Consider the following 47,861-nt stretch of genomic DNA (forward strand, 5'->3'; position numbering starts at 1 on the left):
CGACGAGATTTCCGACGAGATTTCAGAAGAAGCTAAAATCGTCAACGACAGCCGCGAAACTCACGACGAGATTTCCGACGAGATTTCAGAAGAAGCTAAAATCGTCAACGACAGCCGCGAAACTCACGACGACCTTTCAGAAGAAACCGACCCGCTGACGGGAGAACCGACGACAGTTTTCGACGAGGTCGAAGGCGAATACTCGTTCGAGTTAGACGATGGCAACACAATCGATTTCATCGATTTCAAGGTAGAGTTCATGCTGCTCTCGGAGGCGATGTCGGACTTGGAGAGTTCCGAAACGACCTTTGCCGAAGATGCGATCGCTGCCATCTCAGGAGAAAGCGAGACGGTCGATGCTCTTTTCGCTAGTTAGACCAGCTATTTGAGCTTTCCGAAAAAGACCCCGTAAGCCGGAAGTTCGATAGTTTCATCGTACTGTCGAACGTGAAAATCAGACTCCTGAGCTTCAACTAAATTCGGATACGCCGACACATCGAAATGAACCGCTTGAGGACTGAGATTGAACAAACAGAGTAAATGCTGTTGCTCACATTGTCGTTCGATGCCAAACAGCGGTTCCGGGGTATCGAGGAGGTGTAACTTCCCTTTCAGAAGGGCTGGTTGCTGTTTCCGCCAGCGCAGCAAACGGCGATACTTGTTCAACAACGAATTGGCGTGACGCTCCTGTACGTCCACCGCTTGCTCGAGATGTTCGTCAGGAATCGGCAACCAAGGTTCCTTCGCCGTCGTAAATCCGGCGTTGACCCCTTCTTTCTCCCAAGGCATGGGGGTACGAGACCCATCTCGTCCCATAATTTTGGGATATCCCGCCAGGCCGAAAGGATCTTGCATTTTCTCGTAGGGAATCTTCGCCTGAGTCAACCCCAGTTCGTCCCCTTGATAAATGCAGCAACTGCCCCGCAACGACAGCAACAACGCCGCAAACATATGGTCGAAAGCTTCGTGACTAAACGCATCGTCGATGAGAAACTTCATCCAACGGGATTTCAACCGGGGGAAGTCGTGAGTTCCCCCCGTCCAACAAATCACACCGTCGCCGAAGCGTTCTTCCACAGAGCTGACGATTTCGTACAGGCGTTGGCGATCGAGGGGTTCCGGAGTCATTAACGAGGAATTGTACGCCATGTGAAGCCGTTTATCCCCCTGTACGTACTCGCTTGAGGTGGCGATGGTATCCTCGGCAGAACTGATTTCAGCCAGCGTTGTCGTCCCCGGATAGAGGTCAGTGAGGGTGCGGATTTTTTCGAGCAAATCCAGGGTTTCCGGTTGGCAGAAATTGTAGAGATTGATTTGATTGAAAAAGGGATCGTTGGCGTCGGCACCAGCGGGACGGGGGACGCTTTCGGGTCGGATGGGATTGTCGCGCAACCGTCGATCGTGGGTGAAGAAGTTCACCACATCCAGGCGAAATCCATCGACCCCCATATCGAGCCAAAACTGCGCCACGTCGAGAATGGCGTTGATGACTTCCGGGTTGTACCAGTTGAGGTCGGGTTGTTCGGCCAGGAAGTTGTGGAGGTAGTATTGCTGTCGCTGTTCGTCCCAAGTCCAGGCACTCCCGCCAAAGGTGGCCAGCCAGTTGTTGGGGGGGCTACCGTCGGCTTTGGCGTCGGCCCAAACGTACCAGTCGGCTTTGGGGTTGTCTCGGCTGCTGCGACTTTCGAGAAACCAGGGGTGTCGGTTGGAAGTGTGGTTCCAAACCTGGTCGATGAGGACTTTGAGACCTTTTTGGTGGGCTTTATCGAGGAGGGTTTTGAAGTCGTCCATCGTGCCGAAAATGGGATCGACGGCGCGATAGTCTGAGATGTCGTAGCCAAAATCTTTCATGGGGGATTTGAAGAACGGCGACACCCACACGGCATCGACGCCGAGATCGGCGATATAGTCGAGTTGGTTGACGATTCCCTGTAAGTCTCCGATGCCGTCGCCGTTGCTGTCGAAAAAGCTGCGGGGATAGACTTGGTAAATTGTTGCGCTGCGCCACCACTCTCGATCTGGCTGGGTCTCTTGCGTTGTCTCTCGAGTGGTTTCTCGAGTTGTCATAGTTGACCTCCTCTTCAATTTTGACTGCCAAATGCTGTGCGGAACGGTCGGAGGGCAGACTCAGGAAGACCGATGTTCGCGATCGAGGCTCGACAATCCGTTGACAATCCGCGATCGAGGCTTCCCACCCGTTTGTCCGAGGTTCGCTGTTTTCAACTTAACACTGGAGAGGAGTTCGGTCGCTCGAGGGGTTGTACGATCCCAGCAAAGGCATCGAGCGCGGGCGATCGCTGCTTGGCACTCGAGTGGTGAGGTGACGGTTCGAGATCGGTTTTCCCTCCCCATTGCGATAGTTCGGCCGAAGGGGGCGATGGAAAATCAGTTCTCTCAGGGTTCGGGGAAGAAGGAGCGAACCCATCGGAAATATGTCGCAAAGATGTAGATCGGGCAAATTTTCTCGAAACTTCTGTTAAGGGGATATGCGGCCGGTCTGCGACAGGAATGCCTAGAAAAACTCGTGTTAAACTAAAGCCGCGAGGGATCGCCGTTGGCTAGAGTTCTGGTAGTTTCCAGTGGAAATTTACGAGCCGGAGATGGCAAATCATAAATGGTTTTCGGTCGATCCAATGGAGTCGGGGCGCACTACCGATTAGTCCGAACGTTCCCGCTCAGAGTCGATCGCTCACTGAAAGGAACGTTCTCCAGTCGATCGAGGTCGAACAGACAATGAACGCAGACGAGTTACTAGAGCGTTACGCCCACGGCGAAAAAGATTTTGAAGATGTCGATCTCCGAGGGGCCGATTTCAGCGGAGCCAATTTAACCTGTATTCATCTCAACGGCGCCAACCTCAGCGGGGCCAACCTCAGCGGGGCCAGTTTGAGTAGCTCTCAACTCGTTGGGGCGAACCTCTGCGATGCGGATTTGAGCCAAGCCATTCTGCTTAGTACCAACCTCAGCGGCGCCAACCTCAGCGGCGCCAACCTCGGCGGTGCGAACCTCAGCGGCGCCAACCTCAGCGGAGCCAACCTCGGCGGTGCGAACCTCATCGGCTGTACGCTGCGAAGTGCCGATCTCGAAACGGCCAATTTAGAAGGGGCAAATTTGCAATACGCGCGGTTGATCGATGCCAATCTTACGGAAGCCAATCTCGACGAAGCGAACCTCAATTGGGCGCAATTGGACGGTGCTAATTTAGAACGGGTAACGATGCCGGATTCGGTATCGTCTTGAACCCGTCTCGATTGGGTACGGTTGGCGGCTTACTGTTCGCTGTAAAAATCGGTTTTGTTGCGCTGGCGGGGAAACACGCCGTCGCGCTGGCGCGATCGCACGCCGCCGAGGTTTTCTAAAATGCCCCGTCCGATCAAGCCGATACCCCGTCCGATCACTTGTGTCAAAACATAGACTAAGCCGCTACCGACGAACGTCACCACGGAGCGCAACCGAGGGGCGAGGGCGTCTCGTCCTTCGAGTACTACGGTTACCGCCTGTTGGATGCGCGAGAGGTCTCTCAGTTCCTGGCGACGGGGCATAAAAATATCGACGCGCTCGATGCCCCGTTCGGCGAAGACGAATAAAGGATGACGGCTTTCGTAAATGGCTTTCGGTTCGCCGATGTATTTCAGCCAGCGATATTTCCAAGATAAATTGTTGCGAAAGCGATCGATATCTCGAGTGGAAAGGGCTTGTTTGTCGTAAAACGCCTGTTCGATCGCTTCCACGTAGGCGAAGTTATTCAACAGCGGTTGAACCACGGCGTTCGCCACGCCAACGAGGAGATTTTGCAGCAAATACTCTGCTCTCAGCGTCGCTTCGAGACTGCCAAACTCGTACCGTTGGCCGTCCACCTTCAGGGGAACTCGAAACAGCAGATGTGCCAGCAAGTCGGGGACTTGGGGGATTTTCTCTAAAATCGCCTCTCGCACCACCTCGGCATCTTGCAACAAAATATCCACCAGTTGCACCGGGCGATCGTCGATAACGAGGGTATAGTAGGGTCCGAAGAAGTCGAGGGTCGTACCCCGCCACAGATCTAACAGGATACGCGATCGCTTTTCGGCGAGTTGTTCCGGCGTCACGGCGGACGCTCGCAAGTCCAAGGCCGTTTCGTCGAATTTTCGCAACACCGTCGCCAGGAGTTCTCGCTTCTTCTGGGGGCGGAAAATGTCGATTTCCAACGGGGTTTGACTGAGGTTGAGCAACCGCGATTGTAGTTTGTCCAAGGTGGCCTCGAACACGATCGATCGAATGTCGTCGCGCTCGAAGTCGTCGGCGTCGATCGCAGACCTGGCGTTCGCGTCCGCAACCGATAAGAGCTGGTTCGATCGCCCTTCGGTTCGGGGTTCAGTGGCTCGTTCGCCCTGGTGGTTTCCGCCTGTGGTGGAAGGGGAAGGGCGCGACGCCGAGGAGGGCGACCCGAACTTCTGGGGCGATCGCAACTGAGTCACCAGCCAACGGGCGGCCTGCAGCTCCCGGCGGCGGCCTTCTAACACGACGCGATCGAGCAGAGTCAAATTGGGATTTTGCAGGCGATCGCTCGTCTGACTCAATGCCACCTCGATGTAGTGCAAGCCGGGAATCTCGGGCGGTTTCGGAGGCGGCGGTACCGAGTCTTCGCGACGGTCGGAGGAGCGACGTTCGGCGATCGCGTCAGCCACCGTTGAGGGCGGTTCCTGCCAGTAAAAGCCCCCCGAAGCCACTTGCTCGAAAGCGTCTAACAGTTCCGAGAGCGGCGTTCCCTTGCGACAAAAGCCCCGGACGCCCAACTGACGGGCCAAGGCGAGACGAGCCGCCGTCGGGGAGGCGCTCAGGAGAAACAAGGGGACATCCGGCAGGCGATCGCGCAGCTGTTGACACAGGCGCAAGGGTTCGGCCAGATCTCCCACCACAATTAAATCGAGTCCATCGATCGCCGCTTCCTCCGCCTCCGGGGTCTCTTCTCCCTCGAAGTAATCTCGAACCTCTGCATCCGTTCCCAGTTGCGCCAGCAAGCGAACTCTCGGCTCCCGAGCGAACCAGGTTTGCAGTCCCAACCGAAACAGCTCGTCTGAATCGATCGCCACGATCGCGATCGCCTCGATAGAATCGTAAGTTTTCAAAGACGAGCGATCGGTTGTCATTGTCGATATCGAACAGTGGGTTTGACTACTCCCCGCGCTGAAGCGACGGGGATTCCCCGGAGGGATTTCAGAACTTCCGACTTGTCGGACTCATAGGCGAAGTCAAATACGCCTCTATGGGTTGCCCAAAGGCTTCCCTTTACTTGTTTGCGATCGCCTTTGATCTCTCGCCGATGGAACCACTTTGCTACCGACATTTCTGCGTGATGCAAGTCTGCCCTCACGGGATGTTAAGCCCCTTCCATTCGGGTTATCGAGAAGGTAATTCAATTATATCACTGCGGCTAAAGCCGCACGAGTCGCGTTTCCGCCCCGGATTAAAATCACGGGGCTACCACGCTCCCGGACTCTTTCGTGTAGGTGAGGGAAAAACGCTTCCCTGCGATCTATTATCGATTATCAACGGTCAATTCTCCGTTGTCCGTTCCCTCAATAGGTAATTTTCTTCTCGCTCGCTGGGGGAACGTAAGCCGGTTCGGGGGCAGGGGCTTCATAAGCCGGAGCCGGGGCGGGGGCTTCATAAGCCGGAGCCGGGGCGGGGGCATTCCCTCCACCATTGCCCGAAGATGGGGCGCTGCGGTTGCGTCCGTCCCGTTCGGCGAGCCACTCGCCGATTTTGCCTTGGGCTTCGTAATAAATCGGGCTGTCGGTTCCGATTTCTGCGGCTGTCGCGATCGCGTCAGTCAGTTTACCCTCTTCCGCATATTCGATGGCCTCGTCGAGGATCGGTCGGTCTTCGTACAGTCGCCATTCCTCGCGCCAGCGATCGATCGCGTCGCGAGCTTTCTCGTATAGCGGTCGTTCCTCACCGATTTGCTGTGCCAACTCCACCGCTTCCGCGAACTTGTTGTCTTCAGCCAGTTTTTCCGCTTCGTCCAAAACGGGCTGGTCTTCCAGCATGGCGATGCGCGTGCGGCTGCGGGCGATTAGCGCCTGTGCCTCGGGTCGCTCCGCCCGTCCGAGGGCAATTTGTTCAGCTTGGTCGATGGCAGCTTTGAGGGCTTCGATCGTCCCTAACTCTTCCAACCGTTCGGCGCGGCGAAGGATGGGGCGATCGGCCACCCGTTCCATTTCCTTACGCCAGTACGCCACCAAACTTTGAGCGTGAACGCGGCGGGGGCGATCGCCCTCGATGGCTTCTGCCTGAGCCAGCGCGACATCCAACGTCCAAGGTTGCCCGACGGCGGCGATGGCGCTGGCCGCTTGCAACTGGAACAAATCTTCTAAATGATCTTCCCACTCAGGTTGTTGCTGGCGGGCGATCTCGTAAAGCGGATGGCTCGGCGGCAAGCTTTCCGAGAGAGCTTCCGCTTCGAGGAGCGTCAAAATTTGACTCGAAACCGGTTTGGCCAACGGATTCGACGTCTCAGAAGTCAACACCCCGCTTTGGGCTAACACCGCCACCTCTTGAGCGCGGGCGTATCCCGACGCTTCCGCCGGAATAATTTCGGCCGTTTCCAACGCCCGCTGGAAATTGCCCGATTGCTGCTCGGTAACGGCCACTTCCAAAACTTTCTGGCTCCACTGTTCGATATCGGCGCGGGCGTCGGCGCGGGCGTAGGTATCGGCATCGATCGTATTAATCAGCTTCAGCGCCGCTTCCGCCTCGGCGGGGGTATCCCATTGCACGGCTTCTCGCGCCTGTTTGAGTTTGCGGCGTCCTTCTTTTTCCGCCGCGATTTGCGCCATCAGTTCGTCGAACCGCTGTTCGCTCCAGTAGTCGTCGCCAATCCCCAGCAACCGTTCGGCTTGATATTCAGCTTCCGACCAATTCTGATTTTTCAGGGCTTCGCTGGCCAGGTTATAAATATGCTGTCCCTGTTCCCAACCGCGATCCCACCGTTGGATGGTGTTTTGGACTTCAGGATAGGTGGGGCTATCTTTCGGAATCCGTTCTAGGAGACCTAAGGCCACGTCGAGTTCGCCGCGCAACGCCGCCCGCCGTGCCATATCCAACAACTGGCGCGACCATTGTTCGACGAATTTCGTGCCTTGTCGTTGTAGGGGGTGATCGTCGGGCCAGCTTTCTACAAGGTCGATAGCCGCTTCGAGGTCTGCTAAGCGTCCCGATTGGGCAGCTTGTTGAGCGCAGTACAACCGTTCGCGATCGGGGGCGAGGGTGGAGACGGACTTACAATCGGGAACCGGAGGCATGGAAAACAGCCAGACGAGCGCCCCCATTGCCGTACTGCTAAATCCCACCAGCACCAGGAACCAAAACAGCGGCCATCCCCACAGTCGATTTAGGGTCTCTTTGGAAGAGGTGGCCACGCGAGACAACAGGGACTCCGACCGCTCTTGAGGCGGTTGAGGCGGTGGGGTTTCTGGGGGAGCCTCGCGTTCGGGTTCGATGTCGGCGTCAACGGTCGGCTGAGTTTCGGGAAGTTCGCTTTCAGATTGAACGCGGATCGGATCGCCTTGTGTGTTCGCCATGCCTTTCGCCAGGAAGTTGAAAAAATTTAAGCGGGAGTCTGTTAAAACACTTTTCAATATAGGCGATTTTATCGAAATCTCCGAGTCCGATCGGGGGATGGTTTTAAAAAAAATTGTGGGAGGCATGGGCGACCTCGGCGATCGCGTGGGTTTGAGTCCATGAACTTCGTACCTGCGATCGCCGATCCTTGTCGGAATTGCCAAGTTTCCCCGATTGTCTTAACGTCGCCCTGTGGTGAAAAAACGAGGCGGGTTTGAGTTGATGTTCGAGATACAGTTGCCCTCAAAAGAATCGAAACGCGCTCTTGCTGCGTCTCGACGAACGGTCGTGTTTACGCGCTATCCTCAACCGGGACGAACGAAAACTCGGTTGGTTCCGGCGTTGGGAAAACGCGGTGCGGCCGGGTTGCAACGTCGTATGACGGAACGCACGTTAGAAACGGTACGTCAGTGGCGGAACGCGGAAGAGGATGCAGCGGCGGAGGTGCGCTTTGTCGGCGGGACTTCGGGGCAACTGCGGCGGTGGTTGGGGGCAGATCTCGTCTATCGCCCGCAAGGAGAGGGGGATTTGGGCGATCGCCTCGGTCGAACGGTGAAAACGGCTTTTGCTGAGGGGATCGATCGAATCGCTTTGGTCGGCATTGACTGTCCCGGTTTGAGTGCGTCTCTGTTACGGCAGGGGTTTGCGGCGTTGGAGAAGGCCGACGCGGTTCTCGGTCCGGCGGAGGATGGGGGATATTATTTGATGGCGTTGCGACAGCCGTACCCGGAACTGTTTTCGGGCATCGATTGGGGAACGGAAACGGTGTTGCTGCAAACTTTGGAGGCGGCGCGATCGCTCGGTTTGTCGGTGTCGTTGCTGTCTCCCCTGAGCGATATCGATCGCCCGGAGGATTTGTCGGAGTGGGATCGGGCAACGGGACGCCAAGGGCAACGGATTTCTGTGGTGATTCCGGCGTTGAACGAGGCCACCACCCTACCGGAGACCTTGAAACGGGTGTTGGCAGGACGGAACGTCGAAGTCCTCGTTGTCGATGGGGGGAGTTCCGACGACACGGGAGCGATCGCTCGCGCTCTGGGGGCGAGGGTTCTCGACAGTCCACCGGGAAGGGCGCGACAGATGAACGTTGGGGCGCAGGCGGCTACGGGCGAGATTCTCTTGTTCCTCCACGCCGATACTCTGTTACCCCAAGCCTTTGATGTGCTGGTACGTCAGGTCTTGTCGGAACCGGACGTGGTGGCCGGGGCCTTCGAGTTACAAATCGAGTCGTCTTTACCGGGAATCGGCACCGTCGAACGGGGGGCGAACTGGCGATCGCGTCTGGCACAGTTGCCCTACGGCGACCAGGGACTTTTTCTGAGGCGCGATCGATTCGACAAACTTGGCGGATTTCCCGACCTGCCGATTATGGAAGATTTCGAGTTCGTCCGGCGACTGCGACGACAGGGCAAAATCGCCATTCCTCCCATTCCCGTCCTCACCTCGGGACGCCGTTGGCAAAGACTCGGGATTTTACGGACGACCCTTCTCAATCAGGCCATCGTGGCCGCTTACTTGCTGGGCGTTTCTCCCGAAACCTTGCGTCGCTGGTATCGCAAACGATAGTTTTTCGCAAACTATCGGCATTTTTCTATAAATAAACCTCAAGCTTCTCCGTCGGTTTTGGCAATTTGGGAGGGACGTATCCACCCGAACCTTGCGTGTTTTTACATAGGGCGCAGTTTTTCAACAAAAACCATCAGTAATATCGCCCATTTTTTTCAGTAAAAACACCAGTTTATTGAATCAAAAAATCGAAATATTACTATCAGGAAACAGTGAAAAAAAAGCAGGAACTTGGGGAACTCTAAGACTAGGAAATCGTCGAAAAAGACAGGTAGGCACGAACTGGAACCGACTGAAAACGATTAAAGATAACGGGTTTGAAAAGTTCCCAACGAATCGATCGACCAACGTAGAGGCTGCTACTTCTAACGAACGCGATCGAAGAACAATTCAGACCGACCCTCGATCGTGCCGAGGCGTGCATCGTTATAAATCGAAGTGGATGGAGACCGAAAACCGTGGACGAACTTTTAAACAACCCCGTAGACGAACAAGTTATCGATTCAACTGACGAAGAAGTCACCAACGAAGAAGTCACCAACGAAGAAGTCACCAACGAAGAAGTCCTCGAAGCAGACGACGACCTCGAAGGTGATGAAGGTGAAGACGACCTCGAAGGGAATAACAGCGGCGACGACCTCGAGGATGGCGACGCTGCAAGCGGCAGCAGCGGATTTAGCTTCGTCGTCAACGACTTTGTCGGAAACCTCGCCGAAGCCACCGTCTCCCTCAATCCCGTCGATGGCGGCGTCGAAATTTCCGTCGAAGCCAATCAAGCGGTCAAAGGCGTTTTCTTCAACATCGCCGACGACTCCAAACTCGAAGCCTTAAGTTCCTCGAGCGAATTAGAAGTCAAAGACGATCGCAAAGACGTTTCCCAAGTCGGAACCGCCAGCATCGCCCCCAACTCCTACGAAGTGGGCGTCGCCGGAGGCGATTCCGTCGTCGTCATGGGTTTGACCGTCGACGATCTCATCGGTCAAGAATTCGGCGTGCGCACCCAAAGCGACAAACTGGCCGGAACCGCTGAAGAAGGCATGAGTTCAACGCCGGAAGACCCCGAAGAAGAAGACGGCGAAGGCGACGGTAGCCTCGTCACCGACCCCGACGGCGAACTCGAAGACGGTGGCGCCACCGACGACATGATGCCGGACGACGGGGAAGCTGACAACCCCGAAACGGTTCTCATGACGAACGAAGTTGATTTCCAAGCCGTTATGGGACTCAACGAACAGGTTCGACTGAGCGTTGAAACCCAAAGCTTCTTCCAACTCCAATTTCGCGGAGAAGCCGTCGATCTCGACGACTTAGGAGAAAAGGAAGTCATCTGTTCTGAAGGAGACGACAGCGTATCCGGTACCGCCGAAACCGACATCGTATCTGGCGAAGCGGGCAACGACGAACTCTCTGGAGACGCCGGAAAGGACGTTCTCGTGGGTGCCGACGGTAACGACAGCGTAGACGGCGGGTCTGATACCGATATCGTCAACGGGAACACCGGGGAAGACATGGTCTCTGGCGGCGACGGTAACGACGTGATGAACGGCGGTCAAGACAACGATATGTTGATCGGCGGCGAAGGCGATGACGTTATCGACGGCGACCTCGGCGACGATGTGTTAATTGGTGGCGGCGGTAGCGATACTTTCGTCCTCGACGACGAAACCAGCCTCGATGCGATTATGGACTTTGAAGTGGGGGTCGATCGCCTGGCCATCAAAGTCACGCAATCCTTCAGCTTTGAGGTGAGCGACTTCGACGGCGACGGAACTCTCGACTTGGGCATCAAACTCGAATCGGGCTTCCAAATCGCCACCCTCAGCGGCGTCGAAGACAGCAATACGGTGGACGTGGTGGAAGTTCCCGAAAACGACGCCCTGCTTGCATAGACAAGGCTCGACTGGCATAGACGAATTTATCCAACACCTTAATTGCAGCAGTACTTCGGTGCTGCTGTTTTCTTCTGTTGCTTTGTGGCGATCGCGTCCGTATCGCTAACGCCGTGATAGCTGGGGAGTGTCAATAAAAAAAGAAGGATGGAGTACTGGATTGGGATCTCAAACAAAACGGCTCGCACTCAGCTCAACCGATTCGAGTAAGTTAACGTAACGAGAGAGAGTCCCCCCGATGGAGTTGCGATCGTGCCACCTGTGTCCTGTTACCGACTACCCAGCCGCCTCGCCAAAATCCTATCTGCAACGGCGTTATACCTCAGTCTCAGCATTGCGCCCGTTTTCGCCCAAGAAACTGCCAACAACGGCGGCGTCAATCTCCAAGAACTGCTGCGGGAAGCATTACAACAGATTCAAAACCTCGGTGCGATCGGTGTCGGCGTCTTTATCCTGCTCTACATCTTAGCCACCGTAGCCTTTCTCCCCGGTTCCGTTCTCACTCTGGGGGCTGGCGTCGTCTTCGGCGTCGTTTTCGGCTCGATTTACGTCTTTATCGCCGCAACCCTCGGCTCGACTTTGGCTTTTCTCGTCGGACGTTACATCGCCCGAGGCTGGGTGGCGCAGAAAATTGCCGGAAATCCGAAATTTACCGCGATCGACGATGCGGTGGGGCGAGAAGGTCTCAAAATCGTTCTGCTCACGCGCCTCTCTCCCATTTTTCCCTACAACCTTCTCAACTACGCCTACGGCTTAACCAATGTTTCTCTCAAAGACTACGTTATCGGCGCGGTGGGGATGATTCCCGGCACGATAATGTACGTCTATATCGGCTCTTTAGCGGGAAGTCTCGCCACCCTCGGAACGGGTGCTGCAACCAGCAACCCCCAAGCCGAACGCATTCAATTGATTCTGCAAATTATCGGCTTTCTCGCCACCGTCGCCGTCACCCTCTATGTCACGCGACTAGCCAGACAAGCTTTAGCCGAGGAATTTGGGGATGAGGGGATGAGGGGATGATGGGATGATGGGATGATGGGTGAGGCAGCAAGAAGACCACAGCGATCGCATTTCTGCTACATTTTCTCACCTCCCGATCTCATCACCTCCCGATCTCATCACCTCCTCATCTCCCCACCTCCCGATCTCATCACCTCCCGATCTCATCACCTCCTCATCTCATCACCTCCTCATCTCCCCACCTCCTCATCTCATCACCTCCTCATCTCATCACCTCCCGATCTCATCAACAGAAATTCAAGCCATGACAGATACAGAATTCGACACTTTTACCGTTTCCCCGATGGACGAGTACAATCAGAAACTCGTCTCTCAAGTGCATCCTCCCGATTGGGTCAATCCTACTCCCGCTGACTGTTACGATCTCGTTGTCATCGGTGCGGGAACGGCGGGGTTGGTGACGGCTGCGGGAGCGGCGGGGTTGGGATTGGGATTTAAAATCGCCCTGGTGGAACGTTCTTTGATGGGGGGCGATTGTCTCAATGTCGGTTGCGTTCCGTCGAAAGCGATGATTCGATCGTCTCGCGTGGTGGCGGATATCGCCAACGCTCGAAAATATGGGATTGTTGCGCCGGATTCGGTGACGGTGGACTTTCCGGCGGTGATGGAACGGATGCGACGGATTCGATCGCAGATTAGCCCCCACGATAGCGCCCAACGGTTCCAAAATCTGGGGATCGATGTGTTTCTCGGAAACGGCGCTTTTACTGCAAACGATACGGTTCGCGTTGGCGAGACGGAATTGCGTTATAAAAAAGCGGTTATCGCTACGGGAGCGAGGGCGGTTCGTCCGAATATTGAAGGACTGGAAGCGGCGGGATATCTCACGAACGAAACGGTGTTTAACCTCACGGAACGACCGCCACGACTGGCGGTTATCGGCGGCGGCCCCATTGGCTGCGAACTGGCTCAAATGTTTCAGCGGTTGGGATCTCAAGTGACGCTGATTCACCGTCATTCGCATCTTCTCCACCGGGAAGATGCTGAGGCTGCGGAAATCGTTCAACAGCAGTTTCTCTGCGAGGGGATACAGCTTCGGTTGGACGCTCAGCCGATTCGCGTGGACAGTCGGGATGGCAAAAAGGTAATCTTTTTAGAAGGTGGTGAGGCGATCGACGTCGATGAAATCCTGGTTTCCGCTGGAAGAACCCCAAATATTGAGGGTTTGAGCTTAGATGTCGTTGGAGTAAAGCATAGTAATAAAGGTATTATAGTTAACGATAACTTGCAAACCAGCAACGCTAAAATCTTTGCGGCGGGGGATGTTTGTACGAACTGGAAGTTTACCCACGCTGCTGATGCGGCGGCGCGAATCGTCATTCAAAATACGCTGTTTGCGCCGTTTGGCTTGGGACGGGCGAAACTGAGCGATTTGGTGATGCCTTGGGTGACGTATACTGACCCAGAAGTTGCCCATGTGGGACTGTACGAAGCGGAGGCGCGATCGCAGGGTATCGACACGCAAACCATCGAAATTCCGTTTCGGGGACTCGATCGCGCCATCACGGACGGGGAAACGGAGGGCTTGTTAAAAATCCTGCACGTCAAAGGGTCTGACAAAATCCTCGGTGCCACATTAGTATCCCGTCACGCAGGAGAAACCATCAGCCAACTGACGACGGCGATCGTCCACAACATCGGCTTGAAACAGCTTGCCAGCGTCATTCACCCCTATCCGACGCAAGCCGAATGTATCAAGAAAGCCGCCGACGCTTATAAGAAAACCCAGCTAACGCCGTTTACACAATGGTTGCTGTCGGTTTTGCATCGATTCTCGTGATACGATCGACTCTCAAAGATTCACCCTCGCTCTCGATCTTCAACGATGACGCAAAACCCTGCCCAGTCTTACAATTCCGCTGTTTGGTCGAGTTTGTTAAAACAACTGCTCGATGAAAGTTCCCTCAGTCGCGAACAGTCGAGTCAGTTAATGGAAGGATGGCTCAACGAAGAGATTCCCCCAGTCTTGTCTGGGGCGATTCTGGCCGCCATTCAAGCCAAAGGCGTCACGGTTGAAGAACTCACGGGAATGGCGCAGGTGTTGCAATCCCTCTGTCATCCGATTGTGAATACAGCGTTTCCCGAACCTCGCATCGATACTTGCGGAACGGGAGGAGACGGGGCTTCGACGTTTAATATTTCGACCTCGGTGGCGTTCGTGGCGGCAGCTGCGGGAATTCCCGTGGCCAAACACGGGAATCGATCGGCGTCGAGTAAAGTGGGTTCGGCGGATGTGTTAGAAGGGTTGGGAGTCAATCTGAAAGCCCCGTCGGAGGCGACTGAAGCGGCGTTGTCGGAAGTGGGAATTACGTTTTTGTTCGCCCCCGGTTGGCATCCGGCGATGAAGGCGGTGGTTCCCTTGCGGAAAACGCTGAAAGTGCGGACGGTGTTCAATTTACTCGGTCCGCTGGTCAATCCCCTGCGTCCCACGGGTCAGGTGATGGGGGTCTACGATCCGGCATTGTTGGAAATTTTAGCGAAAGCTCTCGGGGAGTTGGGCTTGAAACAGGCGATCGTTTTACACGGACGGGAACGCCTGGACGAGGCGGGTTTGGCAGATTTGACGGATATGGCGGTGTTGCGCAACGGCGAGGTGGTCGCCACTAGTCTCGATCCCAACGATCTGGATTTGATGCCCGCGCCGACGGTGGCCTTGCGCGGCGGGGATTTGGCGGAAAATATGGATATTCTGCGGAACGTCTTGCAAGGGAAAGGGACGCAGGCTCAAAAGGATGTGGTGGCGTTAAATGCAGCCTTGGCCTTCGAGGTGGCGGGGAAAGTCCCGCCAGGTGAGTACCATGTGGGCGTGGCGTTGGCGCGAGAGATCCTCGAAAGTGGGGCGGCGTGGTCGAAGTTGGAGGAACTGGTGGCGTTTTTGCCGGAAGCGTCTGATTGAGTTGCCGATCGCGTTGGCTTGTCGATGTCGATCGCATAAAGAATCGTCAAGAACGACCTCCACCGCAAAATCCCTTTGTTAGCCTAAATATAGGGATTTCGTAACGTTGGGGAGGATTGAAGACGATGACGTTTCATAAAATTCTTGCGGCGATCGACCTCCACGAACATAGCGATCGCGTGTTCGATCGCGGTTTGCATTTAGCGAAAAACGACGGGGCGGCGTTCATGCTGTTGAATACCGTTGAGATGCCCCTTGAAGACGATTTGATGCCCCTGTCTGGTTCCGGGTTGGGGGCAGATTTGGCGTTAACCGAAGAGTTTCAGCAAACCTATCACAAGAACTTACAGAAGGAAATCGAACGGGCGCGATCGCAGTTGAGAGACTATGTCGATCGCGGTGAAGACGTAGGCGTTGCCGTAGAATTTGACTGTCAGGTGGGCGATCCGGGGCGTCGCATCTGTCAGGTGGCTAAAATGTGGGACGCCGATCTCGTCTTGGTGGGGCGTCGCGGCCGTCGCGGCTTGCGGGAGTTACTCTTGGGAAGTGTCAGTAACTACGTCCTCCATCGCGCCCCCTGTTCGGTCATGGTGGTGCAAGGGGACGAACACCAGGAGAGCAGCGAGTAGGGGTGGGCTGTGAGGCGATCGGAAAACGGGGCTGAAATCCACTCAAGCCGATCTTACCGCGCCACAGGCAGCCTCTAACGAAAGCGAAGGGGTTGAGGAGGATCGATGAATTGCCATCTTCCAAAGCGAACTCGCCAATTCTCAATTAAAATGCAAGATCGGTGACGCTCATTTATTTCCGCCAACCATGACCCGCACTAACGATAATTTCTGGGAAAACGTTTCCCGCTATCCCCGCTATCTGATTACCTTTATCCTGGGAACTTTTTACGCCATCTATACTTGGCTCAAACCCCTCGCGAAAAAACCCGTCATGCTAGTGGCGATCGTTGGGTTTCTCATTTCGGGGCTTTTGTTTACAATTTTGACCCTCAGAGCCATGTTGGGACTGTCTGCGGTTTAGCCAAAACCGCGAGCCTCCTCCGCTTCTAATCTTCCATTGAAGCGGGTACGAAGGCGCGACAGCGATGCTGTAAAATCACATCAGGCGGATATACAAAGATATAGCCGTGGTGGGCGAACTTACCGCTCGGATAAAAGGCTAGGCACCATCTGCCAGATTAATTGTGGCAGCCCCAAGGCCCCGCTGTACCGTAAAAGTGTTCATGGGGGGAAATCGAGACAATTTATTCCCCTGGGGAAGCCGGGGGACTGCCTGGGTGAGAGATAACTCTCACGGGAGTCAGGGCGTCGAAACTAGCGCCAAACCTCCGGACGCTGTGTAAGACCCATACTTCTGACGTAGAGGTGGCGGCAACGGCGAATGAAACAGGAAGCCGCGATGGTAATCTTTGATTCTAATCTTTGATTCAATCGTCGGCACTTCACCACTGGTATTGGCGAGACAGCTCGCCCGTAGCATCTTTCATAGAGCGATTATCATGGCTACTAACCGTCGCGTGTCCCGCGTCGCTTCGCTGATCAAACGCGAAGTCAGTCAAATGCTGATGCACGGAATCAAAGACGACCGTGTGGGTGCGGGAATGGTCAGCATCACAGATGTAGATGTCTCTGGCGACCTGCAACACGCTAAAATTTTCGTCAGCATTTACGGTACGGAGGACGCCCGCGCCGAAACGATGGCGGGTTTGGAATCAGCGACGAATTACGTGCGCCGGGAACTGGGTTCTCGCGTGCGTTTGCGTCGGACTCCGGAAGTCCAATTTCTTGAAGATCGGTCTCTCGAACGGGGCGATCGCACTATCGATTTGATTAACCGCTTGAGTCGCGAACGCGAAGTCCACGAGTCGGATTTAGATTCCCATTCTGAAGACACTCTGTAATTCGCGGTTGAATTTGCGTTCGAGCGGTTTTTCTGGAATTCCGTTCTCCTTCAGACCCCCGGTATCTCATCCCAGATAGCGGGGGTCTTGCGTTGAGAACTGTCAACCGACAAGACCCGTATTTAAGGGTTAGACCCAAAATCTCAGATCGGTCAATGGCTGCCGGAGTCCTCGCCTCTTAATACATATTTTGTGTATTTTGTCAAGGTAAGATCTCGAAAATTTTTCGGCACCACCGAGGTCTTCAAGCTCTGGTGTGCTGAAGCTTAATTCGTGAACGACGGAAGCGAGGCTTGTTCGTCAGAAGGCTCGAAACTGGGAAGATCGAGGTTTCCAGTTTCGCGGCGGGTGCGTTTGGCGAGGCGGTAGCTGACGCTTTGCAGTTCCGCGTGGAGTTGGCGGTTTTCCCGCTGTAAGGCTTCGACGCGCTCTTGAATGGGTTTGAGGCGTTCGGCGAATTTCTGTTTGTAGACTTCGGGAAGTTCTTGAACCACCTGTTCTAACATCCGGGCGCGATCGGTGAGTTCTTGCGCGGCTTGACGCTGTTGGACGAGTTCGCGATCGCGTTCGGCGATTTGGGTTTGGTAGAACTCGACTTGTTTTTCCACTTCCGCCAGTTGTTGGCGCAGCAGTTGCATTTGTTCTTGATACTGCGAGGAGGGCGCTGCGTTGGAGGTGGGATTGGCGTTACCTTTGACTAAGCGAAACAGCTCTTGGGAAAGCTGCTGAACCAGTTGGTCGCGCATCTTCACCTCTTCTTGAAGTCGAGCGACTTCGGCTCGCAACTCGTGGGGATTGAGGGATTCAGTCGGGTTCACCAAAGCTACCTCCTAGGCAAAATGACGGAAAAGTGTATGTTGATTCGTTTCCACTGACTGTTAATTTAACACTCAACTGGCTCAAGCCGCGATGAGTATTGCATCATAGAGGAACTGGAGTTTTACCACTTCTCGGTGTAAACCCTAGCTTCTCGAGAAACCTCCAAGGTTCTGTCCCCTCTCAGTTTTTTCGAGTCTATCCCAATGCGCGTGCGCCGCGATCTGCGCTCGAGACTTAACGCGAATTTCAATCCTCTGGCTTCGTTAAAGGGGAGTCAGAGGAACTCGAACATCCTTTCACGTGAAGCCAATCCAATCGATATACTCGATAATAGCAAAGTTGCCCTGGAGGGACGAGACTCTCACCCCAGGGCTTTTTTTGGGTCGCATCTGCCTCGATCGCGCGATCGCTCGGTCAAGGTTTCCTAGCAAATTTCAGCCAATATTCGCCCATGACAGGTTTGTTTGTCGTTTTTGAAGGAATTGAAGGGTGTGGGAAAACTACTCAGTTACAGCGAACCTGTAATTGGTTGCGATCGCGCGTTGCGGCGTCGGTTGTCGTCACGCGGGAACCGGGGGGAACGGAACTCGGACAACAGTTGCGAAGGGTGCTGTTAGAGGTTCGCGAGGGCGAATCCATCGGCGATCGCGCGGAACTGTTGTTGTACGCCGCCGATCGCGCCCAGCACGTGGAACAGTATATTAAACCTCAACTGGCCAGTGGGGCGATCGTCCTGTGCGATCGTTATACGGATTCCACGGTGGCGTATCAGGGTTATGGGCGACAATTGAATCGAGAGCTTATCGATCGCCTCAACCACATCGCCACAGGCGGCTTAGAACCGGATTTAACGCTATGGCTGGACGTAGAACCCGAAATCGGACTCGATCGCGCCCGTCAACGGGGAGAAGCCAACCGCCTTGAACGGGAAGCCCTAGACTTCCACCGCCGCGTTCGCCAAGGTTACGCCGAACTCGCCCAGCAATACCCCCACCGTATCGTTCGCATCGACGGAACGCGATCGCCGGACCAGGTAGAACAGAAAATTCAACAAATTTTGACCGAACGTTTACCCTTAAAATTAAAGAATTGATGTAGGGACTCGAACTCCCGCCAACTTGGACGCGAGACACTGGGGACAATGGCTAACGAAATACATCTGGCGATGGTGGAAAACGGTGCCGCCAGATGGACGAATTCCAAAAACGGACGGGGAGGGGCGATCGCACTGGATTTGAGCGATGCCCAGCTTATCGCCGCCAATTTGAGCAATTTCGAGCTGGCGGGTTCCGATCTCCGCCACGCCAACCTCATCGGGGCGGATTTGCGGGGGGCGAACCTCGCCGATGCTAACTTAGAAGGGGCTAACCTCATCGGGGCGAACCTGCGGGAAGCCAATTTGCGCGGGGCGAACCTGTCTCACGCCCAACTTCGACGCGCCAGCCTCAGCGAAGCGATTTTACACCGCGCCCACCTCAACGAAACGGATTTACAAGAAGCCACGTTATACCGCGCGGAATTGGTACAGGCTCATCTCTATTCTGCTAATTTTCAAGGGGCAAATTTGCGCGAAGCCGATTTTAATGCTGCGTATTTGTTCAGCGTCAACTTTCGCGATGCCAACCTCAGCGGGGTCGATTTGCGCTGGGCGCATTTGAAAAACGCAGATTTGTCGGGGGCGAATTTAGATGGGGCTAATTTACGGTACGTGAAGGGCAAGCCGGAATTGTTTGAGATGCTAGATGAAGAAGTTTAAACTTTAAATGGGTCTTCGGAGATTAGGGTGTAATTGGTGAATTGGAAGACAAGATTTGGGTAGGGGCGCATATAAAATATACTTGTCACCTCAAACCCCGAAGAGGGTGCATCTCAAAAATGTAGATTCATCGAATTGGGCGCACTCAATTTCCAGATCCCCGGCATCTCCAAGATGCCGGGGATCTTATACCGGAAGTGCTAATCGGGAATTTTGCCACCCCAAACTGATGTTTTTGCAAAAGTGAGATGCACCCCCCGAAGACCTCAAAACATTTCCTATAAAAAAACGATCGCCTCATGGCCTTTTTTCGATATTTTAGAATACTATTTTGGATTTAGTTGATGTTGATTTATCGAAAAATATCGAGGCGATCGAACGGTCAATCAGTGGAATAAAAAGCCTGCCAAAATCACGGGAACGACAAAAGACCCAACGACAATAAAGAAAAAAGTCACGGGATCGATGTCGAAAATAGTGGTTTTCGGCTCTGTGGGAGGTTTACGATCGCTCATAACAGCCTCACGTGCGAGTCTATTCTATCGATCGTACTCCAGTACAGCACCTTTCACCAAAAAGCCGATCCCCAAAAAGCCCGATTTCAGACCGAAATCGTCTTAAGATATTCTTGAATTTCGGCGATCGAAAACACCGCCTCGAACGCTAACCCCTGTTCCTGATAAAATTCCGCTCCACCTTGCTGGCGATCGACCAACGAAATCACGCGATCGACCTGATAACCCGCATCGCGCAGCCGCGTCACCGCCTTCATGGCCGACTGTCCCGTTGTTACCACATCTTCGAGGACGACTACCTTCGCTCCCTCGTCCAACGGCGGCCCTTCAATATAAGCGCGAGTTCCATGGCCTTTCGCTTCCTTCCGCACGATAAACGCCGGAAGCGATCGCCCCTCGATCGCCGAAACCACACTCACCGCTGCAACAATGGGATCGGCGCCGAGAGTCAATCCCGCCACCGCTTGCGTGTCCTCCGCCAACATCGACAACAACAACCGTCCCACACAAAGCGCCCCTTCCGGGTGCAGCGTTACTAACTTTCCGTTAATGTAATACGAACTTTTCTGTCCCGACGACAGAACGAAATCCCCTTCGCGATACGCCAACGTCGCCAGCAAGTGCAACAACTGCTGTTTCACGGAGTCTAAATCAGCCGTAGCAAGGTTCGAGGGTTGAGAAGTAGCCATCTAGAAATGTCGATCTTGAATTGCCAAAGATATACTGTACCGTCTCGAGGGAAGACAAGATAGTTGAGAGTTGAGAGTTGACAGTTTCCTCTCATCCTCTCATCCTCTCATCCCCTAGCTAACTCCCAAACCCCGGTGCGACAGCTCGCACGGCGGAAGTTAAATCGGGGGTAAACTCGATTTCATAGTCGAATGGCGAACTGGTATCGGAACCCGTGTTCTCCATCGCCGTGGTGTCGGTGCGCCGGGGAGAGAAGAACGATTGCGCCTCTACGACGACGTTACTTCCGTTAAACGATAATCCCGTAACGTTGAGAGTGTTGCTGTTTCCGTTCGACAATAGCGCCGAAACGAACGTCGCATCGCTGACATCTCCTGTGGCGGGGTCGATTTTCGCCACGATCGATACTTTTGCGCCTCCCCCTTGTCCGTAACTCGTTAGCCAACCGTCTGTGGCGAATTCTCGGAAATCTTCACTCGGGGAACCTTGGGTTCCGGTGGCGGTAAAAACGCCGTAGAGGTTGTTTCCGCCGTCCCACAACAACCCCACGCCAGTTCCGTCGTCTCCGGTGACTTCGTAATCGGTGCGATACCAGTTCTGTACGCCGTTGGTAAAGCTGACGAGGCGAGGATCGCGGTTGTTACTGGAAACCTGTTCGTATCCGATGTAAAGGGTGGTATCGCCGACGGTGACGGACGGGCCGTTTAAGGCGGCGACGGCGGCTTCGTCGGTGACATCGACGCCGCCAAAGTTAACGGTATCGCCGACGGAGGAAACGGGGTTGGTACCGTCGTCGTCGAAAATGGTCAGTGTGGCCTCGGTTGGGGTTCCGAGACTTCCACCGATGGCGTTGGTGATTTCGAGGCGAACGGTTTCGTCTCCTTCGGCGTCGGTATCGTTGGTGATGGGAATTTCAAAGGTTTGTTGAGTTTCGCCGGGAGCGAAGGTTATTGTTCCCGAGACTTCTGTGTAGTCCAGGTTGGCGGTGGCGTTTGAGGCGGTGGTGGTGCTGTAATCGACGCTGACGGGGGAACTGCTGCTTTGGCTGAGTTGGACGGTGATGGTGGCGCTTCCGTCGTCTTCGGTGATGTTGAAGTCGGCGGCGCTAAAGTTGATAGTCGCGGCGGTGACGTCAATAAAGTCGCTGGGGTCGATCGCGCTGCTGGCGATGTTTTTCAGAACGGCTAAGACTTCTCCGGTGGCGGTGTCGCGAATGGCGGTGTCGCTGGGGTTGCTGGCGGTGGCGATGTCGAGGCGATCGAAGGATAGGCGACTCTCGAGTTGGAAGCGATCTTCGCCGTCGGTAAAATCGAGAATCGCATCGGCTGTGGTTTCGTCAGAACCGCCGTAACCGGATGCGAGGAAAAAGCGATCGCTCCCCGCACCGCCGCGAAGGGTGTCGCTTCCGCGATCGCCGGAGATAAAATCGTCTCCTAAATCCCCAAATACTTCGTCGTCGTCCGCACCGCCGCGAAGGGTATCGTCGTCCGCACCGCCGCGAAGGGTGTCGGTTCCCGTATTCCCGAAAACTGCGTCTTCGCCTTGGTTTCCGTTGACGTAATCGGACGCTCCCAACCCCACCAGAACGTCGTTTCCCCCAAATCCTGCGATAACGTCTTTGTCGTCGCTGGCGGCGAAGACGTTGGCGGCGTCGTCGAGAAAGTTGAATTGAAAATCGATGAAGTCGTTCACTCGTTGAAATGCTCCTGATGGACGTTCGACGGATCGGCGTTCGATCTGTTTAACTCTTCTAGGGTAGGACGAGGGCGATCGCGCGATCGGGTTTTTCGCCACATCAATTTCTCAAATCGAGTTTGCGATTCTCGGCGAGAACGGTACAATAGATTCTAGAAGCGGCTGCGATGTTGGTGACTGCCAATATTGTTTTACGATCTATACTTGTCCTGCGTGGTGTCCTCAATGTACTTACGGCTCGGTAAGCCAGCCTCGAGCTGGACACCTTGAGCCGAAGATAAAGGACCGAGGGTCTCTGTAATCCCTTTGCAGATTCCCAGTGTTGCTATGCAGGTCGAAAACTGAGGTAAGACGGCTTCGCGGTCGCTCTCTATTCAGAGCGCAGAGCCAATCCCTACGCGAATTCACTCCAAGCTCAAATTCACGAAATTATCGAGGTTTCTCCTTTGGTTGAGTCCAAGGGAGTTTTTAGTATTTGGATGGCTCGGCCGTCGTCAGGTCAGGCTTAGAACGGGAAAGTGCTTTTCTTGAGCGACCCATGCGTAACTCCTGACTGTTTTTGCTTCGCCTTCCTCATGGCAGACAGCATAAAAATATCTTTTTTTATATCATAAAAAGTAAATTTTATCAATGCCAAAAACCTTAAAAAAATATAAAAAAATAAAAATAAAGTCGATCGATGGCGGGGTCAAGTGACAAGTCAAGTGACAAGTCAAGTGACAAGAGACAGCATCTTTGCCAGTCCCTCAAACGGTAGTATAAAGATATTTCCCCATCGATCGCCCGCTCGAACCATCCAGAACCCGAGGGAGTCAAGCCCCGGTAGACTCAGCAAGAAAGCTCGAAGCGAGATGGCGTTTTGTCCTTTGAAAGGCGCCTGGGATAGGGACTTGTATACTATTAGATATTATTGCCGATCGCAGAACCGCAGAAGATTTTATTCGGGACTTTTAAAACGTGCTGTTAAACCAACTGTTCGATCGCGAAAACAACACCGAAACCCTCGAATGCCGATATATCTGGGCGGTCGGCTCCTTAGCGGCGAAACTCCCCGTCGGACAAACCGTCGCCGAACGCTATCGCATTGTCGCGCCGCAAATTTGGCTCGACGAGCGCCCCGATTGCGTTCCCGACTTTCCCGAAGACATTCCGGCGAAAATACTGCCGTATCTGCGATTGTGTCCTCAGCAACTGCACGTCCCGCAAGTGTACGGCTTTTGTCAGATACAAGCGGAGGGCGAAGCCGAAGAAGTTCTTCTACTCGAAAACGCCCCCATCGACGGAACGGGCAATCTCTACCCCACTTTAGTCCAGAGTTGGGCTGAAGCCGCGCCCATCCGTCAAGCCTATTGGCTGTGGCAAACCCTGACCCTGTGGCGAGTTCTCGAAGAACAGGGTGTCACCGCCAGTTTGCTCGATCCCGACAACCTACGGGTGCAGGGGTGGCGTCTGTGGCTGCAAGAAGTGCGATCGGGCAACGTCCAACATACCCTCAAAGACCTAGCCTATCACTGGTCGAGTTGGATCGCCTCGTCCTCCAACGTTATCGCCGAACCCGTCAGCCAGTTGTGTCAGCGAATGCGGGACGGAGAAAATCTCGACGCCATCGCCGCCTCCCTCAACCGCCTGTTGCTGCAACTGGCCGCCCAGCAACCGCTACGCCTCGACATCGCCGGAAATACCGATTCCGGGCCGTTGCGATCGCACAACGAAGACACCTGCTATCCCACCGCCAGCGACTTAGAAGAAGCCGACGAAGACCGCCTGTTACCCCATTTAGCGGTTCTCTGCGACGGTGTCGGGGGTCACGAAGGAGGGGAAGTCGCCAGCCAAACCGCCGTCAAATCCGTGGTTTTGCAAGTTAAGAACTTTTGGAAACAACTGCAAAACGAATCTGAGGTTCTCTCCCCCGAAATCGTTCAAAACCATCTGGCGGCGATCGTTCGCGTCACCAACAACACCATCGCCCACCAAAACGACAGCCAAGAGCGCACCGCCAACCAACGCATGGGAACCACCCTCGTCTTAGCGTGGCAACTTCCCCAAACCGTAACCTCCTCAACCGGCGCTCGATTTCGCAACGCTCACGAACTCTATCTCCTCAGCGTTGGCGACAGTCGCGCCTATTGGCTGACTCGAGAATACTGCCAACGGCTGACTGTAGACGACGATGTAGCGACTCGAGAAGTACGTTTCGGCCGGGGATTTTACCGCCAAGCCCTGCAACGCACCGACGCCGGCGCCCTCACCCAAGCCATCGGAACCCGAGACGGAGACCTTCTCCATCCCAGTTTGCAACGCTTTATCGTAGAAGAAGACGGCATTTTGCTTCTCTGTTCCGATGGCTTGAGCGATAACGACTGGGTAGAAAAATCCTGGCGTCACATCGCCCCCGAGGTAATGGAGGGGAACCTCAGTCCAGAAGAGGCGGTAAACGCTTGGATTCAACTGGCTAACGAAAAAAACGGTCACGACAATACTTCCGTCGTGGCGATGGTTTGTCGCGTGACGCCGCCTCGTCCCAAAGAGTTAGAGGTTCTCGAGTCCCAACAGCAAGCTGGAGAGATGGGATATCCCGAATCCGACTTGTCTGAATCCTCCAAAGCGCTTCTCTACGGACAATCCGTCGATGTCGATCCCGAATCGGCCCGCCGCCGCCGCCGCCGCCCTACCGGCCGTCCGTTAGCGATCGCAGCGGGAGTCTTACTGACGCTGCTGTTAAGTGCGATCGTCTTTGGGATTGCATATACTCAACTCCGAGACAACAGCGATTCCGCTCGACCCCAACCGCGAGATGAGGAAATGATGAGATGATGCGGTTTTGGGGCGGGATGGTGCGATCGCTACTTTTGTGGTGTCGTGAGCCAGCTCAAGCGATGTGACCACGAAATCATTCGTGTAGGGGCCAACGGCGTTCGCCCCTAAGAGAGACTTGGGAGTCTAGAGAGACCCGTACCGCCACACTCGTGACCGCCTTCAAGTCTCAGCCAATTCAATCTTTACCCCAAACTTTCTAAACTACTGGAAATGTGAATTTCCGACAGTTAATTTTGCTACAATGAAACCTATTTTTACAGCCAGAGAGAGGAGAATTATGCCGGAATATCGCTCCAAAACATCAACCGCCGGCCGTAATATGGCGGGGGCCCGGGCGCTGTGGCGTGCGACGGGTATGAAGGACGAGGATTTTCACAAGCCGATTATTGCCGTGGCCAATTCTTTTACACAATTCGTACCCGGCCACGTTCATTTAAAGGATCTCGGACAGCTCGTCGCGCGGGAAATCGAACAGGCGGGTGGCGTGGCCAAGGAGTTCAATACCATTGCCGTAGACGATGGCATTGCGATGGGTCACGATGGGATGCTCTACAGTCTACCCAGTCGTGAAATTATCGCCGATTCCGTCGAATACATGGTCAACGCGCACTGTGCGGACGCCCTGGTGTGCATTTCCAACTGCGATAAAATCACCCCAGGAATGCTGATGGCGGCGTTGCGGTTGAACGTTCCGACGGTGTTCGTCTCTGGCGGCCCGATGGAAGCGGGTAAGACGAAGTTGGCCGAACACAAATTAGATTTAGTCGATGCGATGGTGATTGCGGCCGACGATCGCGCCTCGGATGAGGTGGTGGCGGAATACGAACGCAGTGCTTGTCCGACGTGCGGCTCTTGTTCGGGAATGTTTACGGCCAATTCGATGAACTGCTTGACGGAAGCCATCGGATTGTCGTTACCGGGGAACGGAACGACGCTCGCGACGCATTTCGATCGCAAGCAATTGTTCCTCGACGCGGCTCGCCTCATCGTCAAAAATGCCAAGCGGTATTACGAAGACGGAGACGAGTCGGTGTTACCTCGCGCGATCGCCAGCTTTAAAGCTTTCGAGAACGCCATCTCCTTAGATATTGCCATGGGCGGCTCGACGAATACGATCCTACACCTGTTGGCAGCGGCTCAGGAAGCCGAGGTGGATTTCGATCTCAAGGATATCGATCGCAAATCTCGTTCGATTCCCCAGTTGTGCAAAGTCGCCCCCAACACCCAGAACTACCACATCGAAGACGTTCACCGCGCCGGGGGAATCATGGGGATTCTCAGCGAACTCGATCGCGCGGGATTGTTGCATAGCGAGTTACCCACGGTTCACAGTGCGACCTTGAAAGAAGCGTTGCAGAAGTGGGACGTCATGCAAAATCCCACGGCGGAGGTGGTGGAGTTTTATAAGGCGGGGCCGGCGGGAATTCCCACCCAAACAGCGTTTAGCCAAGATACCCGCTGGCCGTCGCTGGATACCGATCGCGCCAACGGCTGTATCCGCAATTTCGAGAATGCGTATTCCCAAGAAGGCGGTTTGGCCGTCCTCTATGGCAATATTGCCGAAGATGGCTGCGTGGTCAAGACGGCCGGCGTGGACGAGTCGATTTTGGTCTTTCAGGGGAAAGCCAAAATCTTTGAGTCCCAGGATAGCGCCGTGAAAGGGATTCTCAACGATGAAGTCCAACCGGGCGATGTAGTGGTGATTCGCTACGAAGGTCCCAAAGGCGGCCCGGGAATGCAGGAAATGCTATATCCTACCTCTTATCTAAAGTCGAAAGGCTTGGGTAAAGTCTGTGCGTTGCTGACGGACGGCCGCTTTTCCGGGGGAACTTCAGGATTGTCCATCGGTCACGTGTCTCCCGAGGCGGCGTCTGGCGGTGCGATCGGCTTGTTGAAAGACGGCGATGCCATCGAAATCGATATTCCCCAGCGTCGCATTAACGTTGTACTCGAGGATGAGGAGTTGGCTCGCCGTCGCGCCGAACAGGATGCCCAAGGTTGGAAACCCGCCGAAGTCCGTCCCCGTAAGGTGAGTACGGCGCTGAAGGCCTATGCGAAGTTCGCTACCAGTGCAGACAAAGGCGCAGTGCGCGATCGGCGTTTCCTCGATTGAGTTCAAGGGTTCCGGCAGGTTTCACCTTTCTGCTGCAACGCCAACAGCGCTCGACGCCGGAACACACCCTTGTCTGTGGGCGCTGTACCTGGGCGGTGCGTGACGATTTTTCGCTCTAACGATTGTATATCGTGACCGCTCTAGACAACCTCGCCCGACAAATTACTACAGCACGACAACAGAGTTTGAACCATCCGGAGACGGCGTTAGTCACCGGGTGGAAAGTTGGCGTGTTGTTGCAACAGGCGGCGCAGCTTTGCCCTCCTTCCCAATGGGAATCTTGGCTTCAGCAGCGTTGTGGACTCTCTGTCGCGGCAGCGCAAACCTGTTTACAGGTGGCGCGATCGTGGTCGCCTTTTGGGGCGTCCGTCGCTGCGCCTCCTCCAACTCCTTTTCCAACTCCTTCTCCAACTCCTTCTCCAAAATCTCCCGAGACCCTAGTGAAATCCTCCATCGACCCTTCATCCACTCTGACCCCCCCAAAAACACAATCGTTAACCTTCTTCCTTCCCGGTGTCGTGGTTCCCAAAGCCCGCCCTCGCGTCACTCGCTTCGGAAATTTTCTTCCCAAACGCTATCGACACTGGCGGTTGTGGGCTGAAGGGGAACTGCTCATGCAGCTTCAAAAAATTCATCCGATGCCCTCGCTTCCCTTCGCCAAAGCGGCGGTACAGATTCAGTTTCGGGGTAAATTTCGCACCCAAGCAGATATCGACAACTTAGCCGGGGCGATTCTCGATGCCCTCACTGTGGGAGGGGCGGGCATCCTCAAAAACGACAACCTCTCCTGCGTGCCGAGCCTTCAGGTTGAATATTTCGCCAACGATACGACACCGGGCGCTCGCATCGAAATCGCACCGTTAGATCGCTCCTAGATAACTTTTGTTAAATATTTTACAGTTTAAATACAAGATTATTTTATATTAAATAGTTGCTAATTATTCTCAATTTCCGCCAAATCCTGGTATCTTGTTAACGTCGCTGTTGAATATTATTTTCAACAAGATGCGAAGGGGACGGGGGTGCGATCGCGCCCCAACCGCGCCCCGATCCGTTGTTTTTCCGTCACGTTCGACGTACTATGGCTTCTTTTCCCGACGTTCTCTGGCTGAATCCGAATCCGAGCTGGCGACGGTTCCACCGTCCCCTAATGCAGTATCTTTCTCAACAAACTCTGGTCGCAGAGTGGGAATACCGTCAAACCCCGGACGAGCCGAGTAGTCTCGAGGGGGCGATCGCGCTGCTGCACGAGTATCTAGAGGAGCGCGATCGCCCGGTTCATCTCATCGGACATAGTACTGGGGGACTGTTGGGACTGCTGTACGCCCGTCGCTACCCAGAACGAGTCAACTCCTTAAGTTTGCTGGCGGTGGGCTGTCACCCTGCTGTTGACTGGCAGTGTCATTACTATGCCCAACGTCAACTGCTCCCCTGTAGCCGTCAAATCGTCTTGGGGCAAATGGTGAAATCCATCGTCGGCCCCTGTTCTCCCCATTTAACGAAATGCTTTGTGCGACTGCTGGAAGCCGATTTAGCTACTTCTCCCTCGCCTCATTCCCTGTGGCGGCGAGAACGCATCGCACCGGGAGGCGTTCCCGTTCCCCTGTTCGTGGGGGGAAGCCGCCGCGATGCCATTGTCGATCGCACCCAACTGCAAGGATGGACGCCCTGGCTCAAACGGGGGGATTGTCTCTGGGAATATCCCCGAGGAACCCATGTGTTCCACTATAACGACCCGGCAGCGGTGGGCGATCGCCTGTTGAAATTTTGGCGATCGCTGGAAGTTCCCGTACAACTTTCCGCCGCATAAGGCGATCGTTTGTCTAAATTTCAAGCCTAACAACTCGATCGCATCCAAGACCTGCGATAAACTAGATAAACTGTCGTAATTTTCGACAATTGTAAGGAGCGAGCGGGGGAAAAACTGTCGCGATCGCCCCCAATTCCCCCTCAACGGTTTGACTCCTTATATTAACTCCATCCAATCGACGATCGCACATCAACCCACACGCTACCTATCGCTTTAACCTCCTATGAAAGACCTCGATCTCGACCAAACAATCGAACTCCTCAACACCGTCATGGAATTCGAGTTAGCCGGAGTCGTTCGTTATACCCATTATTCTCTGATGGTAACGGGGCCGAACCGCATTCCTATCGTCGATTTCTTCAAAGCCCAAGCCACTGAATCCCTGCTCCACGCCCAACAAGCCGGGGAAATCCTCACCGGACTCGGCGGCCATCCCAGCCAAAAAACCGCCCCCATAGAGGAAAGCTACCAACATTCCGTACCGGACTTACTGAAAGAAAGTCTCAACCACGAAAAAAACGCCCTCGACCTCTATAAAACCTTGCTCGGTGTCGTAGAAGATGCCAGCGTTTATCTCGAAGAGTACGTTCGCGGCATGATTGGAACCGAAGAACTGCATACCATCGAACTGCAAAAAATGTTGCGAGATTTCAGCTAACCCTAAAATGCTGTTTTTCGGTTCGTGGTTAGGCGGATTTAAAGCGGCAAGTTTATCGAAATTATCTCGCAATGTTCCCTCCCGTATCCTGCGATCGCGGAGGGCAATTTTTTTAAAAAAAAAGGCGCGAGATTGGTTAAAGCCCTTCCCAACAGTTGCGATTGCCCTAAAATTTCCTATCCTAAAACAGATCCTTGTTTGACTGACTTCGCAGATTTTGTTATCGCCGAATTTCCATGACTTTCGATCTCACCGCTGCCCTACCCACCTTCGTCATCACCCTACGAGAAGGCTTTGAAGCCGCCCTCGTGGTGGGAATCGTCCTGTCCTGCTTAAAAAAAGCCCGTCAAAGCCAACTCAACCCCTGGGTGTTCGCCGGCGTCGCCGGAGGTATCGTCGCCAGCGCCCTCGTAGGCTGGGCGTTTCACGCCGGAATGCAAGCCCTTCGCGCCTCCAACCAAACCTACACCCCCATCGTCGAACCCCTCCTCGAAGGCGCTCTGTGCGTCGTCGCCATCGCCATGCTGAGTTGGATGTTACTGTGGATGACGCAACAGGCGAGAACCCTGAAATCCGAAGTCGAAGGGGCTGTCACCTCCGCCTTACAAAGCAGCAGTGCTGCAGGATGGGGCGTATTCGTCCTCATTTTCATCGCCGTTTTACGAGAAGGCTTTGAAACCGTAATTTTCATCGTCGCCAAATTCCAACAGGGACTCGTTCCCGCCTTGGGTGCATTAGGCGGTTTAGCTGGGGCAGCGCTGTTGGGAGTGTTACTGTTTCGTTGGGGGGTGAAAATCGACGTGCGCCAGTTTTTCCAGGTGATGGGCGTTTTTCTGCTGCTCATCGTCTCCGGTTTGGTGGTGTCCGCCCTCAAACAAGCCAACGAAGCAGTGGAAGCCTTGGCGCAACTTCAGCCCGAATTTTCCGCCTGGTGCGATGGCGACGCCGCCTCTTGCGTTCTCGGGGGGTTAGTTTGGGATTTGCGAAACGTCTTACCGGATAAAGAATTCCCCGGAATTGCCTTGAAATCCCTTTTCGGCTATCGCGATCGCATTTACCTCGCCCAAGCCATCGGCTATATAGGCTTTTTAAGCCTTGCCGGATGGTTGTATTTCCGCAGTTTGGGGGGACAGTTGTTGCCCCAACAGGATACGCCCCAGAAATCCCGAAGTTAGGGCGAATTCTCTGCCAACAACGGCGTAGGTGTACGAAACGCCCCGACCGAGAATTTAAGCGACGATTGGAGAAACAGCCGAAATCCAAGCCTTGGAATTATTCATCAATGACGATCGAGCGAATGCCTTCTTTGGCAACCAAGGCCAACATCGAGCTTAACTGCAACCAAACCAGCAGTCCCGTGGGAACCACCACCACCGCCGCGAGAATATAAGCCAGTTGCGTAAAAATGCCAAAAACCGACAAACTCGCCCCGACAAAGGCCAAGGTAAACAGACAAGTTAAGACATAAGCGACGGTGAGATGGGGTGTTTTATAGTTCAACTGTGGCGGTTGCCCTTCCGCGTTCCAACGGGCGAACTGATATTCCAAAATATCCTTAAAAATAATCCCGCAGAGGATCGCGAACGTACAACTCAGAATAATAACCGTGTATTCCGGAGGATTGACGTAACTTTCAGGGGTTAAGTAAGGGTTCATGAACAATTGAAATCTCGAGAGCGTGTGTGACTCGTGCAGTCGATGGTGAAACCCCCTCCAGCGATGGGGAGGGGGTCGATCGCGAAGTTTGCATTGACGCCCGTGAGGGCGACAAACCTACGACGCTAAGGCAATTTCCAGCATTTGCTGGAGTTCGCCGCTTTGATAGAGTTCGATCGCGATATCGGAACCGCCGACAAACTCGCCGTTGATGTACACTTGCGGAATCGTCGGCCAGTTGGAATATTCCTTGATTCCCTGGCGAATCTCGTAGTTTTCGAGAACGTCCACCGTCTCGAAGGGAACGCCGAGGCTGTTGAAAATTTGCACGACGTTGTTAGAAAAACCGCACTGCGGCATGAGTTTGTTGCCTTTCATGAACACCAGCACCTTGTGCTGTTTCACGAGGTTGTCGAGTTGTTCTTTGAGTTCCGGTGTCATCGTGGTTCCTAAAAAAAGGTCAGTAAATCGGTTCGGTCAGTTAAAAAAATTTTAACAAGTTCCCGTTACAAGGTCTGGCTGACCGTCGCCCATTTTTCCGGCGTGTAGGTTTTGAGGGCGAGGGCGTGAATGGTTTCGGACGCCATTTCGTTTTGTAAGGCACTGTAAACCAATTGGTGCTGCTTGACGAGAGACAACCCCTGAAATTGCTCGGACACGACGATCGCTTCGAGGTGATCGCCGCCTCCGGTTAAGTCGCGCACTTGCACCTCGGCGTCGCTGAGTTCGGTTTTAATCAGTTCTGCAACCCGATCGAGGCTGACCATAGTGAAATTTTCCCGTTTTGAGACAGATTCTCAATTTATTGTATCGGGAGTTCTGCGAGTCCGAAAACTGTCCGTTCGGTTTGGGTTCAAACTTTATGAATCACGTTCGTCACCACTCCCAACACTCGGAAATTCATCTCTTCCGTCACCTGGAGGGGGCGATAGTTGGCATTTTCCGGTACTAGCCACAGGGTATTCTCGTCCCAACGCAGACGTTTGACGGTGAGTTCTCCATCGACGACGACGATCGCCACGCTGTCGTCTTTAGCTTCCAACGCCGTATCCACCACGAGTAAATCCCCCGGATGGATTCCCGCTTCGATCATCGAATCGCCGTTGGCGCGAACGCAAAAGCTGGCCTCGGGATGGGGGGTAAGATATTGGTTGAGGTCGAGTTCGCGATCGACGTAATCGGTTGCCGGTGCCGGAAGTCCTGCTGCCACCGCGTCAGAGTACAGGGGCAATCGCAACGGCGATTCGAGGGACTGGCGCAACCGTTGGATATGTCGGGAAATTCCCTGCGTCTTGGCGTTTTGCCAGTCGACCAGCAAATCGTTGAGCTGTTCGGCTAAACTGACGGGTAATCGCATGGCTTTCGTCGGTTCCCCGTATTTTCCGGTTCCGGGCGGACGACCGGCCCCTAACCGTTTCCCTCCACGAGCCATAAGCTTCTCGCTATGTTTCTCTTTAAGTACGATAATCAAATTATAAGGGCAGTTTTGCGGTTTTAGGGTAAACAAAACTCGAAAAACATCAGAAAAAGCTGGCGATTTAGGTTCCTTAAATTTTGTAATTCCCGAGGCGATCGAGATTGATGAATGATGCCATTAACGTTATCGTAAAGCTATTTGCCGCCTATCAAGAGGCTTACGGCGTATCGGAGTTGAGGTGGCAATTTCCGCCCCAAACCCCGGTTTCAGCGGTACGCGATCGCTGCCTGACGGACTATCCCGAATTGCAAACCTGGGGAAAGTTAACGCGATTTGGCATAAACCTTCAGTTCGTGGCGCCAGAAACTCCCCTCCAAGACGGCGACGAAGTCGTTTTGATTCCCCCCGTCAGTGGCGGTTAATCGGGCTGTCGTCCGATCTGTCAACTGGGTTTTCCCATTTCTCCCGATCCCCCCTCTAATTTCCCAGTCTGATTTTCCAGAATCAGATTGGCTATGAGAAGTGGAGGCTGTTTGATTTGAGAGAAAATCTGACTCTTTTCTCGATTTAATCTTCCGCATTTAACGGATTCGTCGTGGCTTCCAACACGCGAGGTATGACGATCGCCACCATCGTTAACAGCAACGCCGCCACCCCGAACTGTGCCACACTCGAGACGAGGGTATCCAAGGGAATCATTCGTCCGATGAAGTAGGACAAACTCACCATCGCCGACGCCCAAACCGCTGCCCCAGCTGCGTTACAGAGAAAGAACTTACTGTAGGGCATTTCAGCGATGCCCGCCAGCGGCCCGGCGAAAATGCGTAACAGGGCGATAAAGCGTCCGATAAAGACGGCTTTAGCGGCGTTTTGACTGAATTCCTGTCGAACGCTTTGCAATCGCGCCTCGGAGATGCGAAACAACCGTCCGACGCGCAACAGTAGCGGCCATCCGCCCCATTTACCAATCCAATAGCCGAAATTATCGCCTAGGATCGCCCCTCCCATGGCACATAAGAGGACAAGCCAATAATCTAACTCCCCCTCTCCGGCGAGGAAGCCACCCACGAGGGTAATGGTTTCGCCGGGAAGGGGAACTCCTGCGTTTTCTAACGAAATCCCTAAAAAAACCGCCCAGTATCCATACTGACGGGCGATTTCTTCAATCGTATCTAGAGAAATTGCCTCAGACATTCAAGCCTCGATCTGTCTTCGATCTGCCTATTTTGTTTATATTTTGACAGATCGACGCCCCGGAGGGAGAGGGGGAGAGGGGGAGATGGGGAAAATACATTGTCGGTGCGTGACGATTTCTCGGTCTTGCGTTCGACACCCGATTTTTCAAGTCACGCACCCTAGGGACTGTTCCCTGCTTTTGTTCAAGGCTACAGTTTCGAGGCTCGCATTAACAGGGTAATTCCGACGCCGAACCCGACGAGGGTGGGAAGCCAACCCGCCATCCAGGGATGGATGAAGCCGCTCAATCCTAACGCATCGCCGATCGACATCAGCAGGTAATAGGTGAAAATCACCAACACGCTAATTCCGAATCCCCGCGAGGCGCTGGTGCGCTGGGGTTGGGTTCCTAATGCGGCGCCGACTAAGCCAAAGGCGACGCAGGCGAAGGGTATGGCGAATTTCTGTTGGATGCGAATTTCGAGTTTGCGGATTTTGTCTTCGCGGCCGCTGGCTTTGAGGATTTCGAGGCGATCGAAGGCTTGGGCGACGTTCATTTGAGGGTAATCTCGCTCTCGCGCTAATTCTAAGGGAGCGCGGGGAAGGGGGTAACGATGGCGATCGAATTTGGCGATGTTGACGTAAGAGCCATCGGGGGGAATGGCGTAACTGGTGACACCGAAGAAATCCCAGATGTTGTCGTTGGGGTTCCAGGTGGCGGAGTTGGCGAAGATGAGGCGATCGAACTGCGGTTCCGATCGATCTAAAACGATTACCCCATACATCCGTTCGTCTTCTTTGTCGAATTTTTCGGCGTAGAACAACCGCACTAAGGTCTCGTCTTCGGCGTTTCTGGCGTCTGCTAACTTCCCAATTTCTGGATAGAGGGTGTTTCGCTTGGCTAGTAACGTTTCTTCGTCTTTCAAGGCGCGATCGAGGGTCACTTCGGCTTCGTATAGCGCACCGGGAACCACCACTTGATCGAAGGTAAAGGTCATCGCCGTCACCACCAAAGCTAACAGCAACGCCGGACGGACGATGCGATACAAACTCACGCCGCAACTTCGCAACGCCACTAATTCGCTATCGCTGGACAATCGGGAATAGCCGATGAGGGTTCCCAACAACATCGCCATGGGAAAGGAAAGGGAGATGTAATAGGGAAGTTGTAAGACGAATACTTTCGCCGCTACCTCCAGGGAAATGTTGGCGTTGGTGACTTGTCGAACCAACTCGAATACGATACCCACCGCGACGCCGATGGAGGAAAACGCACCTACGCCGAACAGGAACGGCGGAAGCGTTTCGCCGATGAGATAGCGATCCATAATGGACAGTCCCGGTAGGAACCGACCGAAAACAAACGACGATGGTTTCATAGCGGCGGCGAGAGGCGAAGTTCGAGAGTGGAGTTTGTGCCAACAGTCTAGTGTATCGTTCTTGCGAAAAACACTACGATCGCACCTGAAGCGAAAGGGTGAGATGGTGGTGAAGTCGCTGGAAGGGGGTTCAGAAGGCAGGTCGCACCGCTACCTAGGTTGTTGTTATCGTTTTGAGGGCTGTTCGGGGGGTTTCACCACGACCCACTGACCCGTTTTCGGATCGCGGTAGGTCGTAAAGGGATTCTGGCGCAAGACGGACTCGGTTTTTTGGGGGGTGGTCGCTTGATTCATTGATGCTGTCCCAGTTGAAGGTGATGGTGACAGAAGCTTTTACTTATTTTGTTGTATTGTACGGGGTGATGTTCCGGTTGCGTGCGATCGAGATCGCTTTTTTGACGATCGCGCCATCGATCTTGATTTTACAATGGTCGTCGATGCGTCCAGTGCTGCGATCGCTACGGGAATGCCATCGACTCGGATGGGAGATCGAGGACAAATCCGATCGCTCGACGACATTCTATCGATTCCATACAGACACAAAATCCAAAAAAAACAGATAAATTTGTAGGTTTTGAAATATCAAAAAGTAAATGAATTTAATATTTTTAAAAATCCAATAATATCAAGTTTCAAAAACTTCAAAAAAACGCTTAAAACTAGAACAACAATATCGAGCGATTGCGCCAATCAAGCCGAGGCGAGTAAAAACTCAAAGAGTTTAACTTAAGATAAAAAAAATTTGCTTTTTTTTTTAAAAATCTAACTCATTGTAAATTTCACACCTAAAGACCACAAAAATAGACCTGAAAAATCTACATTCAACCAAGTCATGACAGGAATCAAAACCGTTCTGGGATTTACATTAGGAGCGTGGGTCAGTGCGACTTCCGCCATCGCCACCTCGCCGCCTCTCTCTGACTGGGGAAACGCCCTCGGCGATCGCAGCACCACCGTCCTGGCCGAAAACGTCCCCGCTACCGACGTTGACTTAGGCGCAGAACTGCTACAACGCTTGACCCAGTGCGTTCGCAGCAACATCTCGAACCCCCTCGCCGTCACCCTCGACGCCTTACAAGTCGCCTCCACCCAATGCTTACTAGAAGTCGTCCTCCTCGACGACGGGGGGAACGTGCGACGAGACGCCAACTCGCGAATGCTGGCGTTAGTGGAAGTCACCGGAATTACGCTTCCAACCCCGACCGCCAGCGGACAAGCCGTCGTTTCCCTGCAACCGATTCCCGACGCGCAAATCTACACCGTCAACGTCAACGTCGATGGCTTTCCCGGTGAATTTCTCCTCGATACGGGGGCTTCGGGGTCGATCGTCTCCCATCCCCTCGCCGACGAGTTAGGCGTCGCCACGACTCCCGTTCCCGGTAACTTTCTCAGTTACTTCGCAGTCGGAGACGACTGTTCTGAAGTCGAAGCTAGCTTGATGACGATTCCTTCGTTGTCCGTTGAAACCGCCAGCGTGGAAGGGATTACCGGAATGGGACTTCCCCCCGAACTCATTCCCGGCGACGCCGATGGCGTGTTAGGAATCGACGTTCTCAGTCGCTTCGACGTGACGATCGACCCCCAAGCGCGACAGTTACAACTGTTATCGCCCACAACCCCAGACCCGACTGCGATTCCGTTGCAGGGAAACATGGGAATGATGACAGTGGAATTGGAAATTAACGATCGCCCCTACCGTTTTGGTATCGATACGGGGGCCGATCGCATGGTGATTTCCCAACGAGTCGCCACGGACTTAAATCTCGATGTGGCAGAAACCGAACCCATCGAGGTGGTGGGATTTTGCGGAACCGAGAGCAGTTTCGCCGCAACGCTCGATCGCGTCCGTCTCGGAACCGCCGAAGCCAGCCATCTCGACGCCGTAGTGTTAGGAGACGATCTCTTCAACATCATCGGCATTGACGGCATCATCGGTCAAAACTTCCTCGATCGCTACCGCCAACACTGGCGTTTCGGCGAACCTAACGCCCTCGGTTATCCCGAAGTCGGAAGCCTGAAATTGGAAGCGATCGATGGGGTGATGAGATGAGGGGGTGATGAGATGAGGGGGTGATGAGATGAGGGGGGAATCTCAGCCGTTGTCCAGTCCTTAAAATTCGATCGGGTTACTAATCCAACTCTCCTTCCATCACCGTCGTAATCGCCTGTTTCGCGTTCGACTGGAACTCCTTAATATTGACGCGGCGCAAGAGGACGATCGCGCAAACCATTCCCACCGCTTGCAAGACGAACACCGAACCGTAAGCCAACATCGGCTCGTTAAATACCACTTTACCCAGGTTCAGCACCGCGCCGCCGATGACGGTAGACAAACCTCGCGCCATCGCCTGCGCTAACCCCCAGGCACCGATGAAGGTTCCCGCTGTTTCCGCCACGGTCAAATCCAACATCAAACTGGTGGCACCTGCCGTCAAGACACCGGAAAACAAGCCAAACAGCCCGATTCCAGCTTTCAGCAACCCGGCGTCGGTCGTTACCCCGGCCAAAATCACCAATCCCAGACATACCGCCGCGCCGATGCAACCGTATTTCGTGGTGCGTTCTTTCCCAAACCGGGGAATGATGGCAAATCCAGTAAACCCAATCCCGACGAGGGTTCCCATACCGAAGGGAATATTGAGTTTCGTCGTTTCGGAAATGCACATTCCGAAGACTTCGCCGCCGTAGGGTTCCATTACCGCGTCTTGGGCGAACAAGCTAATCGTCAACACTAGCAAAAACGAGAAAAACACCCCAGTTTGAGGGCTGGCGGTGAGGACGCGAAGGGCGCTACCGGGGGTAATTTTATCTTCGTGGTTGGCGGCGCTCGATCGCAGAGCGTAGCGGGAATATTTCTTTTCCACCCCCACCGTCGCCAGCAAACAGAGTCCCAAGACGATCGCCGGAACGATGACAAACACCGGGTTAATGGTGCTGCTGAGGGTAGCGATATTCGCCATCTGTTCCGTTTGTCCGGGGGAATAGGAGAGGATCTCCGCCCCGCAGATTTCCGGCTGGTCGAGTAAGGTGGAACTGATAATCGCCCCGACGACGATTCCCACCATCAACATCGACCAAACTACGCTAATGAGTTTCGATCGATTGTCCTCGTCGGAAATGTCCACCAACATGGCGGCGAAGGGGGTCGAACTGGCGCTGAGGGAAAGTCCGTAAAAGGCAAATACTGCCGCCAGCGCGATCGCCCAGCCATAGGTGGGGGCGCTCAATCCCACGGTTTGCACGCTGTTCCCCAGTTGCCACAACACCTGTAACGCCACAAAGGACGTGAGGGTAAACAGAACGGCACCAATCCAAACGTAGCCAGAACGGTGTTTTCCGAACAGCGGTTTGGCGTCGGACATTTGACCGAAGAGGACTCGCGCCGGGGAAACGAACCGTTCCATGGCGATGGCGGCGGTGGCGATAATGGCGGGAACTTTCAGTTCGTCGATGGCGATACGGTTGATCACCCCCAGCGTCAGTAGCGACATCATCCCCAGTCCCATTTGATAGAGTCCGAGGCGAAACATCGTAAAAATGGAGATGCGCGGGGGCATCGGTTGAGAGTCTGATGGTTGTGAGTCGTTGAGGTCGCGAGTTTCCATGTCGAGGCCGTTGAAATCGTTCACTGTCTATCCGTGTCTATTCAGTTTAAGGCTCTTGGGGAAACACGATCGACCGTTCGGAGCGTCGACGATCGCCCCGACTTCGCCAACGGAGAACGACGCCAGGGGTTTCGGGGGACGATCGCGCGGCTCGGTTCGCCTCACCTCTTCCAAGTCTTCTGATACGGAATCCGATTTCCCAAGTCGGTTTTTGCCAATTCGCCTGAAATCCCGCGGCCTCCGACGCTATGGAGGCCATCTCAAACGGCGATCGCGGATTCGCTATGAAGTGCGATCGCCTTTTCGATCGCATCGATATTGAGCGATGAATGTTAACCCGTCTTTGGGCTTAGATTGGTTTTATGATTTCGTCAATTTTTTACGTTAAAGATTACAAACTATGTTGTTTTTTTCCGGTCAAATTATATTAATATACCCGAAATTTCAGGAAGTTGATATTTTTTACGTATTTTCTTTAAAATTGAGCGATCGCACTGGACTTCACCTCCCATATTGCGCCGTGACGACCTCTCCTTCTCACCTCTCCTTCTCACCTCTCCTTCTCAGTGCGATCGCCCCCCGTCAACCCTCTCGACGTTCTCTCTCAGTTCTAAAATTTTTTAAAAGTGCTTGCAAACGACGTCAATCCTGACAAAGCTCGATCGGTAAAGCCTTCACGCCAAACCCAACCCGATCGACCTTGCAAACACGCTTGCTAGAATAGATTGAATTTCACCCCAAATCGATGTTCGCAACCATCGATCGCCAGTTTTGGGGTCTATTTTCCTGCACTGCTCAAATCATAGCTATAGCTTAATTAGATGAACGCTCGCGAACAGTTTCACACCCATCGTCTCGCCGTCTTAATCGACGCCGATAACGCCAATGCCAAAATTCTAGATTCCTTATTAAAAGAAATTGCCAAATACGGAACAGCCAACGTCAAACGGATTTACGGAGATTGGACGAGTACGCGACTCAATTCTTGGAAGTCGCAACTTCTCAATCACGCCATTCAACCCATTCAACAGTTTTCCTATACAACGGGTAAAAACGCCACCGATAGCGCCTTGATTATCGATGCAATGGATTTATTGTATACAGAAAATTTCGATGGCTTTTGTATCGTTTCCAGCGACAGCGATTTTACCCGGTTGGCTTGCCGAATTCGCGAAGCGGGATTGGTCGTATACGGCTTCGGAGAGGGAAAAACCCCATCTCCGTTCGTGAAAGCCTGTAATAAATTTATTTATACTGAAATTTTAGAAAACCGTAAAGAACCGGAGAAGAACGACGAAAATTCCTCTAAAAATAGCGTTGCTAAATCGAGTTATCACCAATTGTTGATTGACGCTTACGAAGCGGCCAGCGGCGATGATGACTGGGTGGGATTGGCCGCTGTCGGGTCTCAACTGACCAAGCTTTCACCGTCGTTTGACCCGCGAAATTACGGTTATAAAAAACTCAGTCAACTGGTACAAGCCAGTAATTTATTTGATATAAAAAACAAGCCCCATTTACGAATTTGTTTGAAAAACAAATCTTAAAGATTGGCGTTAAAGATTCACTTTAAAAATTTATACAGAATCTAAGTTTAATTTCAAACAGCGAGTTCTCTAAACGAGGAAACGGGATTTCAGACGAATTCGCAAAAACAGACGTGGGAATTAGATGTGCGATAACAGCTTGCAAAAACGCTCGAACCCCGGACTCTCTGGCCGGGGTTCGAGGACGGAACATTACCATCAAGTTTAAACCGGAACTTTTTCAGGTCGCGTCAGTTCGTGTTTCAGGGGGTCTCTCTGTTGAAAAGCAGCAATGCTTTCGATGGTGGTTCGGGAAATATCGGTGAGGGCTTCTCGGGTAAAAAATCCTTGGTGAGAGGTAATCAAGACATTGGAAAAGGATTGTAGCAGTTGAAAGGTATCGTCTTGAATGATGGTGTCGGACAAATCGCGGAAGAAAATCGTTTCTTCCTGTTCGTAAACGTCGATGCCGAGATAGCCGATTTGACCGGATTTAATGCCTGCGATCGCCGCTTTCGTATCGATGAGTTGACCGCGACTGGTGTTGATTAACATCGTCCCCGGTTTGAATTGAGCGATCGCGTCGCTGTTGATGAGGTGGTAGTTGTCTTCTGTGAGGGGACAGTGCAGCGAGATAATATCAGACTGACTCAGCACTTCAGAAAACTCTACGTAACGGGCGTTTTCCAATGCCTCGAATTCGGGATGGGGATAGGGATCGTATCCGAGTAAGTGACAGCCGAAGCCGTGCATGATTTGCGCGAAAATCCGGCCGATGCGACCCGTTCCGATAATTCCTACGGTGCGATCGTGTAAATCGAATCCCAACAATCCGTTGAGGGAAAAGTTATCGTCGCGAACGCGGTTGTAGGCGCGATGAATTTTGCGGTTGAGGGATTGAATCAACCCCACCACATGCTCGGCGACGGCGTAGGGAGAATAATCAGTGACGCGCACGACTTTAATGCCGAGATCGACGGCGGTTTCAAGATCGACGTTGTTGTATCCGGTCGATCGCAAGGCCACGAGGCGAGTTTTCCCCTCGGACAAAATGTTTAAGGTTTCAGCGCCGACGTCGTCGTTGACGAAGACGCAAACGGCGGGAAAGTCAGCGGCGAGACAGGCGGTTTTCGGTTCGAGTCGGGTGTCGAAATACACCAGTTCGCGATCGCCGGGAATAGACGGGTTCGCGGCGTCGAGAAATTGGCGATCGTAGGGTTCGGTGCTAAATACAGCAACCTTCATAAAAAATCGTTCCTCGAGGACTAGGGTGCAGGGTTAAAGTCTCGGGGTCTGCAAGCTGTGGGGGGACGACGATCGATCTTAGCTGGTGGCGCGAATGACGCGACCGTCGGCTAAATCTCGAATCAGGCTGATGCGCGATCGCAGATAGCGACTCACTTCTTCGATATCGTTTCCTTCAAGGACTCGTTGGGCTTGTAAGTCCCAAATCAGGCGATCGATCAAGGTCGAATCGTCTAGGTTGACCAGGGTAGCGGCTTGAGTGTCTTCGACAGCAGACCACACCTGGCGCAGGATGGTGGCGTTCATGGCTTTCTCCTCAATCCGTCTTGGCTTTCAAGCTAACACGGATATTTTAATCGTTCTCTCTACCGTAGGTTAGACAATTTTTACAGATTTTTCTATAGCTAAACTCTCCAGATTGAATAATTTTTGTGAATGATATTAAGATTTTATTAAGTTGCGATCGCAAGTCTTTATATTTTGTAAAAAAATTGCCTGAAAAATATCAATCCCTGTAAAGTCGATGTACTTTGCCAGTAAAAGCTAGCCGGGAACAAGCCTTAAATTGCTCGATTTCTATAAGATCTACCGAGAGATGGATGCGATCGCCTGAAAAGTTTTGTCAAAGTATAAATAAAGACACAAGAATTTACACGGAGGACGACAAACTCGTGGATATCGTTCGCATCATCCTAGCTATTTTACTGCCTCCCCTCGGCGTGTTTCTGCAAGTGGGGTTTGGAGGACAGTTCTGGCTGAACATTCTGCTGACATTACTCGGTTACATTCCCGGTATCGTTCACGCCGTCTGGATTATCGCCAAAGTAGACTAACGGTCACGCCGTTGCGAACGCGCGATCGCCTCAGTTCGTCCCCCGCTCAAAAGCCGCATTCCATGACAGATCGACCGCGAGATAGAGTCGAAATCGCTCTCGAGACAGATGTTTTAGAGCCTTCGAGAGTGATTCAATAAAACTAGCATTTCAAACTAGCATTTCTAATTCGCCTTTTACGAAGTTAGAGAAAGACAACCCGTTCGAGCTGGTTTGAAAATCGATTAAAACGAGATGTTAAGCCGAACTCAGGAGGAATCAGACAGTATGGCTACTCAAACCGAAGCTCGCCAAGAGTACCAACAAAAAGTAAAAGCACAACTCGACAAGCTCAACGCTCAAATCGACGAGTTGAAAGCGAAAACCGCACAAGCCAAAGCGGACGCCTCGGCGGATTACCACGATAGAATGGAAGAACTCTACGCCAAGCGCGACGCCGCGCAAGCGAAATTTGAAGAAATGAAGCAAACCAGCGAAGACGCTTGGTCGGAAGTGCAATCGGGGTTTGAAAACGCCTGGAACGAGTTGACCGGAGCCTTTGATCGCGCTTCGCAGAAATTCCAACAATAATCGCCAGCAGATCGCCTGACTTCCCCAATCGAGAGGAATCAGTTCGCCCCTTCTCCTATTGGGGAGAAGGGATTTTTACAGGGAGCAGGGGACAGCGAACAGGGAACCGTGAACCCTGAGCAGTTTCTCCCCATCATCCCATCACCTCATCATCCCATCACCTCATCACCCCGCGACATGATATCGACCTTGACGAAATCGAATTCCAGACAGCGAGAAATTCTCGAAGTGGTTCTGTATCACGGATGGGACTATATGAGGCGATTGTTGAGCAATAACGACGCCGAAAAACCCGAACTTCCGCCTCCAACGGTGTTGCAACGCATTCTCATCGATTTGGGGCCGGTTTACGTGAAATTGGGACAACTCCTCAGCACTCGTCCCGAATTGCTTCCGCCGCAATACATTAAAGCCTTGAGCGCCCTTCAAGCGGACGTTCCTCCGGTTCCCTGGCCGGATATCGAGGCGCAATTGCAACGACAGCTCGATCGTCCCCTCGATCGCACCTTCTCTCACATCCATAGGGAACCGGTCGCCGCTGGCTCTTTGGCTCAAACCCATCGCGCCACCCTTCATGATGGCCGGGAAGTGGCGTTAAAAGTCCAGCGTCCCGGTATTGGGGAAACGGTCGATCGCGATATCGAACTCCTCACGAACCTGGCCGAACTGGTTTCGGGAACGGATTTCGGGGAATATTACGACGCGATCGCACTGGCGGAAGAGTTTACCAACGCGCTGCGGGACGAACTGGATTTCACCCAAGAGGCGCACTATACCGATCGCCTCGAACGCTGTCTCAGTTCCAGCGAATGGTTCGACGCCGATCGCATTACCGTCCCCACTATCTATTGGGAGTACACCACCCCTAACCTGTTAACGATGGAATGGCTCGACGGAATTCCCATCCTCTCGGCGGAGATTAGGGGAAAAGGCTACCACGGCGACCCGCAAGCGGAACGCAACGCCATCACCACGCTGTTGTTCCGCGCCTTTTTGCAACAGTTGTTTCTCGAGGGGTTTTTCCACGCCGACCCCCATCCCGGTAATATTTTCTACCTCAGCGACGGACGAGTGGCGTTGTTAGACGTGGGAATGACGGGAACCCTCGACCCCCGTACTCAAGGCTTGCTCATAGAAATTATTTTGGCGATGATTAGCCTGGACGCGCAGCGGTGCGCTCAACTGACGTTACAACTGGCGCAACCGGTGCGTCCGGTGAATTTCATCCGCCTGCAAAACGAATACGATCGCCTGTTGCGGCGGTATTACAACTTAAGTTTGTCCCAACTGAATTTCAGCGAGGCGTTTTACGAAGTCCTTCAGGCGGCGCGGCGCAATCATTTACGCTGGCCGAGCAATATGGGACTTTACGCCAAAGCGTTGGCGAATTTGGAAGGGGTGGCGCGGACGTTCAACCCGGAAATTAACTTACTCGATGAAATTAAACCCCTGACGGTGGATTTGATGCGCCGACAGTTACTCGGCGCCAATCCGCTGCAAGATTTCCTCGGGGCGAGTTTGGAGTTTAAGAGTTTGTCGTTGAACTCGCCGCGACAACTTGATTTTTTGTTGGAACGAGTGACGACGGAAAGCCTGAAATGGAACCTGCGAGTTCACGAGTTGCAGGATTTGCGCCGCAGTCTCGATGAATCTGCCAACCGCCTCTCCTCGAGTATTGTGGTGGCGGCGTTGATTTTGGCGGGGGCGCTGGTGGTGTCGAAAGACCAAGTGGCGGCGGTGCCTTGGTTGACGAACGCGCTGTTTTGGACGGCTTGTTTGTTCGGGTTGTGGTTGGTGTTTAGTATTTGGCGCTCGGGGCGATCGACGTAACGGAGATTCGATCGCACTGTTAACGCTAGTATTTTCGATCGCAAGATTTTTTATGATAGACTCACCCCAAAATCCCAAACTTGTCGAAAAAACGATCGATAAAATCGCACAAGTCATATTTTCTGCTCAAATCGATCGAGCGGAAACATTAGAAATTCACGTGAGTGCCGATACCGATCGCATCACCTCTGGAACCGTGGACGGACTAGAACTTAACGCCGATGGCGTGGTCGTCTCCTCTAACGTTTCCATGGCCAGTTTTGCCATTCGCCTCCAAACCTTTTCCATTAATCCTCTTAAAGCTGTCGTGGGAAATGTGGAGCTTCAAGAACCCACGCAAGGCTCGATTCAAATGGTTTTAAATAACCGAAATATTGCCTATGTTTTAAGGTCTAAAAAAGTTTTAGACTTCCTGCACGAGAAAGAAACAATCGTGAAAGGAATCGACGCCAAATCAGTATCGATCGACGCAGTAGACTGCCAGCTCGCGGAAGGGGGCGCGTTGTCGGTTCAGATGACCTACGGCATTGAAAATCGCGACGAACCGATACAAATCGACCTCCAAACACAGCTCGAATTTATACCCGACGAGGGTGCGATTACCTTTCGCGACACGCAAATTAAAACGGATGGAGATTTATCGCAAAAGTTAGCCGAGTTTACGGTGGCTCAAACTTGGAAGTTTATTAATTTGAAATATATGGAAATTGAAGGGGTATCCTTAGAAATCGATCGCGTCAAATTCCAAGCCTCTAAACTGTCGATTTCCGCACAAGTGTACGTCATCAAAATTCCCGATTGACATCCTCAACGCGGGTGCATCTCAAAAATGTAAATTTATCAGATCGGAGTCTCTACACTGAATTGAGCTGTTGTTGGGTTTCGCTATCGCTCCACCCAACCTACCGCAAACTCATATTTTTACATCCATTGAGATGCAACCCTCACCGCCTTGGAAAAAACTCGGCGATCCAGAAAAATTTTCGAGATAGTTGGTTGACAAAATACATAAAATATGTATTAGAGTTCGAGTCAGAACCCCGAGCCAACAAACCTCAGAAATCGAATCCCGTCTCAGACAAAGACGCTACCCGAGGCCGCCGCTAAATCGTAAGGCGTCACCCCTTGCACCAAACCGATATACTGACCGCTGGCCGCCAGTTTAATCGCCGTCGAAGCCACAGAAACGCCGCCATCGATCGCCAGATCGGTCGCATCGAGAGTCACCTCAGCAAAGGTCGCCCCCACCAATTCGATTTTGTCCGCTTCAGCAATTTGGAAATCGGTGATGACATCCACCTCAGTTAAGTCCGCTGTGGCGCTGTCGCGGTGGAGAACGAAAGTGTCGTCGTTCGTACCTCCGGTGAGGAAATCCCGGCCGCCATCCCCTTGCAGGCGGTCTTTCCCCGCGCCGCCGTCGATGAGGTCGTCTCCCGCACCGCCGTTGAGGATGTCGTTGCCGTTGTCGCCGTTGACGCGATCGTTACCGGGATTGCCGTTGAGAACGTCGTTTCCATCGCCGCCGTTAAGGAGGTCGTCTCCCGCACCGCCAACGGCCACGTCGTCACCAGCGCCCATGTTAAAGATATCGTTTCCCGTATTGCCGGCGATCGGTACGTCGTTCCCGGCCGTTCCGATAAAGGTGTCGTTACCGCCGAGGGCAACCACCCAGCGACCGTCTTGGTAATTTTCCGAACCGTCGATGTTGATGCCGGGTCGCAAGTCCGTGAAAATCGGCGGCGCTCCCAAATTCGGCACGGCGTTGAGGTCGATGGTGTCGTCGCCGTTGGACAGTCCGATGAGGTTGAAGTCGTTATAAACGCCGTTGGGGTCGGGATTTTGGGCGCTGCCTTTGGTGCCTTTGTTGTAACTGGCGTATTCTGCGGTGTTGGCTGCCACGGGAGGCGGTGCGGGGGTCGGGGTTGGGGTGTTGGTGTTGACTTGTCCGAACCCTTCGACCGATCGCAGTTCGGCGACGCTGAGGCCGTTGGGAACGTTTAAGGTTAGGGTGTAGTTGCGGGTGTCCTCTTCGCCGAGTTTCTCGTTGTTGAAGACTCTCACGCGATATTCGTTCCCGGCTAAGAGGGGTTCGGTGGCTGTGGCCCCGACACCGAGAACCGAGTCAGTTACGGTTCCGGCGGTGGCGTTGATGATTTGGAGGCGAGGGTTCAAGCCGATGCCTTGGGAAACTTGCGCTGTCAGGGTTTCTCCGGCAAACGTGGGGACGACTCGGTACTCGTCAGCGAGAGACCATTCTCTGTCGGTTGCTGTGATGACGAGAAGATCTCCTTGAGTCAGTTGGCCGTTGAGGGAAAGGGTGTTGCCGGATTGGGGCACTCCGGCGACGGAAGCGGTTAACTCGGTTAGGGTGATGTTGGCCGTATCGGCTTCGGCTTGCAGTTTGTAACTGAGGGGAAAGGCGGCTGGGGGTTCGTCGGACAGGAGGACGACGCGATAGCTGGTTTGACCGGGAACTAACGGAACGTTCGATACGGGGGCGGCGCCGTAGTCAAAACTTCCGAGAATTTCAATTCCGTTATCGGGATTGACGGCAGCGATGCCGAAATTTCCGTTTGAGGTGCTTTCGAGTCGGAGGGTGAGACTGGCCGGCGGTTGGTCGAGGGTGAGTATGTATTGGTCGAGTCTCGAAGCCGTGTTGGGTACTACAATGTTGAAGGGATAGTAGATGAGATCGTTGTTGTTCAGTTGGCCGGTGGCGGTGTCGAAGTTAGCCATTTGTCGAACGCTCTCGGTCAGAGGTATTGAGGGAAATGTAGAGTCTGGGAGTCTGCGATCGATCTCCGGTTGTTCAGTGAGTTTTGAAAAACGGAAAGTTCTGAAAAACGGACATCCTCAACGGACGGCG

The 47,861-nt window shown here is 53.4% G+C and carries 43 protein-coding genes; 26 read left to right on the forward strand and 17 right to left on the reverse strand.

Features of this window, described 5'->3' with window-relative positions; genetic code table 11:
- The coding region (locus tag ACP5D4_RS05770; protein WP_428010679.1) for a hypothetical protein at positions 1-376 on the forward strand (376 nt) is incomplete at its 5' end.
- Positions 377-381: 5 nt separating this feature from the next.
- Here the strand turns inward: ACP5D4_RS05770 and ACP5D4_RS05775 are convergent.
- The gene (locus ACP5D4_RS05775) at positions 382-2,067 is read right to left on the reverse strand and encodes an alpha-glucosidase family protein (protein ID WP_428010680.1); all 1,686 of its coding nucleotides are present in this window, start codon (positions 2,065-2,067) and stop codon (positions 382-384) included.
- 666 nt (positions 2,068-2,733) lie between these two features.
- Here ACP5D4_RS05775 and ACP5D4_RS05780 point away from each other — a divergent pair.
- Positions 2,734-3,240, forward strand: a complete 507-nt coding sequence (locus tag ACP5D4_RS05780; RefSeq protein ID WP_428010681.1) for a pentapeptide repeat-containing protein — start codon at positions 2,734-2,736, stop codon at positions 3,238-3,240.
- 29 nt (positions 3,241-3,269) lie between these two features.
- Here the strand turns inward: ACP5D4_RS05780 and ACP5D4_RS05785 are convergent, their stop codons facing one another.
- Both ACP5D4_RS05785 and ACP5D4_RS05790 read right to left on the reverse strand, forming a co-directional pair.
- Complete coding sequence (locus tag ACP5D4_RS05785; RefSeq protein WP_428010682.1) at positions 3,270-5,129, reverse strand: DUF3685 domain-containing protein; 1,860 nt, start codon at positions 5,127-5,129, stop codon at positions 3,270-3,272.
- A 429-nt stretch (positions 5,130-5,558) separates the two neighbouring features.
- On the reverse strand, positions 5,559-7,562 hold the full coding sequence (locus ACP5D4_RS05790; protein ID WP_428010683.1) for a hypothetical protein: 2,004 nt from the start codon (positions 7,560-7,562) through the stop codon (positions 5,559-5,561).
- 328 nt (positions 7,563-7,890) lie between these two features.
- Here ACP5D4_RS05790 and ACP5D4_RS05795 point away from each other — a divergent pair, with 328 nt between their 5' ends.
- From ACP5D4_RS05795 to rbfA, 8 genes are all read left to right on the forward strand, one after another.
- Entirely contained in the window at positions 7,891-9,168 is a 1,278-nt protein-coding gene (locus ACP5D4_RS05795) for a TIGR04283 family arsenosugar biosynthesis glycosyltransferase (RefSeq protein WP_428010684.1), read from the forward strand.
- 458 nt (positions 9,169-9,626) lie between these two features.
- On the forward strand, positions 9,627-11,057 hold the full coding sequence (locus ACP5D4_RS05800; protein WP_428010685.1) for a hypothetical protein: 1,431 nt from the start codon (positions 9,627-9,629) through the stop codon (positions 11,055-11,057).
- A gap of 261 nt (positions 11,058-11,318) precedes the next feature.
- Positions 11,319-12,077: a TVP38/TMEM64 family protein gene (locus ACP5D4_RS05805; protein WP_428010686.1), complete on the forward strand. Its 759-nt coding sequence runs from the start codon at positions 11,319-11,321 to the stop codon at positions 12,075-12,077.
- A gap of 244 nt (positions 12,078-12,321) precedes the next feature.
- Complete coding sequence (locus ACP5D4_RS05810; RefSeq protein WP_428010687.1) at positions 12,322-13,857, forward strand: mercuric reductase; 1,536 nt, start codon at positions 12,322-12,324, stop codon at positions 13,855-13,857.
- 45 nt (positions 13,858-13,902) lie between these two features.
- On the forward strand, positions 13,903-14,973 hold the full coding sequence (gene trpD, locus ACP5D4_RS05815; RefSeq protein ID WP_428010688.1) for an anthranilate phosphoribosyltransferase: 1,071 nt from the start codon (positions 13,903-13,905) through the stop codon (positions 14,971-14,973).
- Positions 14,974-15,098: 125 nt separating this feature from the next.
- Positions 15,099-15,602 (forward strand): universal stress protein, encoded by a 504-nt coding sequence (locus tag ACP5D4_RS05820; RefSeq protein ID WP_428010689.1) that lies wholly within the window; start codon positions 15,099-15,101, stop codon positions 15,600-15,602.
- A gap of 187 nt (positions 15,603-15,789) precedes the next feature.
- Positions 15,790-16,005, forward strand: coding sequence for a DUF751 family protein (locus ACP5D4_RS05825; protein WP_428010690.1), 216 nt, complete (start codon positions 15,790-15,792; stop codon positions 16,003-16,005).
- A 478-nt stretch (positions 16,006-16,483) separates the two neighbouring features.
- A complete protein-coding gene (gene rbfA, locus ACP5D4_RS05830) occupies positions 16,484-16,885 on the forward strand; it encodes a 30S ribosome-binding factor RbfA (protein ID WP_428010691.1) in 402 nt (133 codons plus the stop codon).
- A 266-nt stretch (positions 16,886-17,151) separates the two neighbouring features.
- Here the strand turns inward: rbfA and ACP5D4_RS05835 are convergent, their stop codons facing one another.
- A complete protein-coding gene (locus ACP5D4_RS05835) occupies positions 17,152-17,703 on the reverse strand; it encodes an Npun_F5560 family protein (RefSeq protein ID WP_428010720.1) in 552 nt (183 codons plus the stop codon).
- Positions 17,704-18,155: 452 nt separating this feature from the next.
- Here ACP5D4_RS05835 and tmk point away from each other — a divergent pair, with 452 nt between their 5' ends.
- Positions 18,156-18,797 carry a dTMP kinase gene (gene tmk, locus ACP5D4_RS05840; RefSeq protein ID WP_428010692.1) on the forward strand — a complete coding sequence of 214 codons (642 nt, stop codon included), beginning with the start codon at positions 18,156-18,158 and terminating at the stop codon, positions 18,795-18,797.
- 48 nt (positions 18,798-18,845) lie between these two features.
- Positions 18,846-19,460: a pentapeptide repeat-containing protein gene (locus tag ACP5D4_RS05845; RefSeq protein WP_428010693.1), complete on the forward strand. Its 615-nt coding sequence runs from the start codon at positions 18,846-18,848 to the stop codon at positions 19,458-19,460.
- 601 nt (positions 19,461-20,061) lie between these two features.
- Here ACP5D4_RS05845 and pyrE read toward each other — a convergent pair.
- Both pyrE and ACP5D4_RS05855 read right to left on the reverse strand, forming a co-directional pair.
- Positions 20,062-20,664 carry an orotate phosphoribosyltransferase gene (gene pyrE / locus ACP5D4_RS05850; RefSeq protein ID WP_428010694.1) on the reverse strand — a complete coding sequence of 201 codons (603 nt, stop codon included), beginning with the start codon at positions 20,662-20,664 and terminating at the stop codon, positions 20,062-20,064.
- 118 nt (positions 20,665-20,782) lie between these two features.
- The gene (locus ACP5D4_RS05855) at positions 20,783-22,357 is read right to left on the reverse strand and encodes a Calx-beta domain-containing protein (protein ID WP_428010695.1); all 1,575 of its coding nucleotides are present in this window, start codon (positions 22,355-22,357) and stop codon (positions 20,783-20,785) included.
- Positions 22,358-23,317: 960 nt separating this feature from the next.
- On the opposite strand from ACP5D4_RS05855, the gene ACP5D4_RS05860 reads away from it, so the two are divergent.
- The 6 genes from ACP5D4_RS05860 to ACP5D4_RS05885 all read left to right on the forward strand — a co-directional run bounded on the left by ACP5D4_RS05860 (position 23,318) and on the right by ACP5D4_RS05885 (position 30,933).
- On the forward strand, positions 23,318-25,174 hold the full coding sequence (locus ACP5D4_RS05860; RefSeq protein ID WP_428010696.1) for a protein phosphatase 2C domain-containing protein: 1,857 nt from the start codon (positions 23,318-23,320) through the stop codon (positions 25,172-25,174).
- 280 nt (positions 25,175-25,454) lie between these two features.
- Complete coding sequence (ilvD, locus tag ACP5D4_RS05865; protein ID WP_428010697.1) at positions 25,455-27,290, forward strand: dihydroxy-acid dehydratase; 1,836 nt, start codon at positions 25,455-25,457, stop codon at positions 27,288-27,290.
- A 131-nt stretch (positions 27,291-27,421) separates the two neighbouring features.
- Positions 27,422-28,165 (forward strand): RusA family crossover junction endodeoxyribonuclease, encoded by a 744-nt coding sequence (locus tag ACP5D4_RS05870; protein ID WP_428010698.1) that lies wholly within the window; start codon positions 27,422-27,424, stop codon positions 28,163-28,165.
- Between the two features lie 206 nt (positions 28,166-28,371).
- Complete coding sequence (locus ACP5D4_RS05875; RefSeq protein ID WP_428010699.1) at positions 28,372-29,100, forward strand: alpha/beta fold hydrolase; 729 nt, start codon at positions 28,372-28,374, stop codon at positions 29,098-29,100.
- A gap of 223 nt (positions 29,101-29,323) precedes the next feature.
- Positions 29,324-29,758 carry a ferritin-like domain-containing protein gene (locus ACP5D4_RS05880; RefSeq protein WP_428010700.1) on the forward strand — a complete coding sequence of 145 codons (435 nt, stop codon included), beginning with the start codon at positions 29,324-29,326 and terminating at the stop codon, positions 29,756-29,758.
- A gap of 236 nt (positions 29,759-29,994) precedes the next feature.
- Entirely contained in the window at positions 29,995-30,933 is a 939-nt protein-coding gene (locus ACP5D4_RS05885; protein ID WP_428010701.1) for an FTR1 family iron permease, read from the forward strand.
- A 97-nt stretch (positions 30,934-31,030) separates the two neighbouring features.
- Here ACP5D4_RS05885 and ACP5D4_RS05890 read toward each other — a convergent pair whose 3' ends face one another.
- The 4 genes from ACP5D4_RS05890 to ACP5D4_RS05905 all read right to left on the reverse strand — a co-directional run bounded on the left by ACP5D4_RS05890 (position 31,031) and on the right by ACP5D4_RS05905 (position 32,846).
- Positions 31,031-31,414 (reverse strand): hypothetical protein, encoded by a 384-nt coding sequence (locus ACP5D4_RS05890; RefSeq protein WP_428010702.1) that lies wholly within the window; start codon positions 31,412-31,414, stop codon positions 31,031-31,033.
- Positions 31,415-31,531: 117 nt separating this feature from the next.
- Positions 31,532-31,855: a Grx4 family monothiol glutaredoxin gene (grxD, locus tag ACP5D4_RS05895; RefSeq protein ID WP_428010703.1), complete on the reverse strand. Its 324-nt coding sequence runs from the start codon at positions 31,853-31,855 to the stop codon at positions 31,532-31,534.
- A gap of 65 nt (positions 31,856-31,920) precedes the next feature.
- Positions 31,921-32,181, reverse strand: a complete 261-nt coding sequence (locus tag ACP5D4_RS05900) for a BolA family protein (protein ID WP_428010704.1) — start codon at positions 32,179-32,181, stop codon at positions 31,921-31,923.
- Between the two features lie 86 nt (positions 32,182-32,267).
- Positions 32,268-32,846 (reverse strand): LexA family protein, encoded by a 579-nt coding sequence (locus ACP5D4_RS05905; protein WP_428010705.1) that lies wholly within the window; start codon positions 32,844-32,846, stop codon positions 32,268-32,270.
- A gap of 149 nt (positions 32,847-32,995) precedes the next feature.
- Here ACP5D4_RS05905 and ACP5D4_RS05910 point away from each other — a divergent pair, with 149 nt between their 5' ends.
- On the forward strand, positions 32,996-33,253 hold the full coding sequence (locus ACP5D4_RS05910) for a MoaD/ThiS family protein (protein ID WP_428010706.1): 258 nt from the start codon (positions 32,996-32,998) through the stop codon (positions 33,251-33,253).
- Between the two features lie 145 nt (positions 33,254-33,398).
- Here the strand turns inward: ACP5D4_RS05910 and ACP5D4_RS05915 are convergent, their stop codons facing one another.
- The 3 genes from ACP5D4_RS05915 to ACP5D4_RS05925 form a co-directional block, all read right to left on the reverse strand.
- Positions 33,399-34,025: a DedA family protein gene (locus tag ACP5D4_RS05915; protein ID WP_428010707.1), complete on the reverse strand. Its 627-nt coding sequence runs from the start codon at positions 34,023-34,025 to the stop codon at positions 33,399-33,401.
- A 191-nt stretch (positions 34,026-34,216) separates the two neighbouring features.
- Positions 34,217-35,386, reverse strand: a complete 1,170-nt coding sequence (locus ACP5D4_RS05920) for an LptF/LptG family permease (RefSeq protein WP_428010708.1) — start codon at positions 35,384-35,386, stop codon at positions 34,217-34,219.
- A 165-nt stretch (positions 35,387-35,551) separates the two neighbouring features.
- On the reverse strand, positions 35,552-35,680 hold the full coding sequence (locus tag ACP5D4_RS05925; protein ID WP_428010709.1) for a hypothetical protein: 129 nt from the start codon (positions 35,678-35,680) through the stop codon (positions 35,552-35,554).
- Between the two features lie 538 nt (positions 35,681-36,218).
- Between ACP5D4_RS05925 and ACP5D4_RS05930 the strand changes: the two genes are divergently transcribed.
- Complete coding sequence (locus ACP5D4_RS05930) at positions 36,219-37,436, forward strand: retroviral-like aspartic protease family protein (RefSeq protein ID WP_428010710.1); 1,218 nt, start codon at positions 36,219-36,221, stop codon at positions 37,434-37,436.
- Positions 37,437-37,515: 79 nt separating this feature from the next.
- Here ACP5D4_RS05930 and ACP5D4_RS05935 read toward each other — a convergent pair whose 3' ends face one another.
- Positions 37,516-38,991 carry a BCD family MFS transporter gene (locus ACP5D4_RS05935; RefSeq protein WP_428010721.1) on the reverse strand — a complete coding sequence of 492 codons (1,476 nt, stop codon included), beginning with the start codon at positions 38,989-38,991 and terminating at the stop codon, positions 37,516-37,518.
- A 33-nt stretch (positions 38,992-39,024) separates the two neighbouring features.
- Between ACP5D4_RS05935 and ACP5D4_RS05940 the strand changes: the two genes are divergently transcribed.
- Positions 39,025-39,174, forward strand: a complete 150-nt coding sequence (locus ACP5D4_RS05940; RefSeq protein ID WP_428010711.1) for a hypothetical protein — start codon at positions 39,025-39,027, stop codon at positions 39,172-39,174.
- A 638-nt stretch (positions 39,175-39,812) separates the two neighbouring features.
- Positions 39,813-40,538: an NYN domain-containing protein gene (locus ACP5D4_RS05945; RefSeq protein ID WP_428010712.1), complete on the forward strand. Its 726-nt coding sequence runs from the start codon at positions 39,813-39,815 to the stop codon at positions 40,536-40,538.
- Positions 40,539-40,742: 204 nt separating this feature from the next.
- Here ACP5D4_RS05945 and ACP5D4_RS05950 read toward each other — a convergent pair whose 3' ends face one another.
- Positions 40,743-41,762 carry a 2-hydroxyacid dehydrogenase gene (locus tag ACP5D4_RS05950; protein WP_428010713.1) on the reverse strand — a complete coding sequence of 340 codons (1,020 nt, stop codon included), beginning with the start codon at positions 41,760-41,762 and terminating at the stop codon, positions 40,743-40,745.
- Between the two features lie 78 nt (positions 41,763-41,840).
- Positions 41,841-42,068: a hypothetical protein gene (locus tag ACP5D4_RS05955; RefSeq protein WP_428010714.1), complete on the reverse strand. Its 228-nt coding sequence runs from the start codon at positions 42,066-42,068 to the stop codon at positions 41,841-41,843.
- A 365-nt stretch (positions 42,069-42,433) separates the two neighbouring features.
- On the opposite strand from ACP5D4_RS05955, the gene ACP5D4_RS05960 reads away from it, so the two are divergent.
- The 4 genes from ACP5D4_RS05960 to ACP5D4_RS05975 all read left to right on the forward strand — a co-directional run bounded on the left by ACP5D4_RS05960 (position 42,434) and on the right by ACP5D4_RS05975 (position 45,797).
- Positions 42,434-42,595, forward strand: a complete 162-nt coding sequence (locus tag ACP5D4_RS05960) for a YqaE/Pmp3 family membrane protein (protein ID WP_428010715.1) — start codon at positions 42,434-42,436, stop codon at positions 42,593-42,595.
- Between the two features lie 267 nt (positions 42,596-42,862).
- Entirely contained in the window at positions 42,863-43,165 is a 303-nt protein-coding gene (locus tag ACP5D4_RS05965) for a hypothetical protein (RefSeq protein ID WP_428010716.1), read from the forward strand.
- A 177-nt stretch (positions 43,166-43,342) separates the two neighbouring features.
- Positions 43,343-44,995 carry an ABC1 kinase family protein gene (locus ACP5D4_RS05970; protein WP_428010717.1) on the forward strand — a complete coding sequence of 551 codons (1,653 nt, stop codon included), beginning with the start codon at positions 43,343-43,345 and terminating at the stop codon, positions 44,993-44,995.
- Between the two features lie 52 nt (positions 44,996-45,047).
- Positions 45,048-45,797 (forward strand): LmeA family phospholipid-binding protein, encoded by a 750-nt coding sequence (locus ACP5D4_RS05975; RefSeq protein WP_428010718.1) that lies wholly within the window; start codon positions 45,048-45,050, stop codon positions 45,795-45,797.
- A 272-nt stretch (positions 45,798-46,069) separates the two neighbouring features.
- On the opposite strand, the gene ACP5D4_RS05980 is transcribed toward ACP5D4_RS05975, so the two are convergent.
- The gene (locus ACP5D4_RS05980) at positions 46,070-47,731 is read right to left on the reverse strand and encodes a calcium-binding protein (protein ID WP_428010719.1); all 1,662 of its coding nucleotides are present in this window, start codon (positions 47,729-47,731) and stop codon (positions 46,070-46,072) included.
- Positions 47,732-47,861 lie beyond the last annotated feature (130 nt).

Origin of the sequence: Baaleninema sp., assembly GCF_049974805.1 — a bacterium.
Classification (GTDB): domain Bacteria; phylum Cyanobacteriota; class Cyanobacteriia; order Cyanobacteriales; family Geitlerinemataceae; genus Baaleninema.

What these genes read in the sequence shown, in the direction of transcription:
- ACP5D4_RS05980 (WP_428010719.1), bottom strand. Translation starts at nt 47,731, where the DNA reads ATGGCTAACTTCGACACCGCCACCGGCCAACTGAACAACAACGATCTC.
- ACP5D4_RS05875 (WP_428010699.1), top strand. Translation starts at nt 28,372, where the DNA reads ATGGCTTCTTTTCCCGACGTTCTCTGGCTGAATCCGAATCCGAGCTGG.
- ACP5D4_RS05780 (WP_428010681.1), top strand. Translation starts at nt 2,734, where the DNA reads ATGAACGCAGACGAGTTACTAGAGCGTTACGCCCACGGCGAAAAAGAT.
- ACP5D4_RS05785 (WP_428010682.1), bottom strand. Translation starts at nt 5,129, where the DNA reads ATGACAACCGATCGCTCGTCTTTGAAAACTTACGATTCTATCGAGGCG.
- ACP5D4_RS05930 (WP_428010710.1), top strand. Translation starts at nt 36,219, where the DNA reads ATGACAGGAATCAAAACCGTTCTGGGATTTACATTAGGAGCGTGGGTC.
- ACP5D4_RS05845 (WP_428010693.1), top strand. Translation starts at nt 18,846, where the DNA reads ATGGCTAACGAAATACATCTGGCGATGGTGGAAAACGGTGCCGCCAGA.
- ACP5D4_RS05775 (WP_428010680.1), bottom strand. Translation starts at nt 2,067, where the DNA reads ATGACAACTCGAGAAACCACTCGAGAGACAACGCAAGAGACCCAGCCA.
- ilvD (WP_428010697.1), top strand. Translation starts at nt 25,455, where the DNA reads ATGCCGGAATATCGCTCCAAAACATCAACCGCCGGCCGTAATATGGCG.
- trpD (WP_428010688.1), top strand. Translation starts at nt 13,903, where the DNA reads ATGACGCAAAACCCTGCCCAGTCTTACAATTCCGCTGTTTGGTCGAGT.
- ACP5D4_RS05810 (WP_428010687.1), top strand. Translation starts at nt 12,322, where the DNA reads ATGACAGATACAGAATTCGACACTTTTACCGTTTCCCCGATGGACGAG.
- grxD (WP_428010703.1), bottom strand. Translation starts at nt 31,855, where the DNA reads ATGACACCGGAACTCAAAGAACAACTCGACAACCTCGTGAAACAGCAC.
- ACP5D4_RS05955 (WP_428010714.1), bottom strand. Translation starts at nt 42,068, where the DNA reads ATGAACGCCACCATCCTGCGCCAGGTGTGGTCTGCTGTCGAAGACACT.
- ACP5D4_RS05885 (WP_428010701.1), top strand. Translation starts at nt 29,995, where the DNA reads ATGACTTTCGATCTCACCGCTGCCCTACCCACCTTCGTCATCACCCTA.
- ACP5D4_RS05825 (WP_428010690.1), top strand. Translation starts at nt 15,790, where the DNA reads ATGACCCGCACTAACGATAATTTCTGGGAAAACGTTTCCCGCTATCCC.
- pyrE (WP_428010694.1), bottom strand. Translation starts at nt 20,664, where the DNA reads ATGGCTACTTCTCAACCCTCGAACCTTGCTACGGCTGATTTAGACTCC.
- ACP5D4_RS05945 (WP_428010712.1), top strand. Translation starts at nt 39,813, where the DNA reads ATGAACGCTCGCGAACAGTTTCACACCCATCGTCTCGCCGTCTTAATC.
- ACP5D4_RS05975 (WP_428010718.1), top strand. Translation starts at nt 45,048, where the DNA reads ATGATAGACTCACCCCAAAATCCCAAACTTGTCGAAAAAACGATCGAT.
- ACP5D4_RS05910 (WP_428010706.1), top strand. Translation starts at nt 32,996, where the DNA reads ATGAATGATGCCATTAACGTTATCGTAAAGCTATTTGCCGCCTATCAA.
- ACP5D4_RS05880 (WP_428010700.1), top strand. Translation starts at nt 29,324, where the DNA reads ATGAAAGACCTCGATCTCGACCAAACAATCGAACTCCTCAACACCGTC.
- ACP5D4_RS05905 (WP_428010705.1), bottom strand. Translation starts at nt 32,846, where the DNA reads ATGGCTCGTGGAGGGAAACGGTTAGGGGCCGGTCGTCCGCCCGGAACC.
- ACP5D4_RS05915 (WP_428010707.1), bottom strand. Translation starts at nt 34,025, where the DNA reads ATGTCTGAGGCAATTTCTCTAGATACGATTGAAGAAATCGCCCGTCAG.
- ACP5D4_RS05925 (WP_428010709.1), bottom strand. Translation starts at nt 35,680, where the DNA reads ATGAATCAAGCGACCACCCCCCAAAAAACCGAGTCCGTCTTGCGCCAG.
- ACP5D4_RS05900 (WP_428010704.1), bottom strand. Translation starts at nt 32,181, where the DNA reads ATGGTCAGCCTCGATCGGGTTGCAGAACTGATTAAAACCGAACTCAGC.
- ACP5D4_RS05935 (WP_428010721.1), bottom strand. Translation starts at nt 38,991, where the DNA reads ATGGAAACTCGCGACCTCAACGACTCACAACCATCAGACTCTCAACCG.
- rbfA (WP_428010691.1), top strand. Translation starts at nt 16,484, where the DNA reads ATGGCTACTAACCGTCGCGTGTCCCGCGTCGCTTCGCTGATCAAACGC.
- ACP5D4_RS05970 (WP_428010717.1), top strand. Translation starts at nt 43,343, where the DNA reads ATGATATCGACCTTGACGAAATCGAATTCCAGACAGCGAGAAATTCTC.
- ACP5D4_RS05920 (WP_428010708.1), bottom strand. Translation starts at nt 35,386, where the DNA reads ATGAAACCATCGTCGTTTGTTTTCGGTCGGTTCCTACCGGGACTGTCC.
- ACP5D4_RS05890 (WP_428010702.1), bottom strand. Translation starts at nt 31,414, where the DNA reads ATGAACCCTTACTTAACCCCTGAAAGTTACGTCAATCCTCCGGAATAC.
- ACP5D4_RS05790 (WP_428010683.1), bottom strand. Translation starts at nt 7,562, where the DNA reads ATGGCGAACACACAAGGCGATCCGATCCGCGTTCAATCTGAAAGCGAA.
- ACP5D4_RS05950 (WP_428010713.1), bottom strand. Translation starts at nt 41,762, where the DNA reads ATGAAGGTTGCTGTATTTAGCACCGAACCCTACGATCGCCAATTTCTC.
- tmk (WP_428010692.1), top strand. Translation starts at nt 18,156, where the DNA reads ATGACAGGTTTGTTTGTCGTTTTTGAAGGAATTGAAGGGTGTGGGAAA.
- ACP5D4_RS05820 (WP_428010689.1), top strand. Translation starts at nt 15,099, where the DNA reads ATGACGTTTCATAAAATTCTTGCGGCGATCGACCTCCACGAACATAGC.
- ACP5D4_RS05965 (WP_428010716.1), top strand. Translation starts at nt 42,863, where the DNA reads ATGGCTACTCAAACCGAAGCTCGCCAAGAGTACCAACAAAAAGTAAAA.